Raw genomic sequence first — 46,685 nt, 5'->3', positions numbered from 1 at the left:
AGGACTGGCCAAGGTCATGGAGTTCATGCGTGCCATTTCCATCGTGTTTATTGTCATCCACGTCTATTGGTTCTGCTACGGGACATTCGTGGACATGGGTATCAACATCAGAGTCGTGGACAGAATCCTGCTGAACTTCCAGAGGACGGCAGGACTGTTCAGCAACCTGCTTGTGACGAAAGTGTTCGCCTTCATATTCCTGGGCCTTTCGTGCCTGGGTACGAAAGGGGTCAAGAACCAGAAAATGACGTGGCGGAAGATATACGCCGCCTTCCTCGGCGGCATCGTCCTGTTCTTCATGAACTGGTGGATGCTTGACCTGCCGTTCAATACGACAGTGAACGCTACCGTATATACGCTGACGCTCACCACAGGCTACATTCTCCTGCTCATGTCGGGAATATGGATCAGCCGTATGCTGAAACACAACCTCATGGAAGACGTGTTCAACACCGCCAACGAAAGTTTCATGCAGGAAACAAGGCTTATGGAAAACGAGTATTCCGTCAACCTGCCCACGAAATTTGTCTATCAGGGCAAGGAATGGGACGGCTGGATCAATATCGTAAACCCGTTCAGAGCCTCTATCGTGCTGGGAACACCGGGCTCCGGAAAGAGCTATGCCGTGGTGAACAACTACATCAAACAGCAAATCGAGAAATCCTTTGCCATGTATATCTATGACTACAAGTTTCCGGACCTCTCGGAGATAGCCTACAACCATCTGCTCAAGCACAGACAACATTACAAAGTCAAGCCGGAATTCTATGTCATCAATTTCGATGACCCCAGACGCAGCCACCGATGCAATCCAATCAATCCTAGATTCATGGCAGACATCAGCGATGCCTACGAAAGTGCCTATACCATAATGCTCAATTTGAACAAGACCTGGATACAGAAACAGGGTGACTTTTTCGTGGAATCCCCGATTATTCTGCTCGCTGCAATTATCTGGTATTTACGGATTTACAAGGACGGAAAATATTGCACGTTCCCTCATGCAATCGAATTCCTGAACAAGCCGTACGCGGATATTTTCACGATTCTTACCTCGTATCCGTCCCTCGAAAACTATCTTTCCCCCTTTATGGATGCCTGGCAAGGCGGAGCTCAAGACCAGCTCCAGGGCCAGATAGCAAGTGCGAAAATCCCGCTTTCACGCATGATCTCACCACAGCTTTACTGGGTGATGACGGGAGACGATTTCACCCTTGACCTGAACAATCCCGAACACCCCAAAATCCTCTGCGTGGGCAATAATCCGGACAGGCAGAATATCTATTCGGCGGCTCTCGGCCTGTATAATTCACGCATCGTTAAACTGGTGAACAAGAAAGGGCAGCTCAAGAGTTCCATCATCATCGACGAGCTTCCGACCATCTATTTCCGGGGTATCGACAACCTGATTGCGACCGCCCGAAGCAACAAGGTGGCCCTCTGTCTCGGCTTCCAGGACTTCTCGCAGCTTGCACGTGACTACGGCGACAAGGAGGCGAAGGTTATCCAGAACACGGTGGGCAATATCTTCAGCGGACAAGTGGTCGGAGAAACGGCAAAATCACTGTCGGAACGGTTCGGCAAGATTCTCCAGCAGCGGCAGTCCATATCCATCAACCGTCAGGACACTTCGACTTCCATCAACACGCAGCTCGATTCCCTGATACCCGCCTCCAAGATAGCCAACCTCTCGCAGGGCACGTTCGTGGGCAGCGTGGCCGACAATTTCGGGGAGGAGATAGACCAGAAGATTTTCCACGCCCGCATCATCGTGGACAGCGCAAAGGTATCGGAAGAGATGAAAACCTACAAGAAAATCCCTGTCATTAACGAGTTCAGGGACGTGGACGGAAACGACATCATGCAACAGCAGATTGACCGCAACTACTCGCAGATAAAGGCGGACGTGTTGCAGATAATAGAAGAAGAAATGGAAAGAATAAAAAATGATCCGGAACTGAAACACCTCATCCCGCAGCAAGAGGAAGAGGAGAACAAGGATGGAGAATAGAGGAAAAAGGAGACCGCTGTTTTATTTCCGCCTGCAAAGGTCTTCCCGTGCCCGCTGGAGTGGGGTGGGGATGGACGCCTTTGTTTCATAGAGCCCGATGGTTTGATAACGCGGATATTCCTTTTAGGACAAGTATATACGATAGGGGACATATATATTGAAGAATATTTTTAATTTGTTTTTTGCCGGGTATTTACTCTATATCCTTTATCTACTGAGGTATATGAAGATATATAACCATATCGTAAAAGAGTTTCTAATAGTAGTTTGTTTATATCTGTACTATCTATTATAGGGCGTTTGCCATTTTCTGTAATTTTGTGGTAGGATTCTGGCAATGAGTCTAATAGTTCTGTTATTGTAGTGTGATTATTATGGTTTTGTTGTATTGTTAATATGATAACATGGATAGCTTTATCCAAATTTGAAGCCATCGAAATTGCCTGTTTTAGCAAAGAAAAATCCCACTCAACGCACTCAGTTTCCAGCAAAGTGCATATAGAATCTGCCAGACTCTGAGTCATAGTCACGTTTGATGTATTAAGATTGGTCAAAACGAGAGCTTTTTCTTCTGTAGTGAATGCCTGTGAAGTCAATATCAGATTTGCAATATCTTCATTAAAAGGATAGCTACTGATATCACTTGTAAAATGAGATTTATAATGTATAAGATATTCTACAAATGCTTTATTTGATAGATCGGATATCAGAACCGTATTATTTTCAGAATACTCAATAAACCCCTTTTGAGCCAGCCATATTATTCTATTTTCTTCCAATTGAGCTGCATTGTCTTGTAGTTCAAAGCTGCAATTATCAAATAAAAGGCTTATCTCTTTATATAACTGAATATTTAAATGATTGCTGCTCATCAACGATTGGAATAATGGTTGCTTAATCTCTCGTATTCCGTCATATTGATATTTGCATTGAGAAGTTACGAAAAGAGTGTAATTTATTGGAAATGAGCGTAGGTTAATTGCTCTTGATAGTAATAGGTTACGATTTAGTTAGTTATCTACTGCATTATCCTTCTGCGCGTTGCGTAACCTTCAAAGAACTCTTCGTATGCAAAAGTAGCTATTTAATTCGAGATTTTGATATAAACTCCCGTTTTTTATCCCCTCATTCATAAGAATTTTCCGTAAAAGCGGTATTGTCCGTCGGCACACCATTGCCCAAAACGAGTTTGGAACAAACGTGTGCCGACTACCGCATAGCTGGAGAAAAGGGCATTGCCTCACGCCTAAACGATGTTTAGACAGATGAAGCAATGCCCCTTTCTTTTGCGCCTATGCCAAGAGGTGCTTTTACGGGTTTTCAAATGATTTTTCTTTTTTCGCTGTCTCTTTTGCCGGAAGCGGAAAGTGAATGCAGAGTGTGTCAGCCTGCCCCATGAATGAAACAGGCGCCCACACACAGCCGGACAAACCGGGAAGAATGATTGTTGCCACCCGGCTGAACAAGTTCCGTCGGATCGGAAACAATCATACTTCCTTTGTTGTGGTTTGCCCTTTTCACGCTTCCGGTGATGTCTTTTTCCTTTTGGTGATTCTTTTTTTTACGGATTTTCCCCTGAAGTTTTTTTCTACACAATCTGCCTCTGTTTTCGTTTACCTCCATTTTGCGCCTTTCAGTAAGCCGCATCAGTCAGTCATTTTCGTTCTGGGCGCAAAGGTAATTCCGGGATTGGACGGGAAAGCAAGGTCAAGCCTCCTGTTTTCGGTAAAAATCTCCAGCCCTGCGGGTAGTATTTTGACCGAAAAACCTTGCATTCCCTAATCCCTACCTTTTCAAGCACCCGAAACGAAAACGACCGATGCGACAGAAAGACGCATAAAAAAAATGTCGGATAAACGAGAGGCAGATAAGATAGTTTGAAACTCAACTCCCTCAGCTCTTGAATCCGCATTAAAAACAAAAAAATCAAAAACAGCGAAGATATGACGGCAACGGCAAATTTCAGACAAATGGCGCAACACATCGGGTTGGCGATATGCGGCTTGATGATGCGCACCGCCTTCGGGGTGTTCGGCATCCTTTGGGGCATCATCAGAGAGATTGTAAACGGAGTGTTCCGAGTGGCGATAGGTGTAATCGTGGCTATCCTTTCCACCATTGCCTTCTTTGGCTTCATCCTTTGGTTATTCACCCTTTAACCCTTACCGACATGGCAAAAAGAAACAGCAAGACGGCAGCGCAGCAGTGCAGATATTACGAGGTGGACAACATCTTCGTGTATATGGTGGAAACGTACATCAACGGCAATTTTGAAACTTTCCGAAGATTGTACCACGAACTGAACAAGGACGCACGGAGGGATTTCATGGACTTCCTTCTCAGCGAGGTAGAGCCGACCTATTGGAGAGAGATACTGAAACAGATAATCTAAAAATGACAGCGATATGAAAGGAACAGACCATTTCAAGAGAACGATATATATGTACTTGGAACAGCGTGCGGAGGAAGATGCGCTATTTGCAAAGAAGTACCGCAACCCTGCCAAGAACATGGACGAGTGCGTGACCCACATTCTGAACTATGTGCAGAAAAGCGGTTGCAACGGTTTCACGGACGGAGAGATATTCGGGCAAGCCATCCACTACTATGAGGAAAACGAGATAGAGGTGGGCAAACCGATGGACTGCCAAGTGGTTGTGAACCACGTTGTGAAACTCACGGCAGAGGAAAAGGCGGAGGCACGTCAGAACGCTGTCCGCAAATACCAAGAGGAGGAACTCCGCAAGTTGCAGAACCGCCACAGACCGTCAGCGAGAAAAGAAAACCAACCCCAACCCTCATTATTTGATTTAGGCTTATGAAACCGAAGACCAAGATACAGAAAGAGGTGGCAAGACTTTCCGCCAACCTTCGCCCCATATCAGCGACACAAATAGATTGGGCATACCGCCACTGCGTTGAGCATATCGGCTACCGCACCAAGAAAGGGAACATCACCTGTTCCGACTGCGGTCACGAGTGGCACAGCGACAGCGGACTATGCGACACCCTTGAAGGCTGCACCTGCCCCAAATGCCATGCCGAACTCAAAGTGCAGGACACACGCAGACGCATCTACAAGGAAACGCAGAATTTCAGCGTGATAACCACCTGCAAAGGGTATCAGGTAATCCGCGTGGCGCAGGTCAGATGCGAGAGCAGGAAAGGCGAACCGATGCGTTTCTACTGCCACGAGGTCGTGCAGCGTTGGATTTCACCCGACGGCAAGGTTACGGACATGGCGTTGCTCCGTGGCTTCCTTTTCTGCTATTGCGATGTGTGGGCATTAGGCAGCGATATGGAGGTAAGACCGCACAACAGCCTATACGATGATGTGGTGGCAAGAAGCTGTGCATATCCAAAGATGAGGATATTGCCCCAACTCAGACGTAACGGCTTCAAGGGCGATTTCCACGGCATCTCCCCCGTGCGTCTTTTCAAAGCCTTGCTTTCAGACCCAAGAATTGAAACCCTTATGAAAGGCGGTGAGATTGAGGTCATGAAACACTTTCTTTTCAATACCCGTACTGCCGATGAATGTTGGGCATCATATCTGATTGCCAAGCGTCACAAGTATCAGATAGACAACCTCTCAATGTGGTGCGACTATCTGCGTATGCTCAAAAAACTCGGTCAAGACCTCCGTAACCCGAAGAACATCTGTCCCGAAGATTTCATGGCGGCACACGACAACGCAACCCGAAAAATTGAAGCCATACACGAGAAGGAAAGAGCCGCAGAGCAACGCCGTTGGGAGATTGAAAGGCGTGAGCGTGAGCAACAGCGACAACTCCAACGAAAGAAAGATGCGGAGGATTTCATCGCCAACAAATCCAAATTCTTCGGCTTGGTAATCACGGACGAGGAAATAATCGTCAAGGTGCTTGAAAGCATAGACGAGTATTACAACGAGGGCAAGACGCAGGGCATCTGCGTGTTTGGCAGTGGATACTACAAGAAAGCCGACACCCTCATACTATCGGCAAGGATTGGCGATGAGATTATTGAAACCGTAGAGGTGGACTTGCGAACCCTCGAAGTGGTGCAGTGCCACGGCAAGCACAACCAGGACACCGAATATCACGAGCGCATCATAGACCTTGTGAACAAGAACGCCAACCTTATCCGTGAGCGGATGAAAGCGGCATAGCATAACCCCTAAAACAACATTGATATGGAAGTAAGAATTGAAAGTATGATTTGTGTGTGGGATGATGCAATCCCCACGATGTTCCTTGAATTTGTGAACCTCCTCACTCTCACAACGAGTGAGGGGGAATTGAGAAAGAGCGTAAAGGAGTTTGCCGAGAAGCACGAACTTGACAAGTTTTTCCTTTACGGCTTCGGCTCACACCATTTCTACCTGCACCAACGCTACACAAGCAACCCCGAAATGGTGATGAAGAACAGAGTTCTGTCAGTACATTTTTAACCATCTAAAAAGCAACATTATGACAACACGAATGACCATCAACGGAGTAAGCACCTGCGCGGAAGCAGGTACGGAGAAATACGAGCGTTTCCAATCGGGTATCGGAAGACGCAGGCGGACACTTGTGCAGTACGACTACCGCCACCCCATAGACAGAGAATTGTTCTCTTGTGTCAAACCCACGTTGGACGAGTGCCGAGCCGCACGGGACAAGTGGCTGAACGCAAAGAAGGGAAAGGAGGACAGACTATGAACACGACCTATCAAACGCTGATAGTCAAGTTCAGCGAACCTATCACGGCATTGGACGGTATCTTTGACGATACCGGAGCGTGGGGAACGGACACCCTCAAGGGGTGGATAGATGATTACGAAAGCACACGTTTCACCGCCACCGACAGCCATACGGCAGTCATCACGAGCGAGTACAATATGGAATGTGTGAAAGAGTGGCTACAACGGCAGACCCCCATTTCCGAAATGCGAGAATTTTGAACGGGATGGCGGTGTCCGCACCGCCAATACTTAAAACCCTAAAAACAAAAGATATGATAGCCAAGACGATATTACAGCAGATAGGCGGAAAACGCTTCACCGCCATGACAGGTAGCCGTGATTTCATAGATATGGGCAACGGCTTACGGATGAGCCTTGCAAGGAACAAAACAAGTGCCAACCGCCTTGACATCATCTATGACGAAGGGGCAGACCTCTACAATATGCGCTTCTACCGCAGGACGTTCAGCAAAAAGACCTTTGAGTGCAAGACAAAGGACATTGCCGTACACGAGGGTATCTATTTTGATATGCTGGAGGAAATGTTCACGATGGTGACGGGACTTTACACACGCTTTTGAGTGGCGGGGCGGCGAGAGCCGCCCTACTTTCTTTCAGTGAGCATGATGGCGGACAAAGAAAGTAGCAAAGAAACCTTTGTCCAATCTGCGATAACTAAAAAATCCGCAAGTAAAACTTGCGGAGGCTATATATTGGGTCGTTATTTTTTGGTGGAGGGGAATGATAATCTCGAACCGTTGAACTACACATTTCTGCTTCGTCTCCATTTCCCCCAACGATTTGATACGTTCAATCATTTTTGTTGTTCCTTTCTGAATTTTCCTAAATACTTTCTTCATAATTTCGCTATACTTTTTATGGTTAATAACTATGTTTTGTATTGCTCTCACAACACTTACAACTTGAAGTGTTATTTGGAAACCGATAGGCAAAAATGGCTCAACGATGTCAATTAACGAGAAAATCCTACGATAATCTATCAAGTGATAGAGCAAAAGACGTGCCAAGTTAAATATGGCACGTCTTTTGCCAGTTTTGTCAGTCCTTTTATGGGATATACAACAGCGCAAACTCCGCCTTTCTCCGTTTGAGCAGCATGGCGTGGCGTTTTCCTTTGTAGTTGCAGAAGGCTATATACTCACGGTAGATGTTCCTGTCACCAGCTTCCAGCTTCTTGATTAAGGTGCTTTTGGGGATTGTTTTGCTGCCTAACAGCTTCGCCGGTCCCACATTGTAAGCTAACGTGCCAAGCAAAATCGAATCAACCCCGAATTTACGGAACATGGCGACAAATTTGCGCAGGTCTTTCCGCAAAAGTTCATCCGCATCCCGTTTTGTCATGGTTCGTGCCGAATACTTCTCGTTTGGCAAAAGTTTGTGACCCCAACCGACGTATGGGTAGTGTTTTTCTGAGTGCCAGCCTTCAAAGTAGCGGCAGCATAAAAAAGCACGTTCCATAAGCGGCAGTCGGTAGATTGCCGCCTGCCCGTCCGTTCCCTCTTGGCGGCTGATCTGCGCGGACACAGAACAGACCGTCAGAAGTGAACAGAGCATTGTCATGAATACACGCATCATTTCAACAAGGGGCTGAAGTTGCCGATGGGAACGATGGTAAGATCGTCGTCCTTTACATTCCTGTTGTTGAAGTCAAATTCCAGTTCGTAGGAGTTGCTAAAGTTATCCTCCACCACCACGATGAAATTATGCGCCTCATCACCCGCCGCCGTGTAGTACAGGCGGAATTTTTCGTTCTCCAGCAGGTAGCGGTCGTTAGGCAGGAAGGTGATGCCGTTATCCATTTTGAGCGAGCCTTCCCCCTCGAACTGGAAATAGCGGATGGTATAGAGCGTACCCGAAAAGTCGCCCTCCTTTTTCAGTTCACAGCGGATTTCCACTGTCTGCCCCTTTACTACCTTGTTCGGCACGGGCATGACCTCCACCGTGAAGGGATAGGACTGCTGGATGTCCATGTCATCGTCACATGACACGAGGGTGAATGACATGGCGGCTATCAGGCATAACGCCACTGCCTTGAATATTGATGTTCTCTTGTTTCTGTTGTTCAGTATGTTCATTGTTCTTCGATTTTTAGATGGTTGTTTTTCTGTTTTTTCGTTGTCAGTTGCAGGTACTCGTTCAAGTCCTTGCAACCGTCATAGAGGGAGGAACGGTCGGTGACACGTTCCCCGTATCGCATGGTAAGTGCGGCAAGCGTCCGCCGTCCGGCTTCGTCACGGTCGAGGAAGCAGCCGATGCGCCCGTATCCGTCCAGCAATCCCGCCGCCTTCTCCACGTTGGCGACTGAGTTCAGCACAAGACAGTCAGCGTTACCGGTTACACCAAGCGTCACGGCAGAGAGAAAGTCCATGAAGCCCTCGAACACGAGGCACTCGTCAGCCGGGATGTCATTCGCCTTTACCAGTGATACAGACTTCGGAGGTATGCAACCCTTGAAATATCGGCTTCTGACTTCATAGCCACCTGCCATGTTCGGAAAGCCAACGGCAAAATACCGTTTCCCACGCACACCGTAGTTCAAGCGGCAGCAGTGACGGGATGCGATGGCGTAAGGGATGCCCCGTTCCTCTAAATACTCCGTCAGCAGTGAGCGGAGCAGCGGAGCGACCTCCACATCCTCAAAAACGGATTCGGTCGGCTTCGAGAGATAGACGGGCTTTTCCCATCCGGCAACCGTCATATTGGCGGCTTCCGCTATGAACTTCGCTTGCTTCATGAAGTCATCGCTTTGCAGAAACTCCCCGGCAAGCGTGAAGATGTCGCCGCCCTTGCCCAAACCGAAGTCGTACCAGAGCTGTTTCGCCACGTTCACACGGAAAGAGGATGTGCGCTCGCCCCTGTACGGGGCAAGATACCACAGCTCGTTACCGCTCCTTCTGACAGGCTCATGCCCCAGCCGTGCGAGAAAATCCGCAAGCGGCATCCTTCTGACAGCATCTATTTCCGTCCTTTCCATGCCCGTGTCAGTTGATGATGAACTTGATACCGACCCCGAACTGCGTGTGGAACTTCCGTGTGTCGCCACCCCAAAGGCAACGCTCCCGCAGGTTGGCAAGCAGGGCGATACGGTCTGCCACGTAACACTCCACATCGAGCGTCAGCGCACCGCCGTAGATGAAGGCGTCCCGGTCGTGCAGCGTGGAGCCGTCATGCAGCACCTTCTTCCCCCAATTTACCGCCTCATATCCGGCGAGAGCCGAAGCCCCGGCATAGACGAAAACAATCTTTCGGGCGTCCGACAGTATCTTGAAGTAATAGCCGCCCTCCGCCGTGAACTGCGCCACGGGTATCTTGGTGTCCTTGTAGGGATTGTTCTTCAACAGGTATTCGCCACCGAACACCCACTTGTTCCCCTTCTTCGTGTAGGTGGAGAGAGCCGCCCCGAAGCTGTACCCGCCGTCCTTGCCGCCGAGATTGAAGCCGTCCGCCATGTCCGCCCTCACCTCGATGCCCTGCATCTTCGGCAGACACCGCTGGGCGTGCGCCTGCCCTGTAAAAAGGGCAAGCGACGCGATGATTATTGCGATGTACTTTCTCATGGTCAGCGTACTTGAAGTTCGTTGATGGTACCCGCGCGTACCAAATCCTCGTTCTCAATCACGAAGGACTGGTGACGGCCGCCGTTCTTCTCGTTCAATTCCACCACGAGGCACTTGTCATCGGGGATGGTGAACTTCGCCATCGTGAAGACCGTGCGCTCGCTCTTTTTGCCCGGCACGAGGGTGGCGTAGTTCTGCGCGCGGAGCGGCAGAATAATCTGCTCCTGCACGGCAGTACGCTTCGCAACCTTCTTGTCCACGATTTTCCAAGTGATGTAGTCCACATCGAAAGGCACGTTGCTCTGGTTCTTTATCTCCGTGTGGAAATAAAGCAAGCCGTTGTGCGTGTAGATGCCTTTCAACAGGTATTGGATGCCGAAACGCTTGCAGCCGATATGCTTCACCTCGCGCTTGTTCTGTTTGTGGATGGACTTCATGATAAGGCGCACCAGCATCGGGCTTTCGCTGCCCAGCTCTTTCAGATAGATTTCCTGCGCGTTGTTCGGGCGGTTCACCGTGCTGCCGTCATGGATGAAGTCGCACATCTCCACGTTGAGCAACAGCGGTTCGGCGGCGTACTTCACGTTGAAGGTGTAGAAACTGCCGTCCTCCGTGATGACGGACATATTCGTTTCGTTGGGAAAATTCCTTACGGTAGCCTTCACACGGATGATGTTCTCCGCTCCGTCGGCTTTCCCGGCAATCAGGTCGGGCGAGCCTAAATCGACATAGCGCACCTCCGCCGGAAAAATGACGTGGACGGTCTTGTCGTAGGTCACTTCCAGACCGTGCGGCGGTATCATGCGGTCGAAGGTCAGCTTGCGTGACAGCCCGTGATATAGGTCGCCGTCCGCCTCCTTCTGCGGATAGACCTCCTTCGTCAAGGTCGGTTGTTCACTTCCGTTGGTCGTTTCAACGGTTACATTCTCCTGCGCGTTGGCAGTTATGATGCCCATAGCGAGGGCAAACATGATGATTACTTTTCTCATTACTTTTGGATTTTAGTGGTAATTTTTATTGTTTTCAATATTTTTCTTGGTAAAGCATGACCCTGTACCCGGCTTTCAGATGCACCTTGACGGTTCGCATCTTTTTGGCGATGTACTGGCTCGTGCCTTGTATCAGCCCCTTGCCCAAGTCGGAGGCGAGCTGCGCCCCGGCATTGGTGGAGATGTTGATGCTGCTTCCCAGCGAGCCGCCCATGTTGGCGGCGACCTCCCGGACGGCGTTCATCTCCATCGAGTTCGGGATGAAGATGCCGGGCTGTCCGTCCGTGTCATAGACCGCAAGCTCCACGGGGATAATCGTGCCGTCGTATTCCAGCGAGGTAATCTCGATGTCGAGCCGCTCACCCTGTATCTTGCCCGTGCCGACCACCACCGCACCCCGGGGTATTGTCCTGCCTGCCACCGCCATAGGCTCCAGCAGGCGCAGCCTTACCGTCTGCCCGTCCGTCACGCTCTGCGCCCCATGCACGCACGCCGGTATGGTGTTCCTGTCCAATACCTCCGCCGTGCCGACAGCCGTGTTGAAACCCCGGTTGCGTTCCTGCGATAAGGCGGCGACAAACTCCGCGTTACTCATAGGCTGTGAGAGTGAAGAAACTACTTGATGCTCCACCTGTCTGATAGGCATTGCCTTGTTCTTCTTCCCTTTCTGCACGGTAGTTGGCTCTGCCCTCTGTTCCGCCGATGGCTGTCCTCCGTTCTGACCGCCCATGTACTTTGCCGCCAGCTCGTAGGACTTCTCCATAAGAGCCACCTGCTCGTCCATAGAGGAAGCCTTGCCCCTCTCGCTTTCCAGTTCCGACTCCAGCGATGCGATGCGCTCCAACAATTCGTCCATCTCCGCATTGTCGTTTTTCGGCTGGTCGTAGAAGTTTCCGAGCGTGGCGTTCAGGTCACGGTAGGCGGCTGCGGAGGACTGGATGGTCTGCGGCGTGGCTGGCTTTGCCCTTTCTTCCTTGCCGCCCGGATTGGCGAGGTCGAAGTCCACTCCGTTCTCCGTTCCCGCTATCTCGCGGTCGAACATGTCGCCCAGCTGCCCGATGGCACGGTTGCGGCTCTCCTGACGCTCTTCCATCTCCCCATGCTCGTAGGCTTTCAGCTTGTCGCCGATAATCTGCCGGTTCGCCTTGTCAGCGTCGGGCATCTCGGTGTTGTATCCGTCCGTTCCCGGCGGTTGCTCCTTGCCGGAGGACGGGGCGAATATCAGCCACATCGCCCCGATGAACACCAACACCATAGCGGGCAGCACGATCATCTTCTGCCGTTTCAGCCGTTGCGCCTCTGTCAGCGGTTCGCGCTCCTTTTTCGGTTTCCCCGTTTCGGGAGCAGCTTTGTTCTCTTTCGTCGGTTCATTCTTTGTCTGTTCCATATAAATAAGGTGTTAAGTGATTGCCTGTTTCCGCCGGGGTCGGCAGTTCCACCCGTCCGGCGTGTCCCGTTTCCATATGTGAGCCGTCGTTCCTGCCGATGTCATAGACGGCTCTGCCGAAGGTGTAAAGGGCAAGCACCGCGAAGGCGGCGAACATCCCCAGCACGATGCGGCGGCGTGTTTCCGGCGGCAAGCCGTCCAGATACCCTTTGAGACTTGCCGCCAAGCGTTTCCGTTTGTCGTGGAGTTTCCAATACATGCCCCACATTGATTTTCTGATACTTTTCATGTCCTGTTACCGTTTGATAGTCTGTAAATCCTTGTTCTCAATGATGGTGAAACCCTCGATGGTAAAACCGTTCGGGTTGTCATCCGACCGCGATGCGTTCAGCAGGCGGCAGGTGGTCACGAGGCTGCGCTCGGTGACGTTGCTCTGCCGGATGATTTTCTGTGTGGCGTAGGTCACGGCACGGTAGGGATAGGCGTTGAAGTCGCACACCACGCTGTCCACCTTCAGCACTTGGTTGATGTTCCCGGCGATGATGCGGTTGTAGTACCCCTTCTCCGCGAAGTCCGAATAATAGTGGTACACGCTCTTGTCCGCCAGCAGCAAGGCACGTTTCACGTTGTGTTCAATCGCGCTTTTTTCAGGTGATAGCGTGAAGAACATCTCGTGGAAACGGCGCACATGTTCCCGTGCCTCCGCCGGGCGGTTCTGCGACAAATCCTGAGACAAGGCGAGCATCAGGCTCTTGCCGTTGTCCAGCACATAGATTTTCTCCCGTTGCTTCTCTGCGAAACGGTAGGAGTTCCACACGCTCCACACCGTCACCACGGCGCACAGCGAGAGGAAGACGATACCGAACAGGCGTATCTGCCTGAACGACGATTCGATGTTTCTAAGTGATTTGAATTCCATTTATATTTTCCAATTTATGATTGCACATTGATTATTTCAGCAATTTGCCGACACGTCCGACTGCGTTTCCTGCGGCTGCACCCGCCACGCTGCCCGCCATGCTTCCGGCTCGTCCCGCCATCTGGTTCACGTTGCGACCGTAACCGCCCATGCCTCCGGCTTGGATAATCCAGCCCGCAACGGTGGGAATGGTAAAGTAGCCGATGATGCCGATGCAGAGGAATACGATATACACCCCGTCGCTCGAATCCAGCGAGAAGTTCGGGTCTGCCTGCATCCGCTCGATGTCGTTTTGCAGCATCAGAACCTGTATCTTCGCCAGTATGGTGCTGAACATGTCCGATACCGGTAGCCACAGATAGACCTGTATATAGCGGCATATCCACTGCGTGAGCGTGTTTTGGAAACCGTCCCATACCGACAGGGCGAAGGCTATCGGACCGAGAATCGCCAGCACCACGAGAAAGAAGGTGCGGACGGTGTCTATCACGAGGGCGGCGGCTTGGAACAGCAGTTCGAGTATCTCGCGGAAGAAGTCGCGGATGCTCTTCTTCATGTTGTACATTCCCCGGTCGATATACATTCCCGCCATCGTCACCATGTCGGAGGGCGACCAGCCGAGTTCCTCCAGTTGCTTGTCAAATTCCTCGTTGGACACGAGGTAGGCGGTTTCGGGGTTGCGTACCATCGCCTCGTATTCCAGTTTGTCCTTCTGCTCCCGGTATCGGTTCATGTCCAGCGTTTCCGCCTCCAGCATCTTTGCCGTGCCCTGTACGACGGGTGAGAGGATGCTGTTTATCGTGCCCAGCACCACAGTCGGGAAGAACATGATGCACAGACCGATGGCAAAAGGACGGAGCATCGGGAATACGTCTATCGGTTCAGCTCTCGCCAGCGACTGCCATACCCGGTAGGCGACGTAGAACAGCGCACCCAGCCCGGCGATGCCTTTCGCCACACCAGCCATGTCCCCACACAGCGGCATCATCTGCTCATAAAGTGAACGTAAAATCTGATGAAGGTTGTCGAACTTCATAGGCTACCAGTATCTTTCGTTCATGTTCCCGTACAGCCCCATGATGCGGTCGAGGTCGTTCTTCTTTTTCGCACGCAGGTAACTCACGGAGATGTTCTTGTTCGTGTAGTAGCTCACGAGGTTGCGGTAACGCTTCATCTTCGAGTGGCAGCGTTCCACCACGTCCATGCGCTCCTTGTCGGTCATGGAGAGCGTGGTGATGTTCACCACGTTCCTGAGTTCCGTCAACACTTCGTTGCTTTCCTCCAGCAGTTTCGTGTAGCCGAAAGCGATTGCGGAAAGCTCTTCGGGTCTGAAATTCCCGTCACGGAGCATCCGTTGGAAACTGTTCACATAGATGTCTGTGATGTCGCCCACCATCAGGATGGTCTGCTGCACCTTGCGGGCGTCCTTGACCAGATTGTTCACCGATTTGAGGGCATCGTAATACTTCTTGCCCTGCTGATAGATTTTCACCGTCTCCTGAAAGTTGCTCACCATGTTCGTGGCGGTCTTGGAGGTATGGATGATGTTTTTGGAGGCATTGATGATGCCCTGCGCTAGATTGCCCGGATCGCTTACGACCCACTGTGCGCTTGCCCTGCCCGCGAAAAGCAGGCACAGGCAGATAATCATTGTTATTCTTGTTCTCATGTTACTTTGGATTTTAGTGGTTGTTATTCTTCGGTCGGATGTCCCGGCTGCGGCTTCACCCGCACATAGTCCCCGTTTGGCGAGAAAGTCAGCACATCCGTGGCCTCGTTGTAGGACACGTCGATGCGGAAGCCGGTGTTCATGAACAGGTTGCCGTTCTCCTCCTGCAAGAGATAGGTTTCCGGCTTGAGCTTGCGGCGCAGACCGCTACGACGGAACACCGTCACTTTGTAGGCTTCGCCCTCCTTGTAGATAAGCACGTCAGGTTTTCCCTCCACGCTCTCCCAGTTCCCGCACAGCATGTCGCGGCGGTTGTCGGCCACGTCGCAGGATTGCAGCATCATGACCGCCAATCCGATAAGGCACTTGCTGACTTGCAGCATTTTCACTTTTGGTAAATTCATACGCGTTTTTCTTTTTTGGTTGATACATTCTGTTTTTTAGTTATTCCTTGTTTCTCCGCCTTTCGGCAAGCTGCCGGATGGCGGCTTCGATGTCGTCGCCCAGCTTCTCCGCCAGACGGTAAACCTCCACTTTTTCCGTTTCCTCGGTGGTGTACGCCAGATACTCTTCCGCGCTGACCTCCGTGGCATAGACCGCCGACTGCGTGCCGCCCAAGCCTATCCACACCTCCTTGTAGAGCCGTGAAGGGTTGTTCGCCATGTTGATGGAGAGTATCTGCGACTTCTCCTTTTCCGTCAGTCCGAGCAACGCCTGTATCTGGTCGAACTTGTTCATATATTTCCTTTGGTCAAGCAGGATTTTACAATCCGAGTTGTTGATAATGCTCTCTTTGACCACCGGAGAACTGATAATGTCGTCCACCTCCTGCGTCACCACGATTGCCTCGCCGTAATATTTTCTGACCGTCTTATACATATAGCGCAGATATTCAGCCATGTTCGCCGATGAGAGGGCCTTCCAAGCCTCTTCCACGATAAGCTGTTTCCGCACGCCTTTCAGCCGCCGCATCTTGTTGATGAAGGCTTCCATGATGATGATGGTCACGACGGGGAACAGTTCGCGGTTTTCTTTAATCGAATCTATCTCGAAGACGATGAACCGCTTGCCGAGCAGGTCGATGTTCTCCGTGGAGTTGAGCAGGAAATCGTAACGCCCGCCCCGGTAATACTGCCGCATGGTGGTGAGCATGTTGTCGATGTTGAAGTCGGACTTCTCCACCTTGATGTCACGCTGTGCCAGTTCCTTGCGGTAGTCGTCACGCATATACTCGTAGAAGGTGTTGAACGACGGCACGATGCTACGGTCGGATTGGATGCGCTCAATATAGGCACTCACGGCACTGCCCAGCTCGCCGCTCTCCGTCTTTGTCACCTTGTCGTCCTCCGACTTCCAGAGCGTCAGCAACAGGGTCTTGATGCTGTCCTTCTTCTCCACGTCGAAGATGTAATCGTCGGTGTAGAACGGGTTGAAGCTGATGGGCTTATCTTCCGTGTAGGTGAAATACACACCGTCCGCTCCGCCTGTCTTGCGTCGGATCATGCCGCACAAGCCCTGATAGGAGTTTCCCGTGTCCACCAATACCACATGTGCGCCTTGCTCATAATATTGGCGCACGAGGTGGTTCATGAAGAAAGACTTGCCGCTGCCCGAAGGACCCAGCACGAACTTGTTGCGGTTGGTCGTGATACCTCGCTTCATGGGCAGGTCGGAGATGTCAAGGTGCAGCGGTTTTCCCGTGAGCCTGTCCACCATCTTGATGCCGAAGGGCGAGAGCGAGCTGCGGTAGTTGGTTTCCTCTGTGAACAGGCACACCGCCTGTTCGATGAAGGTGTGGAAACTCTCTTCCGCCGGGAAGTCCGCCGCATTGCCGGGTATCGCCGCCCAGTAGAGTGTCGGGCAGTCGATGGTGTTGTGGCGCGGCACGCATTCCATGCTTGCCAACTGGCTGCCCACGTCGTTCTTGATATGCTTCAGTTCCTCCGCATCGTCGCTCCACGCCATGACGTTGAAGTGTGCCCGTACCGAGGTCAGTCCGTAGGAATGGGCTTCGTTCAGGTATTGGTCTATCCACTCGCGGTTGATGCTGTTGCTCCTTGAATAGCGAGATAGCGACTGCATGTTACGGGCGGACTTCTCGAACTTCTGCAAGGTTTCCTCACTGTTGTCTATCAGCACATACTGGTTGTAGATATGGTTGCAGGAGAGCAGAAGCCCCACCGGGGAGGCGAATGACAGTCGGCAGTCACTCCGGTCGGTGGAGAGCTTCTCGTAACGGGTGTCGGTAGCCACCTTGCCCGGCAGGTCTTCCGCGTCGGAGAGGGTGTGCAGACACAGGCGGTTGTCGCCGATGCGCATCTCCCTTGCCGAAAGCTCGATGTCCTGCAAGGTGGTGTCACCTTCCGGCATGAGCGAGAAGTAGCGTTCAATAAGTCCCGTCTTTCCCTCAGTACCCACAATCTCATCGGTGGAGAGGCGGCGCAGCCTGACAAGCCCGCTGTCGTTCATGATGCGCTCGAACTGTTCGCAGGCTTCCAAGAACTTGGTCGTGGTTTCCCTGTCCAGCTCCTTCGGGATGATATGTCCCCGGCACAGCGTGCTGAAATTGCTCTGCATCCGGTTACGCTCCTTTGTTGTCTTGGTCAGGTAGAGGTAGCAGGTGTGTTTCAGGTACGGACGCTCGTTGAAGTGACGCTCGAAAGAGCGGCTTAAAAAGCTCATGTCGTCCTTCTGAAGCTCCGGTTTGTAGCGTTCCTTGATGAACCAGTCCTGTTTGTGGACGACGGAGTAGTCCGGCAGCACCTTGATAGCCTTGCACCAGCAACTGTGTATCGCCTCGTACTCCGCACCCGTCACGGTGTAAAGTTCCGGTAGTTCCACCTCGAAAGCCACCGTGATGTCGGCGTCCTTTGAGATGATGCAGCCATGCTCCACCGCTAAAAGTGGGAACCTGTTTTCCAGTGTTGTCATTTTCGATGTATTCCTCATTGTCTTTCTTCCTTTCGTTGTCGTTTGAACAGACGGGTTATCCGCCGCCGGTTGATAAGGTATCGGGGATGGCTCCGTGCCGCTCCTAATTTCATCAGCCCGTGTTCACCGTACCGGGCGTTCAGCGCGAAGGTCTGCCATACAAGGAGGGAGGACGATGCCGCGCCGAAGCCGATACATATCCACTGGTCGATACCGACCATGTAGAGGATGACGAACAGGACGAAGAGAGCCAGCAGACCTCCGCAGAAGATGAAGAGGTACTGTGCCTTCAAGCCCTTGAACTCTACCGGACGGCCGATACCCTTGTTGATTGGGTATTCAGCCATACATTATTTATTAAAGGAAGAATGAGCGCAGGATGGTGGCGGCAACAATCAGGAAGATGCACGCGCCGAACCACGAGGCGGCTGTCTTGCTGGTGTCGGGGTCGCCCGATGAAAACTTGCCGTACACTTTTACGCCCCCGATAAGCCCGACGACTGCACCGATGGCGTATATCAGTTTAGTTCCGGGGTCGAAATAAGAACTCACCATAGAGGTGGCTTCGTTGATGCCCGCGATGCCGTTTCCCTGCGCGAAAGCGGAGGCGGTTGCGGCGATGACAAGTGCCGCGGAGAGGATTGCTTTTCTGTTTTTCAAGATGTTCTTGTTCATAAACTGTTCTTGTTTTTTGCCGTCAAAAGGGTGGATGGTCCTTTGTCGGGCGGTTGATACTTTGTTTCTTTACTTTGGTTTTAGTGGATGCCCGTTTGTTTCCACGGACGTGGGCGTGTCCGTTGCGGATGGGGATGCGCCTTGCGTTTCCTCGCCGCGTGGGTTGATGTCATTCTTTCATGTTCATTTCTTTTATTGTTGTCATACATAGTTGCGAATGTCGAACTCCTCGATGTTGTCCGGCACGACGAACTCCTTTTCAGATTTCTTCAGCCGAATCTCGATAAGCCCCTTGATGCGGATGCCTATCTCCGAAGAGCCTTCCATCATTTTCTCGTACAACTCCGTGCCCTCCATGTCGGTGAACACCTTAGCCGCCTTTTCACGTTCCGCCTGTGTCGCGTCCGGGTTTTTGGCGGTCTTGCAGGCGTCGTCAATCTCGTCAAAGCTGCTGCCCGAAGCCCGTGGCGTGTCCGAGGCGTCCTCTTCCGGTTCGTCGTCCCCGTATCCCAGTTCCTCCGGCGGTATGCTCGTGAAGGTCTCATCGAGTTTTTCCTCCGGGACTTGTGCCGGGCGGGATGCGTTTCCCGTTTTTCCGTCGTCAAAAGTAGCCTCTTCCTCCGACAGCTCAATGCCTTTTTCAATAGTGGCGGCTTCTTGCGTCGGTATGGCAGCGGTTGTCCGGGTGGATGCCATCCTGAAACGGCTCTTGCCGATGATGTCCGCCTTTTCCGCAGGGACTTCCTCGTGTGCCGCTATGCGTTTAGCCTCATTCCCGTCCAGTGACCGCCATAATCCGACAATGCCCTTGAAGAAGCGGACAATCCGCGTGTCCATGATGCGCTCGTAAAGGAGCAGGAACAGGAACCAGAGGTTGCAGCCGACCGATACCGCCAGCAGAATGTCTGTCATGCTGATTGTGTAATTCATATCCTTCCGTTTTTGGTTAGAATACTGAATTGTAATTTCGGGCATAAAGGCTCTTTATCGCATCTTCGCACTGGTTGAAGTGGTGCGTCAGCACATGGTCGATGTAAGCGGACAGCGTAAGCCGGTCATGCCCGATTACACGGGTGATACGCATGATACGCTCGTGGTACTCCGGGCGCACATACGCCATCTTCCCCTCACGTGCCTTTACTTCCGGGTCGCGGATGAACAGGCGTTCATAGTCCTTCTCACTGCATTTGCCGCTTACCGGGACAGGCGACAGTATTTCCACACTCGCCTGCACTTGGGTAAACATACCTCCGCAGTCTTGCTGTGGTCTTTTTTCATTCGGTGTCATTTCTTTTTCCATTTTCAAATCAGATCTTCACGTTGTTTCTTGTACAGTTCGTTGATTCTCTCCTTGTGCTGTTCCAGATGCTGGCGCAGCACGGTATCCACATATCCGCCTACTGAGATTTCCCCTCCGGCGATGTCGTTCACGATTCTGAGGATCTTGCCGTGGACGTCACGGCTGATATAGACACATTGGCGGGTCTTTATCTCGTTGCGGCGCAGGAATAGCTCGTTGTAGTCCTCGTCCTGCCTTTTCCGGCGTCCACTTTCCCTCTGCGCTTTTTCCCGTGTTACGGGTTGCACAGGAGATGGTTCCGGTGCGGCGGTGTCCTCTTCGGTCGGTGCAGCTGCGGGTACTTCCTGTGCGGGGCGCAGTGTCCCGTCCTGTGTGCGCCGCCCGATGGAGGCTAACAGCAGTTCCTCGTCGATGCCTTCCGTGTTCACTTTCCTGCTGCCCATGCTCACTGCGGTCTGATGATGTCGCTTATCTCTTCGGAAAACTCCCGGATGCCACTCCCTTTCAGCAGTGCCGTGTCCATCGGGAAGATGGTGGAGCGGAAAACGCTCTTGCGCTCTTCCGAAAGGTCACGGCGGAACTTCTTGCTGTCGGGCAAGCGGGTGGAAAGTACCGGAAAGCCCATTTCGGCTATCACTTCCTCGTAGATGCCGTACAAGTCGTTCCTCTCCCTGCCGTCCACCATCGTCCAGAACAGATGCAGCCCCTTTGTTTTCGCCTGTCCGGTAGTCATCAGCCTGTCGCGGAACATCGTGACGAATTTCAGGGTACTCTCCACGACAAAGCGGTCGGCACTCAGCGGAGTGAAAATGTAGTCCATCTGCGAGAGCGTCTTTATCACGCCGTTGCTTCGGAGTGTGCCGGGCATGTCGAAGAACACCACGTCGGGTTTCACGTCCTCAGTGGCAATCATCCTCTCGGCATCGTCGAGGGCGTTCACCGCATTGCTTTTGACGATGGTGTAGGCGTTCTTTTTGATCCGGCGGAAATGGTCGCAAGCGAGAGCCTTGAAGTAGGTGCTGCTGTCGATAAGCCCCATTTCGTGTTCGCGCAGCCCGTGGATGCTGTGCTGCGGGTCGTCGCAGTCCACGACGGCGACATTGTAGCCTTTCACGTTGTGCAGGTAGCTGGCGGCAAGTGCCGTGACAGTGGATTTGCCGATGCCACCTTTCTGTGTTGCGAATGCAACGAAGATTTCCTTACTCATAGTTCCATTTATTTTAATTGTTGATGATTTGTTTTTCTGTTTCCATACGGATTTGGCTGTCGCACCATCCGCTTCCGTGACTACACACGCAGGCGGGTCGTCGCGTATCCGGTTCTGTGGTGAAGCGGTGCGTCGGACAAATGGTGATTGACGACATTGCGTCATGAAGTCATTGAATCCATACGTCACCGAATTGTCGGAGAACCGGGTTTCCGACGGTTCGGGTATCCGTTTCGGCAAGTATCCGAAGAAGCGGATTTCCGGGTATTTGAATGTTCCGTTTATCATATCTTCAAATCGTTCGTTTCTTGAATCATGCTGCAAATAAACAAGTATATTTTGGAACCTGTATCACTTCTCCGGCAAGTGGCGGCACGTTGCGCCGGTTGGCAGTCATTGACCGGGTCAAGCATCTGTCCGATACCGCTTTAAGGGCGTAACTTTGCACCCGGACAGCAGGGTTCGCCGATGACGCGCGGCCCGGAGTCCTGAAAGGTATTTTCCCAATCCGTCCCCTGACGGATTTTTATGTTCACCTGAACATAGCAAGATGTCTTTTCAGCCGCTCAAAATATTTTGAGCAGCCACGAAAAGCACTTGCCCTTGCAGGGGGCGGGCTTTCCCTCCGAAGTCGGGAAGCCTTTCAGAACTGCGGTGCTGTAATCCGAAGCGGCGGCTTATGCCGTCAATCCGCTAAATCCAAAGTAATATGAAAGAGAAAAGGAAAAGCAAATCAGGGAGAAATCCCAAACTTGATCCGGCGGTGTACCGGTACACCGTCCGTTTCAACGAGGAGGAACACAACCGTTTCCTCGCCATGTTCGGAAAATCGGGTGTCTATGCACGGTCTGTTTTCCTCAAAGCGCACTTCTTCGGGCAACCGTTCAAGGTGCTGAAGGTGGACAAGACGTTGGTGGACTATTACACCAAACTGTCGGATTTTCATGCACAATTCCGTGCCGTGGGTACGAATTACAACCAAGTCGTGAAGGAACTGAGGCTGCATTTTTCAGAGAAAAAGGCGATGGCGTTGCTCTACAAATTAGAGCAACACACCGTCGAACTCGTGAAACTGAGCCGCCGGATTGTGGAACTTTCAAGGGAAATGGAGGCAAAATGGTCGCAAAAATCAGTGTAGGAAGTTCGTTGTACGGCGCGATTGCCTACAACGGGGAGAAGATTAACGAGGCGCAGGGGCGGCTTCTCACCACCAACCGCATCTACAATGACGGTTCGGGAACGGTGGACATAGGCAAGGCGATGGAGGGTTTTCTCACCTTCCTGCCACCGCAGATGAAGATCGAGAAGCCGGTGGTGCATATCTCTCTCAACCCGCACCCGGAGGATGTGCTGACCGATATTGAGTTGCAGAATATCGCCCGCGAGTATCTGGAAAAACTCGGTTTCGGAAACCAGCCTTATCTTGTATTCAAGCACGAGGACATCGACCGCCACCACCTGCACATCGTGACGGTCAACGTGGACGAGAACGGGAAAAGGCTCAACCGGGATTTTCTCTACCGCCGCAGCGACCGTATCCGCAGGGAACTGGAACAGAAGTACGGATTGCATCCGGCAGAACGTAAAAATCAGAGATTGGATAATCCGTTGCGCAAGGTGGCCGCATCGGCAGGTGATGTGAAGAAGCAGGTAGGCAACACCGTGAAGGCTCTGAATGGGCAGTACCGTTTCCAGACGATGGGCGAATACCGTGCGCTCCTTTCCTTATATAATATGACGGTGGAGGAAGCGAGGGGCAACGTGCGCGGACGGGAGTATCACGGGCTGGTCTATTCCGTCACGGACGACAAGGGTAACAAGGTGGGCAACCCGTTCAAATCCTCGCTTTTCGGGAAGTCCGCAGGCTATGAAGCCGTACAGAAGAAGTTTGTCCGTTCCAAATCGGAAATCAAGGATAGGAAACTGGCAGACATGACGAAACGCACCGTCCTTTCCGTGCTGCAAGGCACTTATGACAAGGACAAATTTGTATCCCAACTCAAAGAGAAGGGCATCGACACCGTACTGCGCTACACAGAGGAAGGGCGCATCTATGGGGCTACCTTCATCGACCACCGCACGGGATGCGTGCTGAACGGTTCGCGCATGGGTAAGGAGCTTTCGGCGAATGCCTTGCAGGAACACTTCACCCTGCCATACGCCGGACAACCGCCGATACCGCTATCCATCCCTGTGGATGCTGCGGACAAGGCACACGGGCAGACCGCCTACGACAGTGAAGATATATCGGGCGGTATGGGCTTGCTCACTCCCGAAGGTCCGGCGGTAGATGCCGAGGAAGAGGCTTTCATCCGGGCGATGAAGCGCAAAAAGAAGAAAAAACGCAAGGGCTTGGGTATGTAATCAGAGTATCAACAATTAAAAAATCAATGTATGTCACAACAAGAAGACGATTTGAGGGCATTGGCGAAAATCATGGATTTTCTGCGTGCCGTGAGTATCATTTTAGTGGTCATGAACGTGTACTGGTTCTGCTACGAAGCCATCCGGCTGTGGGGCGTGAACATCGGCGTGGTGGACAAAATCCTTCTGAACTTCGACCGCACGGCGGGGCTGTTCCATTCCATTCTCTACACGAAGCTGTTTTCCGTCCTTTTGCTTGCCTTGTCCTGTCTGGGTACGAAGGGTGTCAAGGGTGAGAAAATCACTTGGGGGAGAATCTGGACAGCATTTGCCGTCGGGTTCGTGCTGTTTTTCCTGAACTGGTGGTTGCTGCCCCTGCCGCTGCCGCTTGAAGCGGTGACGGGACTGTATGTCCTTACCATTGGAACGGGCTATGTCTGCCTGTTGATGGGTGGTCTGTGGATGAGCCGCCTGTTGAAACACAATTTGATGGAGGATGTTTTCAACAACGAGAACGAGAGTTTCATGCAGGAAACGAGGCTTATCGAAAGCGAGTATTCGGTCAATCTGCCGACACGTTTCTATTACAGGAAACGCTGGAACAACGGTTGGATCAATGTAGTTAATCCCTTCCGTGCGTCCATCGTGTTGGGTACGCCGGGCAGCGGCAAGTCCTATGCCGTGGTAAACAATTTTATCAAGCAACAGATTGAAAAGGGCTTTAGTCAATACATCTACGATTTCAAGTATCCCGACCTATCTACTATTGCCTACAACCATTTGCTGAACCACCCGGACGGCTACAAGGTAAAGCCGAAGTTCTATGTGATCAACTTCGACGACCCGCGACGCTCTCATCGGTGCAATCCCATTCACCCGGATTTTATGGAAGATATTACGGATGCCTATGAGAGTGCCTACACAATAATGCTCAACCTCAATAAAACGTGGGTGCAAAAGCAGGGCGACTTCTTCGTGGAGTCACCTATCATTCTGTTTGCCAGTATTATCTGGTATCTCAAAATCTATCAGAACGGGAAGTTTTGCACGTTTCCCCATGCTATCGAGTTTCTGAACCGCCGTTACGAGGATATATTTCCGATACTGACCTCTTATCCGGAGCTGGAGAACTACCTTTCGCCGTTCATGGATGCGTGGCTTGGAGGGGCTGCGGAGCAGCTCATGGGTCAGATAGCGTCGGCAAAAATCCCGCTTTCGAGGATGATTTCACCGCAGCTCTACTGGGTGATGTCAGACAGCGAGTTTACGCTGGACATCAACAATCCCGAAGAGCCGAAAATCCTCTGCGTGGGTAACAATCCCGACCGTCAGAATATCTACGGTGCGGCACTCGGTCTGTATAATTCCCGTATCGTGAAGCTCATCAACAAGAAGGGGATGCTGAAGTCATCGGTCATCATCGACGAGTTGCCCACAATATACTTCAAAGGGTTGGACAATCTTATAGCTACCGCCCGAAGCAACAAGGTTGCCGTGTGTCTGGGCTTTCAGGATTTCAGCCAGTTAGTGCGTGACTACGGGGACAAAGAGGCGAAAGTGGTGATGAACACTGTCGGCAATATTTTCTCCGGTCAGGTGGTGGGGGAAACAGCCAAGACGCTCTCCGAGCGGTTCGGTAAGGTGTTGCAGAAACGGCAGTCCATCTCCATCAACCGGCAGGATGTTTCCACCTCCATCAACACGCAGATGGACGCGCTCATTCCACCGAGTAAGATTTCCGGGCTTACGCAGGGAATGTTTGTCGGTTCTGTATCCGACAACTTCAACGAGCGTATCGAGCAGAAGATTTTTCATTGCGAGATTGTGGTGGATGCCGAAAAGGTGAAACGGGAAGAAAGTGCCTACAAGAAAATTCCCGTCATTACAAACTTCACGGACGAGGACGGCAACGACCGCATGAAGGAAACGGTGCAGGCGAACTACCGGCGCATCAAGGAAGAGGTGAAGCAGATTGTGCAGGAGGAACTGGAGCGTATCAAAAACGATCCGGTGCTGTGTAAACTGCTACCAGATAATGAGACTGTCTAACAAGTCCCCAAAATTGAAAATTATCCCTATCGAAGTTTGAAGTGACCCCCAAAAGTTGGATACAATTTTTTTGGGGGGCACTTCAGTTCTGACGGGTAAAATCGTAAAATTCGGACTTGTTAGACAAATACTTACGCGGTTTCAACCTCAGGTACTGAATCTATCGAATTGACAAATTTAACCAATTGCGGATCTGAATCTTTTTGTATGAGGTTTCGGAGACTCTTTTTCAATTCATAAGCATCATCCCCTGCTGTATTTATTAAATCCATATAAAAATCTTTGTTTTGCAGAATCAATGAACGGCATGCCCCATCGGAAATTACAGGTTTCACTATTTTATCAATAACGTCTCCAGCTTGACTTTTCAAATTACCATGCGATCTAAGCCATGTTTCGAAAAATTGAAACTTTATTGCATTGATAGTCTTTTTACCGATGCAGAAATCATTTCTTATATCGGTAACTGTCGATTTAATTTTTCGTTTATCCAATCTTTCAACTATATTCTTGAAACAATTAGGGAAAGGATTCAAACTTTGAGTTCCAGAAGCAATATCCATCAGAATCTTTTTGCCAAATTCAGTCAAGTTATCTGGCAAGGATTTGATTTTAGCCAGTAAATGTTTTATTGCGACAAACCAATAATATGATGTATGTGCTGTTCTTTGGGCGTATAATGTATCAACACTTATTTCAGACAACGCTTCGAACGCTATTTTATTGATATGATCGGTCAGGACATTGCTTATTTTAGTGGTCAAATCGTAAAAAGATGCGTCAGGAATTACATCTTTAATATTGTTCTTAGTGATATACTTATCCAAATCGGTATTCCACTCTGCTAAATGCTCGATAAATACCTCATCCGTTACACCTATTCTGTTCTTAATATCTTCAAATTGGGGCAATATGTCTGAGAGCAATAATTTATAGCCAAGTTTATGATTTACCATGTATTGTAGTGTTTCATTTAATAGCGGTATATTCCATCCCACACTATTTACTAATAAGTCTCCATGATCCACATAATAGTCCATGAGTTCTGCAACATATTTTATATCTCCACCCTCTATTAAGGAAACGGAATGACCATGTGCCAATTGCATGGCGACTAAATCGTAATATCCAGACTCTTTAATGTTTCGGCCATCAGTTTCTAATTCAGAATGCAACTGATTTATGTAGGTTGAATCTAACGTTACAGGTAAAGGTCTTTCTTCGTCAGATGCCAATAAACGATAGGTTGTAAATATAGCCCCTATATTATCTTTATTTACATTCTGTTCATCAATGCAATTCGTGATCGCTTGCAAAAGCGTTGGAAACGTATAGGTAGAATTATCTTTTAACGTTTTTACAATATCTGCATGGTCGAAATTATCGGGTAGTAAGTTTGCCAAATAATTATCGAGCGCCTCCGAATTTGTTGCTACTTGATAATATTTATATGCTTTAGTTGTCGCGTTATCCCGATAGGCAGCATCTGTTGCATTTGCAGCTTGAATATAATCGATAAATGTATTTGGCTTGACTGTTTTTGCTTCAATCAATGACGTAAAATCGCACGCCAACTTATTTTGCGCAATAAACCTGTCTATTGCATCTAACGTTTTGAAATAGTCGCCGCCATTGAAGTCATTGAACCGAACTATCTTCTTATATAATTGAGCAATCACATGGTTTTGGCTTTCCGTGTCTAAATGCAACAGCAGTTCTTGGTATTCGACAGGGAACACCTGCTTCTCTATGAATTCTTTTAATTTCAATTGTGCTATTCTTTGCCATACACGCAGAATAACATCGCTCTTTCGAGTTAATTTATGCAAACAATGTATAATCTTATCGATAAGCGCATTGTCCATACATTGTATAACTTCTTCTAATACAGTGTCAAATTGTTTATTAGTCTCTGCATATTGATTTATGTTGTGGTCTTCTTCTCCGTTGATGCAGCCTTCAATATATTTTTTCAATGGAATTTGTCGAGCATCTTCAACATCGACACCATATACCAAAGCTGCAATTTCGCGTTGTGTTTGCAGATCATTGTTAATTATTGTTTGAATGCCATTCAGATAGTCGCCGGACAATATTTGTTCTACTGGATTTGCCAGAATATCCGTCTTCTTCAAACAGAACAATGCTATGTTTATCATCAAAATTTCGTTACACCACTCTTGTTTAAGAGCGACCATCTCATTGATATATGATATAATTTCCCTAACATTGGCATTAGGATTTACCAATCTGAATATCCGATTTATAGTTTCTTTCGCTTCATTTTCTGTTTCTCCAAATGCTTCAACAAACAGTTTGTTGAATATACTTCGATAGTCGGTAATAACAGGAGGAGCAACACGATAAACAATAGGGAAAGTTTTATTGATAAAATACTTGGTCAGTTGTTTCGTTTGTTCGTCGGTCTCATCTCCGAATGCACAAGCTAAATGTGTTTCATCGAAAGGAATAACAGCCCAAACATTTTCAAAACCGCTATCGGCGAAGAACGTATGGATAGAAGACCATAATTCTTTTACTTTTTCAGCGGGGAGACGATCCATGTTGTCAAAAACAAGGACTAATTTACGTTGTCCTTTTTCCTTGATAAAATCAGAAATGTCTTGCATCCATGTTTTGAACTCGTAAACCGTTGGTTCGTCTTCGCTCAAAGTCTCATAGCAAACGTCCTTTTCGACTTTATCTTGATAAATAGCTAACATATAACTCCATCCATATTTATGATCTTTGCTATATGCCCATTTCCAAACGCACAATGCAATAAGAACTGGCAGTGCAGCTATGATAATAGACAATAAAGAAAACCACCATGTTGTGGGTGTAGGTTTTACTGCATACGCAATAAATGTAAATATCGGAGTTAAAACTGCAACCAAAAATGCCGCAACCATACCATTACTGATAAGGGGATATTTTTCGGTTACGGTCTCCGTTTTACGGGCTAATAAATATTTCAGCTTTTCAGACCATGATACGGTTTTCGTACCTCCACCTTTGACTTTTATTGTTGCATTTCCAGATAGGATACCATCATCAATAAGTTTGCTTGTAAGCAATTCCAATATAGAGCGGCGTTGCAAGTCCTCTTGATGTCCCCATGCGTCATACTCAAAAAAGTAATAGTCGTCTGATAATTCACGTTCCAACATTTTAACCACGTTGGATTTTCCAGATCCCCAAATACCTTCGATGCCGATAATTCGAGGTAAAGTACATTCCTCATCCAATGAATCATTCTGACAAAAATGGCGAGCAATAGTTTTTGCCAACCTTTCTTGCGAACCTCCATCGAATTTGTCAATACCACACGGTTTATTTTGGATAAACCGCGGATATTGCTGTTTGGATTGTAGTTTTGTTTCCATATACGTAATTTATTGATTATACGAACTCCAAATAATTCTCCCGATTTACCACATGAAACTCGGCATAGGGATAGGCTTCTTGGAAGGCTTTCGGTGCGGCCGGCATTTTATTTCCCCACTTGAACTCCAAGGCGGTAAGACTGTCGGCACTCTCCTCAATCAGGTCGATTTCCTGTTTGTCGTAGGTGCGCCAGAAATAGAACTCCCTGTGCAGTCCCTCATTGAAGTTCGCTTTGCGCCGCTCTCCGATGATGTAGTTCTCCCACAGCGCACCGACATCCTGCCGAATGGCCAGCGGTGAGAAAGCCCCGATAATGGCATTGCGAATGCCGTTGTCGTAGAAGTACCACTTGCCAGCTTTTGTAACCTCCTTGCGTAGGTTACGCGAATAAGCCCCCAGACGATAGATAACGAAGACCTTTTCCAATAGGTCGAGGTATTTTTCAACGGTCGTCTTGCTCATGCCGAGTTGTTTACCTAACTCTTCGTAAGAAACTTCGCTGCCCAACTGAAAAGCTATCAATCGCAGTAGATCGCGCATCTTGCTCGAATTTTTTAAGCCGTCAATTGCTAAGATATCTTTAAGCAGGTATGCACCGACAATATCACGTAGGTAGTCTGTTTTACGTTCATAGTTCTCCATCATTACTACTTCGGGATAGGAACCGTAAATCAAGCGCGCTTCGAGGTTCTGGCGGGTTTCAAGTGCCGTTTCCGTCTGTGCGATTTCCCGTTGCGAGAATGGTGTAAGGAGAAATTGCGTACTGCGGCCGACCAACGGTTCACCAGTCTTATTCAGCAAATCGAATGACGAAGAACCACTTGCCAAGACACTTATTCCCGGTATTTCATCAACTATCAACTTCAGAATACTACCGATTTGTGGTATGTTCTGTGCCTCATCAATAGCCAGCAAATCAATACCATCCAATAAATGCCGATAATTGGCTATTGAGCGATTCTCCAATAGTGCTAATGTGTCGTAGTCTTCGCCGTTGAGCATCATCGTCCTACCTGAATAGTTGTCCACAATTTTACGCATCATTACCGTTTTACCAACACGGCGAGCACCAAAAATCAGTACTGCTTTATTGGGCGCGATTCGTGCTGTAATCTTCTCTTGAAGTATTCTATTTACTGTTTCCATACCTTATAAAATATAATGCAAAGATAATCATATTTTTTTAATTGGCGAATTTTACAAAAAAAACGGGCTATTAAATGGCGATTTTTACAACCACAATCTTATGGAAGTTGTTTCATTGTTTTTAGTAATGATATATGTTCATACTATGATGACTCAATAATTTACCAGACATACGTTTCTGAAATTTGTCCTTATAGGAATGAAAAACTCACATATATTGTGCTAATTAATATATAATTAAATGAAAATAAAAAGACAGGATACGAGTATTCCTGTCTTCTCATATGTAATGGATATTTTTTTATTTTCTCATCCGCTCCAACTCCTCATCACGCAACATTCTCTCGTTCAGTTTTTCCTGCATCCTGTCAATGAAATAGGTGCGGCTTTCGTTCTTCCGGCGTTTGATATCAGTGTAGAAGCGGTAGCAGTCTTTAGAATCAACCCCGAATATCTTATAGAGAAGTGGGGCGAGCTGTTTGAGCGGCATATTGCCGTTGTTGATGCAGCCCATCACGTCTATGCCGTAGATAAGTTCCACGAGGTCGATGGCATTGCCCGTCCATTGAAGAAGGCTGGCGGTGGTTTCTGTTGCGTTGTTGGCGGATATTAGTGGTGGCACTTGGGGCGTGGCAAGGAATTTCTGCATCTTTCTTACGAAAGACAGAGCCTTGCTGACGTAGGCGGCAATCTCTCTTTTTTCTTCTGACAGATTACGTACGGGATGGTGCTGCAACTCGATTTCGATGTAGGCAAGCGCGATGACGGTAAGGTTCATGTCCATGCCGCCGTTGCACAGTTCGATCACTTGGGTGGCGAAAGCCGTGTATGCCGTTTCCATATTGCAGTCGCCGGCTTCGTTTATCAGGCGGAAAAAGTCGGTTTCCGCCAGCAAGAAATAATTCATGGTTCTGTCAATTTTGAAAATTACACTTTGTTTTCTGCGTGCGCACATGAATATAATTGGCAAAAAACGCGGCAGAAAATAAAAAATCCAACACTCAATTTTACAAAGTGCTGGATTTCAGAGGTATAAAATTCAGTATTTTTCACAAGGACAAATTATCTCCGACTTAAATTGTTTGTAATCGGAACATTTATTCTATTCCTGAAAATAGAAATGTATGCTTGCCGCACATTTTGGCTATCTTGCTTTTTTATCAAGGATATAGATAATGCGACATACACCGTTGGGATAGCTTTTCAAAGAGGAAAGCGTCCAGTGTTGCTCTGGCAGAGCCGACTTAAAAAAATGTCGTCCGCTTCCGGATATGAAAGGAACGGTGTATAGTATGATTTCATCCACAGCGTGCATCCGCAGCAGTCCGTTTATATAGTCTGCCGTGTCCGGTGTGGCTTCCGCGAGGTAACGGATGTTTGTGCAGTCTTTTCTCCATTCGTGCAGCATTGAAATGGAATAGTCCGGTGTCACACGGTAAAAGGCTTTCTTCCTGATTTCATCAAGACCGCAACGGTCAAGGCACAAATCCTGATGTGCTTTATCATATAACTCTGAAGAAAGACATCCGTCCATCGTCAGTACGGCGAGAATCTGAACTTTACCCATAATCGTTTCCTTTCGTTAGGCAAGGGTAAAAAAGTAGCGTGCAATTCACACTACCTTCAAGCGATGGCTCTGGTAAAGCCTTTACGGAGAGTACGTGAATGCACGCTATGCGTAAGCATAGCATAAGCATCACGCAATCGTCTCCGTAGTTCCAATTTACCAGATTTTCGCTTGAAACGCCTTGCGGTCTTATCCTATATGTTGGCGGCGAAAAGCTCCTGCCAATCGCCGTTTTTCTCAAATGTTATGCAAAGATAGCCAAATTCAGTGAATTACGGGCTATGATTGCTTGAATTTATATTTAAGTCCATACTCTTCAAGTTTGCTGTATAGTGTTGTCCTGCCTATGCCGAGCAGTTCTGCGGCGACACTCCGGTTGCCGTTTGCCTGTTTCAACGCACGCAATATCCGCTCCTTATCCTCCGCGTCATTGCGCAAGGCGAAGCTGACAGTAGAGGTCGGTTTCGTCACGGCAAGTTCCAGATGCTCTTTCATGACAACACCTTCCTGCGCCTGCAATACAGCACCCATAACTTTCTGCCGAAGTTCCCGCACGTTGCCCGGCCATGCGTGTGTCAGCAACGCTTTACGTGCTTCGGAACTGAACCCGCTCACGCTACACTCCAGCTCTCTGTTTGCCATATCACGGAAGAACTCTGCCAGCGGCATAATGTCTTCTTGACAGTCACGCAACGGAGGAACGGTTATCCCGAAGTCGTGCAGGCGGTACAGAAGATCCTGCCGAAAACGCTTTTCATTCACCGATACCTCCAAATCTTCATTGGTAGCAGCGATGATGCGGACATTGAAATTCCGGTCTGCCTTGTCTCCGACCGGGCGATACCGCCTCTCCTGTATGGCACGGAGCAACATCTGTTGGGTTTCCAACGCGAGGTTTCCTACCTCGTCCAGAAACAACGTGCCGCCTTCCGCCTCATGGAAATATCCTTTCTTGGCATTGTCCGCACCTGTAAATGCACCTTTGACGTGTCCGAAGAAAGCCGACGGTGCAAGCTCTTTGGAGAGTGAACCGCAGTCCACCGCCACAAATGGCTTGCCTGCACGTTTGCTCTTGTCATGCAACAGGTGGGCAATATGCTCCTTGCCCGTGCCGTTCTCACCAAATATCATCACGCTCATATCGGTGGCGGCTACCAGCCTTATGCGGTGCATGATTTTCTGAAAGGCGGAACCTTCACGGGCGAATATAGGCATACGGCGTTGTCCTGCCTGACGTTCTTTCAGTATGGAACGGATCAGGGGGACAAGTTTATCCTCCACAAGCTGTTTGGGAATATAGTCTATCGAGCCGAGTTTCATGCTTTCCACGGCGGTATTAACTTCGGCGTAGTCGGTCATAATGATGAAGGGCTGCATCTTTCCCTCCTTTCGCATCCAGCACAAAAGGTCTATGCCACTGCCGTCAGGCAGACGCAGGTCGGCAACCACGATATCATTATCTGTTGCCTGTTGCAGATGTTTCTTCGCGGTTGAGAGGTGGTAAGCCTTCATATTGCGGTAGCCCTCCCGTGACAGCATATTGCAGACATATTCGCAATACACGATGTTGTCTTCCACCACAATTATTTTTGTCTTATTCATCTTCGTATTTTCTCCTTTCCTCTTCTGCCAACCGTATTATTTCCACTCCCTTATCCAGCACGGCAGTCACGGCATGGCTTAACGCTTCACCATCCGGGAGAGCATCGCCACGAAGCAATCCGTAAAGTACATTCAGCGGTTGGTCGGCACGGAGCACCTCCCACGAACTGCGCAGGTGGTGGATCAGGGAATCCAGCTTTTGCAGGTCTTTTTCTTTTGCTGCATCCCGTACCGCCTGCATTTCCTTTTCTGTTTCAGTTATCAACTTTTCCAGCATGACGGCTTCATTGCCATAGGACAATAAGGCGGAAAAGTCCGGTTTCCCGTCCGGTGTCGCTTTTATGGCACACCTGTCGGAAACCTCCATCAGTTCCGATATGGAGAACGGTTTGAACAGGCATCCGGCAAAGCCTTTTGCCAATAGTTCCCCTTTGTTACAACTGCCCGAAGCGGTTGCCACAACCACCGGGATTGTTGGTGAATTGCCCACGTTGGACGAACGCAACAGTTCCAGCAATTCGAAACCGTTTATATCGGGCATATTCAAGTCTGTCAGCAACAGGCTGTATTCTTTCTGGCGTATCATTTCCATCAGTGCCGCAGCATCGGTGCAAGTGTCGCAGTGTATTCCTTCTTGGGAATACATCTCTTTCAGCATCAGAAGTAATACCTCATCATTGTCAATGGCGACAACATCATGGAATTTATTGTTATGATAAACAGGTGTATTGCTTGTATATCCAAGCTGTTCTTCAGCTTCCTGCATAGAAATTTCAACTGTGAAACGACTGCCTTTCCCTTTCTTGCTGTCTAAACGGATTGTTCCGCCAAGCATCGACACAATATTACGCATTATGGCAAGCCCAAGCCCGAAACCCTCCTTTGCGGCGGCATTTGATAGACGTTCAAACGCACCGAACGCTTGTTTCTGTTCCTCTTCTGTCATGCCTGTACCTGTATCTTCAACGACCAGTGTCAGAACTCCATTATCATATTCAGTAATCAAAGAAACACCGCCTTCTTCTGTGAACTTGACAGCGTTTGACAGCAGGTTATTCCCGATTTGTATTATTCGCTCTTTGTCGGTCAATACAATGGCATCGTGTCCAGTCTTCACGGACAAGGACAGCCCTTTGTTCACGGCAACAGGCATGAACTCCGTTTCAAGTGTGTGCGTGATTGCTGAAATCCGGCAGGGTGACAGACGGGGCTGTTCCTTGCCGTTGTCCAGGCGGAAGAAGTCAAGCAAAGTGTTAAGCATATCCCGCATACGGTCGGAGGATTGCAGTATGTTTTGGATATACTGCCCGGACTTATCCTCACACTGTTCTTTCCGTATCAGTCCGGCATAGCCTGTTATTGCTGTCAGCGGTGTGCGCAGTTCATGGGTGATAGTATGTACCGCCTTCTTCCTTGACGTTATCAGTGCCTCGTTCCGTTGTACGGATTGTTCCAGTTGCCTTATCAAATCAGTTGTCTTGTGCTTGTATTGTTTAATGCTTTTTGCATCACGATGTATGATGATGTAGGAAATTAACAACAATAGAAGAACGAATCCCATTAAACCGCCTACTTGCATAAATGACTTTTCACGCATGGCAACTATTTCGTTTTCCCGGCTTTGCAGTTCGGTTTGTACCTTTTCTTCTATTTGGCAAATCAATTCTTGCAGTTGTCTGTTAAGTTCTGCATTACGAGCTGCAAGGCTGTCGGCTTGTTCCGACAATTGGCGATCCTGCACTTTCTGTTCGCTGATTACGTTTCTATTGACCGAATGAAGGATAGTGGTTGATACTGCTGGAGTTACTTCCTTTTTTTTGCCGAATATGCCTAAGAAACCTTTTCGTTTTGGCTTTTTGGACTGTTCCTGCACACTTTTCTGTACAATAACCGGAATTTGATTGGCTATCTTCTTGTTAATAGATTGTTGTTCATCCATTAACCGGACTATCTGGAACATCTGTCGTTCCTTATCCTCTAAAAGACTGCGCACACTATCGATGCGCTCTGCTGGATAGGTGGCCTTGAAACGGCAGAGCATACTGTCCATTGCCATACGCCGTGCATGGTAATGCTCGATATCTTTATCGTTCCATTCCAGTATTGTTTCACCCAATAGAGAAAATTTTATCATTTGAATATTGATATTGTTTATTTCTTTTCGGAGCTCGTCTATTTTTTTATTGCCAAGTTCTAATGCTTCTATCTCCTGCCATTCATAGAGGCTATTATATGCCATACATCCGATAAGAATGGAGATAAGTATATATCCCAACCGTATTGCCTTATAGAAATTTCCTGACCGCTCCATTATTTTAATGACATTGATTTTTGGAACATGAATAAAAGTTTATCTTTTTCGTTCATGCGGATATTATCAGAATAACCGTCTTTTGTTATTTGATACCCACATGGCTTAACCATAAAAATGCCTAAGCCCTTAGTGTACGAACTTACTTCTGAGGCATAGTCTTTACTTGTATTTAATGGAACTTTCCCTTTAATATGACACCACTCATTATTACAACTGATGTCTTCAATCTCAGACATCAGTTTTTGCAAATCTGTAATAGCTTTGGAACTCGCTACTTGGGGTATCTGCAACTCAAAACAGAGCATCGGTTCGAGAATGTCCACACCTGACTGTTGCAAAGCCAGCCTGAAGACATAAGGGGTCAGCTGTCTGAAATCAGCAGGTGTACTTACCGGGCTATAATACTCGGCTTGAGTAAAAGTTACTTTCAGATCTGTCACTTCCCATCCATGTAAACCAGATTGGCAAGACATACGAATCCCTTCAAAAACGGCATTTTGAAAAGAATGGTTCAGATAACCATAGGAGATGTCACTTTCGATTTGCAACCCTGCCCCTAACGGTAAGGGTTCAAGAGTCAGCCCTATTGTGGCCCAGTAAGGGTTGGGTGGTACTTCGATCTGAATAATCTTATTGACCTTTTTTATAGGTCGTTCTTTGTAGATAGTCTTGATCTCATCAAAATGGACCTTTACGGAAAATCGTTCTTCCAGCAATGTCTGTATGATTTCCTTTTGGGTCAAACCATATAACGAGATTTCCAATTCATCACTATATGAGTTTATGGAAAAGGACAAAGACGGGTCTTCAATCCACAATGTATTCAGAGCGGATATCACCTTGCTTCTCTCTTCGGGCTTATTTGGCCGGACGGAGGATTTGAGAGCGGGATGCTGATGAGATAATCCTTGAATCAAACAAGGTTTAGCACCTAAATAATCTCCGATTCGAAAATCTTCTATATCTTCTACAATCGCGATATCATTGGCACCCACTTCATCAACATTTATCTCTCTGCCCTGATAAATAGTCTTTAGATTTTTAATCTTGATGAATTTTTCCGAATCGTTGATTCTTACAACGTCTCGAAGTCTCAGACTTCCGTCAATTATTTTAAGAAAACTTCTTTTATGCCCTTTGGGGTCATGCTCTATCTTATAGAGATAAGCTGAAAGTCTGTTTGAGACTGATGCCGGAGGAAGTATAAAAGAAGAAATGGCGTCCAACAACTCATTGATACCGATATTGAACATTGCTGATCCATGTAGCACCGGATAGACTTTGGCTTTTGCCACAAGAGCGATTATCGTATTCCAATAATCAGCCGGTGAAATTTCGCTATCCGCCAAATATCGTTCTAATATATCGTCGTCATGGTTGCATACAAATTCTTTGTATTCTTCCTTTATATATGTTTGGGAGCAAACCGGATAAACCGATCCATCGACAACAGTTTGCATAAACAGGACATCTTGCGACAGATTTGTTTTTATATCCATATACAAACGCTCCAAATTCACACCGGCACGGTCAATCTTATTGATAAATATAATTGTCGGGATTTGCAGCTTTTGTAAAGTACTGAACAGCAACTTTGTCTGCGCTTGTATGCCTTCCTTTGCGGATAAGATGAGGACTGCTCCATCAAGCATTTTGAATGTCCGCTCCACTTCCGCAATAAAATCCATGTGTCCCGGAGTGTCAATGATATTGCATTTCACTCCATTCCAGATAATAGATGTCGTAGAAGCCCGGACAGTAATTCCTCTACGTTTCTCTATATCCATAGAGTCCGTTATGGTGTCACCATTATCCACACGGCCGCACTTTTCCGTTGCTCCACTGGCAAACAGCAGATTCTCGGTTACGGAAGTTTTTCCTGCATCAATGTGAGCAAGAATTCCTAAATTTATAATATTCATTTGGATTAAGCAATAATATACTACAGTAGATGCATTGTCGAAACGCACCTTTTAATACCTCCTCGTAGCATATGAGAACTACAGGATTACTAACTCGTATTAATATGTATATTATTACTGCCGCATAACGATTACAAAATTACACAAAAAAATATATCTAACAAAAGTGGGAGGATTTTTTAACTTTTTACCATAGACATTTTATTAGGGAAGCGTAGGTTCAACTGGCAAGTACAAATAAGTAGAAATGTTTGAACAACACCGTTTTAGGAAGTTGAAAAATCAAGTTTCTCTCTCGGTATAGCGTTTATTTTGGCCAATATCTTCTTTAGTTTAGCATTTGTGTATTTCCCATTCGTGTTCTATTTAGCTCCTTATTATGAGTATGTAGCAAGTTACTTATCAAATTCAGCCTCTTTGAGGGTCAAATATGGTTTTGCAAATGGTGACTGACAAGACATAAACAAGGTCAGCAGGAATTTTTTACATAAATGGACATGAATGTATATAACCTAAAATAAGAATAAATTTTAATAAGGGCTGCCCAAAAAGAAAAAAATGCAGTTGCCATCCTATAGATACTTGCAGAAAGGATAAAATTTACTTTTAGACCTTTTGGGATAGCCCTTATTAATACTTCAGATAAAATTCCTTAGGTTATATTTTCAATCCTTTGGACCGGGTTTCCTCCTTGGCATACAGTCCCGGACGCCCGATTATGACATGGTTGGCAACGATACTATCCGCCGGACTGCGTATCTGCGGCGGTGCATTTTCGGGATATTGCGCCTGCCTGTTCCTCACATCTTCCGCTTCCGGCTTGAGCTGTTGCCCTTCATTCTCCTTTTCTGCGACTTCGGGCGTGGGTGGCGCAAGCTCCAGCTGAATTTTTCGGTCAAGGGCGGCAAGTTCGGACTTCAACTGCTTCAGCTCGTCCTCCTTCTTCCACACCTTACCCGCTATCTCCTGTAACTGCGGTATCTCCATCTCCAGCACCTCGTTCTTCGCCTTGTACTGGTCGATGATGGAGGGTATCCTCTCCATCGCGTTGAGGAAGTTGCGGGCGGCGGCCAACGGGTCAGCCATCGCCAGATGCCCGTTGTTGTAGGTGTACTTGTAGTTCCCCTCGACCACGAAGCGGTTGTCGGTGAACTCCAATCCCTCTTTGAGTATCCTTTCGCTCACCACCTTTATCGGAAAACCGTAAAGTTCACCGACCTGCGTGTACAACCCTCCGGTCGTGGCATTCTTGGCTATCTCCTGCAAACGCTTTCCGATGACCTTCTCATCGGCGGAATCCACTCCGTCCACCTTTATTATATTAAGGCGGTTGCCCTCCTTGTCGGTCTGCACCACCGACAGGAAGCGGTTCCAGTCCTCCGTCATGGCATCTATGAAAGCCGTGTTGTTGCGCAACTCGCCGGTCTTTGACTCCAGCTTGAACTCCGAATCACGCTTGCCCTTGTTGAACGACTTGCGTTCCCCTTCGAGCGATGCGATCCGCTTTTCCAGTTTCGCCTTGTCCAACAGGTCGGTATTGCCGGAGAGCAACGCCATGTATTCCGAGAAATTCATGCCCGATTTTTCGTCCATTGCCCCCTCGTCGATGGTACGCGCACCCATCGCACCGCTTTTGAGCTGGCTTATGAAAGTCTGCTTGCAGTGCAGGAGGTTGAACTTGTAGCTGTCCAGTGACTTCTCCACCGCGTAGATGATTACATCCACGTTGTTCCCGGCGAAATGTTTGGCAATCTCATTACCTGCCCTAACTCCGCGTCCGTCACGCTGTTGCAAGTCGGACGGTCGCCACGGCGTATCGAGATGATGGATAGCCACACACCGTTTCTGGGCGTTCACACCCGTTCCGAGCATAGAGGTAGAGCCGAACAGCACACGCACCGTCCCGGCGTTCATGGCGTCTATCACCGCCTTCCGCGCCTTGTCGGTCTTGCACTCCTGAATGAAGCGCACCTCGCTTGGCGGTATACCGTAGTCCTCCGTCAGTTTGCGCTTGATTTCCGAATAGACGTTCCACCCGTCGCCCGGCTGGTATGTCCCCAAATCAGAGAAAACGAACTGCGTGCCTTTCTGGGCGTCGTATTTTTGATAATACTCCGCGATCATCTTGGCACAGTGACTCGCTTTGTTGTCGGGATGATCTTCGTAATTCGGGTCTATCATGCGCATGTCGAGTGCCATTTTCCGGGCATAGTCCGTGGCGATGAGCATCTTCGCCTTTTCTTCCGTTTCCGAAAGCGGCAGCCTGCCCAACAAGGTGGCATCGCCCGTCTTGGCGAACTGCATCAGTTTCTGTATGAAGTCCTCCTGTTCCGGCGTGGGCGGTATATGGTGCAGTATCTCGTTCTTGGCAGGACGGTCAACGCCCACATCCTCCGCCGTGCGGTAGTCCGTGATTTCATTATAGAAGGCGGCAAGCTCCGGCACTTTGATGAAGTAGCGGAAACGCTCCTTCTGGACCACATTGTTCGTCACGTTAAATTCAAAATCCGTCGTCTTCTTGGCAAATATCGCCGCCCAAGCGTCGAAACACCTTATGTCCTGCCGTTCCAGCTCCTTCGGGCGCAGGTACTTGAACAGCAGGTACAATTCAGTCAGTGAGTTGCTGATAGTCGTGCCGGAGAGGAAGGTCGCACCCAAGTCTTTTCCTGTGCGCTCCTGTATGGTGCGTATGGCAAAGAGCATGTTAAGTGCCTTCTGGCTTCCCTCGCTGTTTCCCAATCCCGCCACACGGTCGTGGCGCGTGTTGAAAGTCAGATTCTTGAACTGGTGGCTCTCATCTATGAAGATGTGGTCGATGCCCATCTGCTTGAAATCCACCACGTCGTCCGTGCGTGACTTTATGGCGTGTTCCACCTTCTCCAGCTTCGCTTCAAGGTTGTGCTTGCGCTTCTCCAATCCTTTCAGCATCGCCCGCGACACGTTCTTTCCCTGCTGCCGTAGCACTTCGAGGTTTTCCTCCACCGTGTCAAGCTCTGCTTGCAGGATGCGCTGCTGCAATTCCGGCGACTGCGGTATCTTGCCGAACTGGTCGTGCGACATGATGACGCAATCGTAGTCGTTGTTCTTTATATTATTGAAGAAGCGCACACGGTTGGCGGTCGAAAAGTCCTTCTCCGAAGCGTACAGAATACGTGCGTTGGGATATGCCGCCTGATAGGTGGCTGCAATCTCCGCAACGTTGGCTTTCAGCCCGATAATCATCGGCTTGTGTGCCAAATTCAGACGCTTCATCTCATGCGCGGCGATGCACATTATCAGCGTCTTACCGGTTCCCACCTCGTGGTCGCAAATTCCGCCGCCGTTCTGTTTCAACATCCAGACGCAATCCATCTGTGAGGGATAGACGCTCTTGATACCCCGGCTTGCCAGCCCTTTCAGGTTGAGGTCGGGAAAGGTCTGATGGGAGCCGTCGTAGCGCGGGCGCACGAAACAGTTGAACTTGCGGTTATACATCGTCACAAGCCGCTCCTTGAACTGCGGCGACTGCTCTTCGAGCCATTCGGAGAAGCCGTTTCGTATCTCGTCAATCTTGGCGTTGGCGAGTTGTATTCCCTCGCTGTCGCGCATCTTGATGTCGTTGCCATGCTCGTCCTTGCCGATGGACTTCATCATGTCAGGGCAGGTGTTGTGCAGGGCGTGTTTTAGGAGGTGCATACCGTCATAGTTCCGGTAATACCCCTTCACCAGAAACTCGTCCGTGATTTTCATGGTGCGGTAGCCGCACACCACCGAAAACTCGTCCATGCTTGCGGAATAGGCGATTTTCACCTCCGTGTCGAACAGCCGGCTCATGTAGGCGGCATAGACACCCGTCGGAATCCAGCGTTCCCCGAAATTGAAGTCCAGATCCTCGAAGGCGATGCGCTGCGGCTCGGCATCTTTCAGAGCCTCCAACGCCTGCTTCACCTCCGGCATACGCTCATTTTCGGGATTGTCACCCATCCATGCCTCTATGCGTTCCGCTTTCTCTATGACATTTCCGGCGATGAAACGGTCTTTGATTTCGTAACCGGTCACGAGCGGATTGTAGTAGATGCGCCCTTGCAGGGCAGTGAGCAAATCCTCCGCCGTGCTGTCGGTTATCTCCCGCATATAGTCGAGATTGACCGTACCATATTTGTTGAGCGACGCAGACAGGGCTTCTTCGGGAGAGCCTACGTTGGCATGGCTCTCCACCGCGAAGGAAACAGGATGCTCGAAGATGTCCGCCTTGACGAACTTTCCGTTTTCCATCCGTTCCAGCGAAAGGATGTCGCGCCCGCCCGCATCCATCATCACTAACTTCACGTTCTGCTTGGCGTTGAGGTTGCCGTAGCGCATGACAAACTCATCGTAACAGGTATTCAGATGCTCTCGCCACGGAACATTTGCCTCGCGCCGGAGCGATTCATAACGGTACAGACGCTCGTAGGCGTCACGCAGCGACACATACAACAACGCCTTTTCCTTCTGGTATCCTTTCAGGTCGAGCGGCTGGAATGTCGCCCCGTATGGCGTGATGTCTTTCAGGTAGCCGATGTTATGACGCCCCCGGTCAGCCACCAGCGACCCTTCGCGCAGGTGCATCTCCGGCGTGCGGTGGTAGGCACGCGGAGAAAGGTCCACGACTTCCTCCTTCGGCTTTTCCGCTTCGATGTCGGGGAAAAGGAAAGTCCCCACCGCTTCCGATGGGGTATCTGTAACGGCAGGTGCGGCGACTGCCTCCGGCTGTGTTTCCTCCTGTCGTGGCTGCTCACGGGAAGTTTCCGGCACGGCTTTCACTTCCGTCTTTTCCGCCACTTGTTTCTCGTTATGCTGCCTTGCCAGTTCCCGAAGTTCTTTCCTACGCTCCGGCGTCAAACCCATCATCATTTCATAGAAACCGTTGATGGGAGGATTGGTATCCCAGTCCAGTGTGGCATAGATGTCGTCCGGGTCGGCAGGCTTGGCGGTGTTCTCCGCTTTCACCTCCTTATTCTCCATTGCGGGTTTTGCAGTTGGAGCTGTCGGTGTAACCGTGACTTTCGGTTTGGGCGGAGTGGACTTTGCCGTAACTGCCTTTTTCACCGTCTTTTTCTTTTTGGAGGTTTTCGGTTGGCTGACCTCTTCCGTCATCCCCCAGAGGTCAAGCAGGGTGAGCTGCACGCCTGCGGAATATTGCGGGCGCGGTTCTATCTCCGGCTTTTCATCTGCGGGTTGCGGCTTTTCTGTCGGAGTTTCCACCGTCTGCGCCGAGGATACTGTTTCCAATTTTATGGCAGGACGCTCTACTTTATTTTGAACGGCAACTTTTTCTTCCGTTCCTGCCTGCCGGATTGAACCCGAATACAAGCGCATGGCAAGCCTGTAATGGAAATCCTCGTCGAGCATACGGCGCAAATCCCCGGCGATGCCTGCTGCCTTGCCCTCGTGCAGATAAACCATAGCGGGCTTCCCGTAGGGGTCTGTGTCAAGTTTCGCCATCGTATGCACGATGCGTTCCGGGTGGTGGATGAAATAGGCGTTGTCGGTCAGGGCGGTTTTCGTGTCCGTCTGTATCACGGTCATCAGCCGCTCGTCCTGCGACATTTCCTTCTTGCTGAGGTTCTTTTGCAGGACAATCAGGTCACTGCCCACCTCCGTGCCCGCGTTGTCCGTGAACAGGTTGTTGGGCAGGCGTATCGCGGATACCAGATTGGCCTGACTGAACAGCTCGTTACGCACGGAGGTCTTGGTGCTATTCAATACCCCTTGCGAGGTGATGAACGCCACGATACCGCCGTCACGCACGGCATCCAGTCCTTTGAGAAAGAAATAGTTGTGGATGGTTTTCTGGGCGGAGCGTCTGCCGAAAGAGTCGCTCCGCTGAAACTCCGCGTCGAACACGGCAATGTCACCGAACGGAATGTTGGACACCGCCAAGTCGAAATAATTGTTGAACGGTCTTTCGATTTTCTCAAAACCGCAGGTGCGCATTTTCTGGTCGGGATAGAGATGCCTCAAGATTGTACCCGTGAGCAGATCCTTCTCGAAAGCCATCACATCCGCATTGGGGCTGTGCCGCAGCATGGAATCCACGAACACGCCGACACCTGCCGACGGTTCGAGCATACGGGCGGGGCGGACGCTGTAATCTGCCAGCACGTCCGCGATGGTGTCGGTTATCTCTTTGGGGGTGTAGAAAGCGGTCAGCACGGACGCTTTCAGCGAATCCACAAACCGCTTGTACTCTGTTTCGTCCTTGCTGTTCTCACGGATAAGCCTGTGCAGCTCCACCGTCGGGGCGAACAGTTCGAGGTCGGATTTCGCCCACCGGACGGCATCCGTCAGTTCCTTTGCAGGGTTGAGGATACATTTCAGACCGCCGAAACCGCAGTACCTTTGAAGTATGGCACGCTCTTCGGTTGTCGCTGTCCTATTTTCCCTGTCAAGGATGAATGCCGTCCGTATCGCCTCGATGTTGTCCCGCAGTTTCTGTTTGCGGTTAAACGCCATATTCGTCTAAGTAAAGGACGGTTGCTCCCGTCAGCTCCGTGTAGAGCAGGTCGTAATCGGAAGACAGGGCGAAATTGTCATCCGAGAGGTCATAGACGGAGAACACGTTGCCGACAAGCGGCAGCAGTTTCAGGACAAAGGCTTCACGCTTCTCTTCCGGCACTTCATCGGCAAACTCGTTTTCCACGACTTCGCGGAGGATGGCGTAACGGGAATAATGCAGCCCGCGCAGCAGCGTGTCCATCGCCAGTTCCTGCGCACCATCGGCGGGATAGCCTTCAAGCCGTGCCCTCTCATACGTTTCGGCGGCACGGTCGGCCCGTTCCCGTATGAAAGCGGTGTCGTCAGCCTGTTCAAACTTGTTCGTGCGGAGATAGTCCAGCAGGTACAGACCGTAATAGGAAAAGTCGGTCTGACCCTCGTTTTTCTTCTTGTTGTTCATTACTTTGGATTTAGCGGATTGATAATTAACGGGATAATCGGTTGGAAAAAGGAAGAAAAAGGCACTCGGTATCCCTCCGAGTGCCACCACTAAATCCAAAGTATGAGTGTAATCCGGTATCGAAGAACAATTCATTACTCTGAACAAGTGGCAAAGTTAATACTATTTCTTCCGTCCTGAAAATTTCTTGTCCTTTTTAGCCTCCGGGAACACAAAAGTCGTGTTATATTCCCCGTCAAAGGCGACAACAGCATCGAAACTCTTGCCCTGTTTGCTCTTGAACCCTTTGAGCAGCTTGGTATGCCCTTCGGTGAGCAGGTCTTTGATTTCATCGTCGGACAGGGTGCGTCCCGCTTTCAGCCGGAACACGGGCAGTCCGCACTCCGTGTTGTCGCAGCGTACCACCTTGCCGTAGAACCGCATCCTGCCCGTGCCACACTTGGGACACGCGCAGCCGGAGTCACGGCTGCCGAAGAGCTTGTCGCACGAGATCAGTTCGGAGGTTATCTCACGTGTGTACGCCTCTATCTCCTTGCGGAAGGTGTCGTCGGACAGTTCCCCGCGCTCGATACGCGCCAGCTCCTTTTCCCATTCGCCCGTCATGGCAACATCGGCGATGCGCATCGTCTTGACGACGGAATTGAGGGCAAGTCCTTTTTCGGTGGGAACAAGCGACTTCTTGCAGCGTTCCATGTAACCGCGCTTGAAAAGCGTTTCGATGATGGAGGCGCGTGTGGCGGGAGTACCGATGCCACAGTCCTTCATCGCCTGCCGCAGTGCGTCGTCCTCAATTTCCTTGCCCGCCGTTTCCATTGCCGAGAGCAGGGTGGCTTCGGTATGCAGCGGCTTGGGTTTGGTCTTTCCTTCGGTAATGGACGAGCCTTTCGGTGTCAGCGTGTCGCCTTCCTGCCAGCCGGGGATGGTAATTTCCTCTTTTTCCTCGCCATAGACGGCACGCCATCCGGTTTGCTTCACGACGCTGCCTTTTACGGTAAACTCCACTCCGGCACATTCCGCCGTGACAGTGGTCACATCCTTGACGCATTTCTCAGAGAATGCCTCGACCATGCGCCCGGCAATCATCTGATAGATGGTATTGTCCTCTTTGGAGAGGAAGAGCGGTTTCTCACCCGTGACGAGCAGGGCATGGTGGTCTGTCACCTTGCCGTCGTCCACGCTGCGGCGTGTCGGGGCGGCTTTTGCCCGCACCTTGTCTTTCCATTCGGGCTGTGTGCCGATGAAAGCGAGCAGTTTGGGAATTTCGGCAAACACGTCTTCGGGGATGTAGCGGCTTCCCGTTCTCGGATAGGTTATCAACTTCTTTTCGTAGAGTTTCTGCGCGATTTCAAGCGTCTGTTCCGCCGTGAAGCCGTGCTTGGCGTTGGCTTCTTTCTGGAGCGTGGTCAGGTCGTAGAGCAAGGGAGTTTCCTCCGTCTTCTCCTTGCGCTCGGCTTTCGTGACAGTGGCGCAACCTGCCGCCTTTACCTTATTATATAGTTCCATCGCCGGTTCTTTCTCTTTCCATTTCTCGGAGGATGAGAATTTCACGACTTCGCCGTCGCAACCGTCCGTTGCGATATGGAGCTGCCAGAATGCTTCGGACGTAAAGCGGCGGTTCTCCCAGTAGCGTTCACATACCATAGCCAACGTTGGTGTCTGCACCCGCCCCACGGAATACGTGCCGTGTCCGGCGGCGATGGATAACGCCTGTGTGCCGTTGATGCCCACGAGCCAGTCGGATTCGCTCCGCGCTTTGGCGGCGAGGTAGAGGTTGTCGTATTTGCTGCCGTCTTCGAGTTTCCGCAGTCCCTCGCGGATAGCTTTGTCGGTGAGAGAGCTGATCCACAGGCGCACGAAAGGAGTGGTGCAACCCGTATAGTGGTAGAGGTAGCGGAAGATAAGCTCTCCCTCGCGATTATCTAAAGTTGTGATAATCGCGATTATCCAAAGTAAAAGATTATCCAAAGCAATAACAACTATAAGTTTCCAATAAATTGATTTTCAATATTACTTTTGATAATGTTGTTTGGATAATATAATGGTA

43 protein-coding genes and 1 pseudogene are annotated in these 46,685 nt (G+C 49.4%); 13 read left to right on the top strand and 31 right to left on the bottom strand.

From position 1 onward, the window contains the following. The coding region (gene mobC / locus B5F38_RS12860) for a conjugal transfer protein MobC (protein WP_087409554.1) at positions 1-2,011 on the top strand (2,011 nt) is incomplete at its 5' end. Positions 2,012-2,181: 170 nt separating this feature from the next. Here the strand turns inward: mobC (B5F38_RS12860) and B5F38_RS12855 are convergent. Both B5F38_RS12855 and B5F38_RS14605 read right to left on the bottom strand, forming a co-directional pair. Beyond that, entirely contained in the window at positions 2,182-2,883 is a 702-nt protein-coding gene (locus B5F38_RS12855) for a hypothetical protein (protein ID WP_087409553.1), read from the bottom strand. A gap of 180 nt (positions 2,884-3,063) precedes the next feature. Next, a complete protein-coding gene (locus B5F38_RS14605) occupies positions 3,064-3,276 on the bottom strand; it encodes a hypothetical protein (RefSeq protein ID WP_007567577.1) in 213 nt (70 codons plus the stop codon). 106 nt (positions 3,277-3,382) lie between these two features. Between B5F38_RS14605 and B5F38_RS14455 the strand changes: the two genes are divergently transcribed. The 9 genes from B5F38_RS14455 (at position 3,383) to B5F38_RS12800 (ending at position 7,300) form a co-directional block, all read left to right on the top strand. After that, on the top strand, positions 3,383-3,793 hold the full coding sequence (locus B5F38_RS14455; protein WP_004291538.1) for a hypothetical protein: 411 nt from the start codon (positions 3,383-3,385) through the stop codon (positions 3,791-3,793). Positions 3,794-3,954: 161 nt separating this feature from the next. Beyond that, positions 3,955-4,170, top strand: coding sequence for a hypothetical protein (locus tag B5F38_RS12835; protein ID WP_004291535.1), 216 nt, complete (start codon positions 3,955-3,957; stop codon positions 4,168-4,170). A gap of 11 nt (positions 4,171-4,181) precedes the next feature. Continuing rightward, the gene (locus B5F38_RS12830) at positions 4,182-4,403 is read left to right on the top strand and encodes a hypothetical protein (RefSeq protein ID WP_004291534.1); all 222 of its coding nucleotides are present in this window, start codon (positions 4,182-4,184) and stop codon (positions 4,401-4,403) included. Positions 4,404-4,416: 13 nt separating this feature from the next. Further along, complete coding sequence (locus tag B5F38_RS12825; RefSeq protein ID WP_004291533.1) at positions 4,417-4,833, top strand: PcfK-like family protein; 417 nt, start codon at positions 4,417-4,419, stop codon at positions 4,831-4,833. Next, on the top strand, positions 4,830-6,161 hold the full coding sequence (locus B5F38_RS12820; RefSeq protein WP_004291532.1) for a PcfJ domain-containing protein: 1,332 nt from the start codon (positions 4,830-4,832) through the stop codon (positions 6,159-6,161). Before B5F38_RS12825 ends, B5F38_RS12820 begins: the two co-directional genes overlap by 4 nt. 24 nt (positions 6,162-6,185) lie before the next feature. Next, positions 6,186-6,443, top strand: coding sequence for a hypothetical protein (locus tag B5F38_RS12815; RefSeq protein ID WP_004291531.1), 258 nt, complete (start codon positions 6,186-6,188; stop codon positions 6,441-6,443). A gap of 19 nt (positions 6,444-6,462) precedes the next feature. Next, complete coding sequence (locus B5F38_RS12810; protein WP_004304291.1) at positions 6,463-6,696, top strand: DUF3873 domain-containing protein; 234 nt, start codon at positions 6,463-6,465, stop codon at positions 6,694-6,696. Beyond that, positions 6,636-6,938 carry a hypothetical protein gene (locus tag B5F38_RS12805; protein ID WP_005783104.1) on the top strand — a complete coding sequence of 101 codons (303 nt, stop codon included), beginning with the start codon at positions 6,636-6,638 and terminating at the stop codon, positions 6,936-6,938. The genes B5F38_RS12810 and B5F38_RS12805 overlap by 61 nt, the downstream gene beginning before the upstream one ends. A gap of 53 nt (positions 6,939-6,991) precedes the next feature. Continuing rightward, the gene (locus tag B5F38_RS12800) at positions 6,992-7,300 is read left to right on the top strand and encodes a hypothetical protein (protein WP_004304290.1); all 309 of its coding nucleotides are present in this window, start codon (positions 6,992-6,994) and stop codon (positions 7,298-7,300) included. A gap of 33 nt (positions 7,301-7,333) precedes the next feature. On the opposite strand, the gene B5F38_RS14600 is transcribed toward B5F38_RS12800, so the two are convergent. The 19 genes from B5F38_RS14600 to B5F38_RS12705 form a co-directional block, all read right to left on the bottom strand. Then, positions 7,334-7,723, bottom strand: a complete 390-nt coding sequence (locus B5F38_RS14600; RefSeq protein WP_004291527.1) for a hypothetical protein — start codon at positions 7,721-7,723, stop codon at positions 7,334-7,336. A gap of 64 nt (positions 7,724-7,787) precedes the next feature. Beyond that, the gene (locus B5F38_RS12790; RefSeq protein ID WP_004291526.1) at positions 7,788-8,315 is read right to left on the bottom strand and encodes a hypothetical protein; all 528 of its coding nucleotides are present in this window, start codon (positions 8,313-8,315) and stop codon (positions 7,788-7,790) included. Continuing rightward, on the bottom strand, positions 8,312-8,815 hold the full coding sequence (locus B5F38_RS12785; RefSeq protein ID WP_004291525.1) for a DUF3872 domain-containing protein: 504 nt from the start codon (positions 8,813-8,815) through the stop codon (positions 8,312-8,314). Before B5F38_RS12785 ends, B5F38_RS12790 begins: the two co-directional genes overlap by 4 nt. Beyond that, positions 8,812-9,714, bottom strand: a complete 903-nt coding sequence (locus B5F38_RS12780) for a toprim domain-containing protein (protein WP_004291524.1) — start codon at positions 9,712-9,714, stop codon at positions 8,812-8,814. Before B5F38_RS12780 ends, B5F38_RS12785 begins: the two co-directional genes overlap by 4 nt. Positions 9,715-9,721: 7 nt before the next feature. Then, complete coding sequence (locus tag B5F38_RS12775; RefSeq protein ID WP_004291523.1) at positions 9,722-10,297, bottom strand: conjugal transfer protein TraO; 576 nt, start codon at positions 10,295-10,297, stop codon at positions 9,722-9,724. A gap of 2 nt (positions 10,298-10,299) precedes the next feature. After that, positions 10,300-11,286, bottom strand: coding sequence for a conjugative transposon protein TraN (traN, locus tag B5F38_RS12770; protein ID WP_004291522.1), 987 nt, complete (start codon positions 11,284-11,286; stop codon positions 10,300-10,302). Between the two features lie 34 nt (positions 11,287-11,320). Then, positions 11,321-12,673: a conjugative transposon protein TraM gene (traM, locus tag B5F38_RS12765; RefSeq protein ID WP_004291521.1), complete on the bottom strand. Its 1,353-nt coding sequence runs from the start codon at positions 12,671-12,673 to the stop codon at positions 11,321-11,323. Continuing rightward, a complete protein-coding gene (locus B5F38_RS12760) occupies positions 12,654-12,962 on the bottom strand; it encodes a TraL conjugative transposon family protein (protein WP_004291520.1) in 309 nt (102 codons plus the stop codon). The genes traM and B5F38_RS12760 overlap by 20 nt, the downstream gene beginning before the upstream one ends. A 6-nt stretch (positions 12,963-12,968) precedes the next feature. Next, entirely contained in the window at positions 12,969-13,592 is a 624-nt protein-coding gene (gene traK, locus B5F38_RS12755; protein ID WP_004291519.1) for a conjugative transposon protein TraK, read from the bottom strand. A 31-nt stretch (positions 13,593-13,623) separates the two neighbouring features. Then, positions 13,624-14,628 (bottom strand): conjugative transposon protein TraJ, encoded by a 1,005-nt coding sequence (gene traJ, locus B5F38_RS12750; RefSeq protein WP_004291518.1) that lies wholly within the window; start codon positions 14,626-14,628, stop codon positions 13,624-13,626. 3 nt (positions 14,629-14,631) lie between these two features. Continuing rightward, entirely contained in the window at positions 14,632-15,261 is a 630-nt protein-coding gene (locus tag B5F38_RS12745) for a DUF4141 domain-containing protein (protein WP_004304283.1), read from the bottom strand. Between the two features lie 23 nt (positions 15,262-15,284). Continuing rightward, complete coding sequence (locus tag B5F38_RS12740) at positions 15,285-15,665, bottom strand: DUF3876 domain-containing protein (protein ID WP_004291516.1); 381 nt, start codon at positions 15,663-15,665, stop codon at positions 15,285-15,287. Positions 15,666-15,705: 40 nt separating this feature from the next. Next, on the bottom strand, positions 15,706-18,210 hold the full coding sequence (locus B5F38_RS12735; protein WP_004291515.1) for a TraG family conjugative transposon ATPase: 2,505 nt from the start codon (positions 18,208-18,210) through the stop codon (positions 15,706-15,708). Continuing rightward, the gene (locus tag B5F38_RS12730) at positions 18,207-18,539 is read right to left on the bottom strand and encodes a DUF4133 domain-containing protein (protein ID WP_004291514.1); all 333 of its coding nucleotides are present in this window, start codon (positions 18,537-18,539) and stop codon (positions 18,207-18,209) included. The genes B5F38_RS12735 and B5F38_RS12730 overlap by 4 nt, the downstream gene beginning before the upstream one ends. A gap of 10 nt (positions 18,540-18,549) precedes the next feature. Next, the gene (locus tag B5F38_RS12725; RefSeq protein WP_002560983.1) at positions 18,550-18,867 is read right to left on the bottom strand and encodes a DUF4134 domain-containing protein; all 318 of its coding nucleotides are present in this window, start codon (positions 18,865-18,867) and stop codon (positions 18,550-18,552) included. A 201-nt stretch (positions 18,868-19,068) separates the two neighbouring features. Beyond that, positions 19,069-19,797: a hypothetical protein gene (locus tag B5F38_RS12720; protein WP_004304280.1), complete on the bottom strand. Its 729-nt coding sequence runs from the start codon at positions 19,795-19,797 to the stop codon at positions 19,069-19,071. A 16-nt stretch (positions 19,798-19,813) separates the two neighbouring features. Next, on the bottom strand, positions 19,814-20,167 hold the full coding sequence (locus B5F38_RS12715) for a DUF3408 domain-containing protein (RefSeq protein ID WP_004291505.1): 354 nt from the start codon (positions 20,165-20,167) through the stop codon (positions 19,814-19,816). Between the two features lie 2 nt (positions 20,168-20,169). Continuing rightward, on the bottom strand, positions 20,170-20,610 hold the full coding sequence (locus B5F38_RS12710) for a DUF3408 domain-containing protein (protein ID WP_004291503.1): 441 nt from the start codon (positions 20,608-20,610) through the stop codon (positions 20,170-20,172). Positions 20,611-20,612: 2 nt separating this feature from the next. Beyond that, positions 20,613-21,662 carry a ParA family protein gene (locus tag B5F38_RS12705; RefSeq protein ID WP_004291492.1) on the bottom strand — a complete coding sequence of 350 codons (1,050 nt, stop codon included), beginning with the start codon at positions 21,660-21,662 and terminating at the stop codon, positions 20,613-20,615. Positions 21,663-22,083: 421 nt separating this feature from the next. Here B5F38_RS12705 and mobA point away from each other — a divergent pair, with 421 nt between their 5' ends. Genes mobA through mobC (B5F38_RS12680) form a run of 3 tightly spaced genes read left to right on the top strand, consistent with a single transcriptional unit; the run spans position 22,084 to position 25,787 of the window. Continuing rightward, positions 22,084-22,512 carry a conjugal transfer protein MobA gene (mobA, locus tag B5F38_RS12690; protein WP_004291488.1) on the top strand — a complete coding sequence of 143 codons (429 nt, stop codon included), beginning with the start codon at positions 22,084-22,086 and terminating at the stop codon, positions 22,510-22,512. Further along, positions 22,491-23,738 (top strand): conjugal transfer protein MobB, encoded by a 1,248-nt coding sequence (mobB, locus tag B5F38_RS12685; protein WP_004291483.1) that lies wholly within the window; start codon positions 22,491-22,493, stop codon positions 23,736-23,738. Before mobA ends, mobB begins: the two co-directional genes overlap by 22 nt. A gap of 30 nt (positions 23,739-23,768) precedes the next feature. Beyond that, positions 23,769-25,787 (top strand): conjugal transfer protein MobC, encoded by a 2,019-nt coding sequence (gene mobC, locus B5F38_RS12680; protein WP_004291482.1) that lies wholly within the window; start codon positions 23,769-23,771, stop codon positions 25,785-25,787. Positions 25,788-25,918: 131 nt separating this feature from the next. Here mobC (B5F38_RS12680) and B5F38_RS12675 read toward each other — a convergent pair whose 3' ends face one another. The 10 genes and pseudogenes from B5F38_RS12675 to B5F38_RS12630 form a co-directional block, all read right to left on the bottom strand. Then, a complete protein-coding gene (locus tag B5F38_RS12675) occupies positions 25,919-29,173 on the bottom strand; it encodes a P-loop NTPase fold protein (RefSeq protein ID WP_087409552.1) in 3,255 nt (1,084 codons plus the stop codon). A gap of 16 nt (positions 29,174-29,189) precedes the next feature. After that, positions 29,190-30,320 carry an ATP-binding protein gene (locus B5F38_RS12670; RefSeq protein WP_004291480.1) on the bottom strand — a complete coding sequence of 377 codons (1,131 nt, stop codon included), beginning with the start codon at positions 30,318-30,320 and terminating at the stop codon, positions 29,190-29,192. 301 nt (positions 30,321-30,621) lie between these two features. Beyond that, positions 30,622-31,227 (bottom strand): RteC domain-containing protein, encoded by a 606-nt coding sequence (locus B5F38_RS12665; RefSeq protein WP_004304269.1) that lies wholly within the window; start codon positions 31,225-31,227, stop codon positions 30,622-30,624. A gap of 237 nt (positions 31,228-31,464) precedes the next feature. Continuing rightward, positions 31,465-31,887, bottom strand: coding sequence for a dihydrofolate reductase family protein (locus B5F38_RS12660; RefSeq protein ID WP_004291474.1), 423 nt, complete (start codon positions 31,885-31,887; stop codon positions 31,465-31,467). A gap of 279 nt (positions 31,888-32,166) precedes the next feature. Further along, entirely contained in the window at positions 32,167-33,489 is a 1,323-nt protein-coding gene (locus B5F38_RS12655; protein WP_004291471.1) for a sigma-54 dependent transcriptional regulator, read from the bottom strand. After that, complete coding sequence (locus tag B5F38_RS12650; RefSeq protein ID WP_004291467.1) at positions 33,482-35,800, bottom strand: ATP-binding protein; 2,319 nt, start codon at positions 35,798-35,800, stop codon at positions 33,482-33,484. Before B5F38_RS12650 ends, B5F38_RS12655 begins: the two co-directional genes overlap by 8 nt. Beyond that, positions 35,800-37,725 carry a tetracycline resistance ribosomal protection protein Tet(Q) gene (tet(Q), locus tag B5F38_RS12645; protein WP_004291466.1) on the bottom strand — a complete coding sequence of 642 codons (1,926 nt, stop codon included), beginning with the start codon at positions 37,723-37,725 and terminating at the stop codon, positions 35,800-35,802. Before tet(Q) ends, B5F38_RS12650 begins: the two co-directional genes overlap by 1 nt. A gap of 657 nt (positions 37,726-38,382) precedes the next feature. Then, positions 38,383-44,199: an N-6 DNA methylase gene (locus tag B5F38_RS12640; protein WP_004291462.1), complete on the bottom strand. Its 5,817-nt coding sequence runs from the start codon at positions 44,197-44,199 to the stop codon at positions 38,383-38,385. Then, the gene (locus tag B5F38_RS12635; protein WP_004304266.1) at positions 44,189-44,641 is read right to left on the bottom strand and encodes a DUF1896 domain-containing protein; all 453 of its coding nucleotides are present in this window, start codon (positions 44,639-44,641) and stop codon (positions 44,189-44,191) included. The genes B5F38_RS12640 and B5F38_RS12635 overlap by 11 nt, the downstream gene beginning before the upstream one ends. Before the next feature lie 134 nt (positions 44,642-44,775). Beyond that, positions 44,776-46,555: pseudogene (locus B5F38_RS12630) on the bottom strand (DNA topoisomerase); the annotation flags it as partial. Positions 46,556-46,685 lie beyond the last annotated feature (130 nt).

The organism is Barnesiella sp. An22 (assembly GCF_002159975.1).
Lineage (GTDB): Bacteria > Bacteroidota > Bacteroidia > Bacteroidales > Barnesiellaceae > Barnesiella > Barnesiella merdigallinarum.
This window is presented reverse-complemented; position numbering and strand designations above follow the sequence as displayed.

Coding starts and splice junctions, on each gene's coding strand:
- B5F38_RS12775 (WP_004291523.1), bottom strand. CDS start 10,297: ATGAGAAAGTACATCGCAATAATCATCGCGTCGCTTGCCCTTTTTACA.
- B5F38_RS12660 (WP_004291474.1), bottom strand. CDS start 31,887: ATGGGTAAAGTTCAGATTCTCGCCGTACTGACGATGGACGGATGTCTT.
- B5F38_RS12720 (WP_004304280.1), bottom strand. CDS start 19,797: ATGAATTACACAATCAGCATGACAGACATTCTGCTGGCGGTATCGGTC.
- mobB (WP_004291483.1), top strand. CDS start 22,491: ATGGTCGCAAAAATCAGTGTAGGAAGTTCGTTGTACGGCGCGATTGCC.
- B5F38_RS12760 (WP_004291520.1), bottom strand. CDS start 12,962: ATGAAAAGTATCAGAAAATCAATGTGGGGCATGTATTGGAAACTCCAC.
- mobC (WP_004291482.1), top strand. CDS start 23,769: ATGTCACAACAAGAAGACGATTTGAGGGCATTGGCGAAAATCATGGAT.
- B5F38_RS12825 (WP_004291533.1), top strand. CDS start 4,417: ATGAAAGGAACAGACCATTTCAAGAGAACGATATATATGTACTTGGAA.
- B5F38_RS14455 (WP_004291538.1), top strand. CDS start 3,383: ATGCAGAGTGTGTCAGCCTGCCCCATGAATGAAACAGGCGCCCACACA.
- B5F38_RS12780 (WP_004291524.1), bottom strand. CDS start 9,714: ATGGAAAGGACGGAAATAGATGCTGTCAGAAGGATGCCGCTTGCGGAT.
- B5F38_RS12835 (WP_004291535.1), top strand. CDS start 3,955: ATGACGGCAACGGCAAATTTCAGACAAATGGCGCAACACATCGGGTTG.
- traN (WP_004291522.1), bottom strand. CDS start 11,286: ATGAGAAAAGTAATCATCATGTTTGCCCTCGCTATGGGCATCATAACT.
- B5F38_RS12705 (WP_004291492.1), bottom strand. CDS start 21,662: ATGATAAACGGAACATTCAAATACCCGGAAATCCGCTTCTTCGGATAC.
- B5F38_RS12820 (WP_004291532.1), top strand. CDS start 4,830: ATGAAACCGAAGACCAAGATACAGAAAGAGGTGGCAAGACTTTCCGCC.
- B5F38_RS12800 (WP_004304290.1), top strand. CDS start 6,992: ATGATAGCCAAGACGATATTACAGCAGATAGGCGGAAAACGCTTCACC.
- B5F38_RS12675 (WP_087409552.1), bottom strand. CDS start 29,173: ATGGAAACAAAACTACAATCCAAACAGCAATATCCGCGGTTTATCCAA.
- B5F38_RS12640 (WP_004291462.1), bottom strand. CDS start 44,199: ATGGCGTTTAACCGCAAACAGAAACTGCGGGACAACATCGAGGCGATA.
- B5F38_RS12745 (WP_004304283.1), bottom strand. CDS start 15,261: ATGAGAACAAGAATAACAATGATTATCTGCCTGTGCCTGCTTTTCGCG.
- B5F38_RS12740 (WP_004291516.1), bottom strand. CDS start 15,665: ATGAATTTACCAAAAGTGAAAATGCTGCAAGTCAGCAAGTGCCTTATC.
- B5F38_RS12665 (WP_004304269.1), bottom strand. CDS start 31,227: ATGAATTATTTCTTGCTGGCGGAAACCGACTTTTTCCGCCTGATAAAC.
- B5F38_RS12855 (WP_087409553.1), bottom strand. CDS start 2,883: ATGAGCAGCAATCATTTAAATATTCAGTTATATAAAGAGATAAGCCTT.
- B5F38_RS12830 (WP_004291534.1), top strand. CDS start 4,182: ATGGCAAAAAGAAACAGCAAGACGGCAGCGCAGCAGTGCAGATATTAC.
- B5F38_RS12790 (WP_004291526.1), bottom strand. CDS start 8,315: ATGATGCGTGTATTCATGACAATGCTCTGTTCACTTCTGACGGTCTGT.
- B5F38_RS12715 (WP_004291505.1), bottom strand. CDS start 20,167: ATGGAAAAAGAAATGACACCGAATGAAAAAAGACCACAGCAAGACTGC.
- B5F38_RS12670 (WP_004291480.1), bottom strand. CDS start 30,320: ATGGAAACAGTAAATAGAATACTTCAAGAGAAGATTACAGCACGAATC.
- B5F38_RS12635 (WP_004304266.1), bottom strand. CDS start 44,641: ATGAACAACAAGAAGAAAAACGAGGGTCAGACCGACTTTTCCTATTAC.
- traJ (WP_004291518.1), bottom strand. CDS start 14,628: ATGAAGTTCGACAACCTTCATCAGATTTTACGTTCACTTTATGAGCAG.
- B5F38_RS12810 (WP_004304291.1), top strand. CDS start 6,463: ATGACAACACGAATGACCATCAACGGAGTAAGCACCTGCGCGGAAGCA.
- B5F38_RS12710 (WP_004291503.1), bottom strand. CDS start 20,610: ATGGGCAGCAGGAAAGTGAACACGGAAGGCATCGACGAGGAACTGCTG.
- traK (WP_004291519.1), bottom strand. CDS start 13,592: ATGGAATTCAAATCACTTAGAAACATCGAATCGTCGTTCAGGCAGATA.
- B5F38_RS12735 (WP_004291515.1), bottom strand. CDS start 18,210: ATGAGGAATACATCGAAAATGACAACACTGGAAAACAGGTTCCCACTT.
- B5F38_RS12655 (WP_004291471.1), bottom strand. CDS start 33,489: ATGAATAAGACAAAAATAATTGTGGTGGAAGACAACATCGTGTATTGC.
- traM (WP_004291521.1), bottom strand. CDS start 12,673: ATGGAACAGACAAAGAATGAACCGACGAAAGAGAACAAAGCTGCTCCC.
- B5F38_RS12650 (WP_004291467.1), bottom strand. CDS start 35,800: ATGGAGCGGTCAGGAAATTTCTATAAGGCAATACGGTTGGGATATATA.
- B5F38_RS12815 (WP_004291531.1), top strand. CDS start 6,186: ATGGAAGTAAGAATTGAAAGTATGATTTGTGTGTGGGATGATGCAATC.
- mobA (WP_004291488.1), top strand. CDS start 22,084: ATGAAAGAGAAAAGGAAAAGCAAATCAGGGAGAAATCCCAAACTTGAT.
- B5F38_RS12725 (WP_002560983.1), bottom strand. CDS start 18,867: ATGAACAAGAACATCTTGAAAAACAGAAAAGCAATCCTCTCCGCGGCA.
- B5F38_RS12785 (WP_004291525.1), bottom strand. CDS start 8,815: ATGAACATACTGAACAACAGAAACAAGAGAACATCAATATTCAAGGCA.
- B5F38_RS12730 (WP_004291514.1), bottom strand. CDS start 18,539: ATGGCTGAATACCCAATCAACAAGGGTATCGGCCGTCCGGTAGAGTTC.